The sequence below is a fragment of the Rhizomicrobium electricum genome (assembly GCF_011762045.1).
Taxonomy (GTDB): domain Bacteria; phylum Pseudomonadota; class Alphaproteobacteria; order Micropepsales; family Micropepsaceae; genus Rhizomicrobium; species Rhizomicrobium electricum.
On the sequence record NZ_JAASQS010000004.1, the window covers coordinates 111509 to 166729 of the forward strand.

The 55221-nt window shown below is 64.2% G+C and carries 57 protein-coding genes (1 of these 57 running past the window's edge); 29 read left to right on the forward strand and 28 right to left on the reverse strand.

Annotated elements, in window-relative coordinates:
* Nucleotides 1-35 carry the 3' portion of a DUF1491 family protein gene (locus FHS84_RS08620; RefSeq protein ID WP_166933024.1) on the forward strand. Its footprint begins 298 nt before the window's first position, so the window shows 35 of its 333 coding nt (coding positions 299-333); its start codon lies off the left edge, out of view; the stop codon is at nt 33-35.
* Nucleotides 36-40: 5 nt separating this feature from the next.
* Here FHS84_RS08620 and FHS84_RS08625 read toward each other — a convergent pair whose 3' ends face one another.
* Nucleotides 41-208, reverse strand: coding sequence for a hypothetical protein (locus FHS84_RS08625; protein WP_166933026.1), 168 nt, complete (start codon nt 206-208; stop codon nt 41-43).
* 241 nt (nt 209-449) lie between these two features.
* On the opposite strand from FHS84_RS08625, the gene FHS84_RS08630 reads away from it, so the two are divergent.
* The gene (locus FHS84_RS08630; RefSeq protein ID WP_243850867.1) at nt 450-2015 is read left to right on the forward strand and encodes a peptide chain release factor 3; all 1566 of its coding nucleotides are present in this window, start codon (nt 450-452) and stop codon (nt 2013-2015) included.
* A gap of 6 nt (nt 2016-2021) precedes the next feature.
* On the opposite strand, the gene FHS84_RS08635 is transcribed toward FHS84_RS08630, so the two are convergent.
* The 4 genes from FHS84_RS08635 to FHS84_RS08650 all read right to left on the reverse strand — a co-directional run bounded on the left by FHS84_RS08635 (nt 2022) and on the right by FHS84_RS08650 (nt 6020).
* Nucleotides 2022-3188 (reverse strand): OmpA family protein, encoded by a 1167-nt coding sequence (locus tag FHS84_RS08635; RefSeq protein ID WP_166933030.1) that lies wholly within the window; start codon nt 3186-3188, stop codon nt 2022-2024.
* A 142-nt stretch (nt 3189-3330) separates the two neighbouring features.
* Nucleotides 3331-3981, reverse strand: coding sequence for a DUF2336 domain-containing protein (locus FHS84_RS08640; RefSeq protein ID WP_166933032.1), 651 nt, complete (start codon nt 3979-3981; stop codon nt 3331-3333).
* Between the two features lie 77 nt (nt 3982-4058).
* Nucleotides 4059-5207, reverse strand: coding sequence for a type III PLP-dependent enzyme domain-containing protein (locus FHS84_RS08645; protein WP_166933034.1), 1149 nt, complete (start codon nt 5205-5207; stop codon nt 4059-4061).
* Between the two features lie 282 nt (nt 5208-5489).
* Nucleotides 5490-6020 (reverse strand): Spy/CpxP family protein refolding chaperone, encoded by a 531-nt coding sequence (locus FHS84_RS08650; RefSeq protein ID WP_166933036.1) that lies wholly within the window; start codon nt 6018-6020, stop codon nt 5490-5492.
* A gap of 145 nt (nt 6021-6165) precedes the next feature.
* Here FHS84_RS08650 and FHS84_RS08655 point away from each other — a divergent pair, with 145 nt between their 5' ends.
* Entirely contained in the window at nt 6166-6927 is a 762-nt protein-coding gene (locus tag FHS84_RS08655) for a polysaccharide deacetylase family protein (protein WP_166933038.1), read from the forward strand.
* Here the strand turns inward: FHS84_RS08655 and FHS84_RS08660 are convergent, their stop codons facing one another.
* From FHS84_RS08660 to FHS84_RS08675, 4 genes are all read right to left on the reverse strand, one after another.
* The gene (locus FHS84_RS08660) at nt 6928-7404 is read right to left on the reverse strand and encodes a DUF934 domain-containing protein (protein ID WP_166933040.1); all 477 of its coding nucleotides are present in this window, start codon (nt 7402-7404) and stop codon (nt 6928-6930) included.
* A gap of 210 nt (nt 7405-7614) precedes the next feature.
* On the reverse strand, nt 7615-9270 hold the full coding sequence (locus FHS84_RS08665) for a nitrite/sulfite reductase (protein WP_166933042.1): 1656 nt from the start codon (nt 9268-9270) through the stop codon (nt 7615-7617).
* Complete coding sequence (locus FHS84_RS08670) at nt 9257-9592, reverse strand: DUF2849 domain-containing protein (protein WP_166933044.1); 336 nt, start codon at nt 9590-9592, stop codon at nt 9257-9259. The genes FHS84_RS08665 and FHS84_RS08670 overlap by 14 nt, the downstream gene beginning before the upstream one ends.
* Before the next feature lie 99 nt (nt 9593-9691).
* The gene (locus FHS84_RS08675) at nt 9692-10267 is read right to left on the reverse strand and encodes a hypothetical protein (RefSeq protein ID WP_166933046.1); all 576 of its coding nucleotides are present in this window, start codon (nt 10265-10267) and stop codon (nt 9692-9694) included.
* Between the two features lie 145 nt (nt 10268-10412).
* On the opposite strand from FHS84_RS08675, the gene FHS84_RS08680 reads away from it, so the two are divergent.
* Nucleotides 10413-12878, forward strand: coding sequence for a glycoside hydrolase family 9 protein (locus FHS84_RS08680; RefSeq protein WP_166933048.1), 2466 nt, complete (start codon nt 10413-10415; stop codon nt 12876-12878).
* A 67-nt stretch (nt 12879-12945) separates the two neighbouring features.
* Here FHS84_RS08680 and hcp read toward each other — a convergent pair whose 3' ends face one another.
* Nucleotides 12946-14613 (reverse strand): hydroxylamine reductase, encoded by a 1668-nt coding sequence (hcp, locus tag FHS84_RS08685; RefSeq protein WP_166933051.1) that lies wholly within the window; start codon nt 14611-14613, stop codon nt 12946-12948.
* Nucleotides 14614-14798: 185 nt separating this feature from the next.
* Between hcp and FHS84_RS08690 the strand changes: the two genes are divergently transcribed.
* Nucleotides 14799-15689, forward strand: coding sequence for a hypothetical protein (locus FHS84_RS08690; protein ID WP_166933053.1), 891 nt, complete (start codon nt 14799-14801; stop codon nt 15687-15689).
* Between the two features lie 59 nt (nt 15690-15748).
* On the opposite strand, the gene FHS84_RS08695 is transcribed toward FHS84_RS08690, so the two are convergent.
* Nucleotides 15749-17845: a transglycosylase domain-containing protein gene (locus FHS84_RS08695; protein WP_166933055.1), complete on the reverse strand. Its 2097-nt coding sequence runs from the start codon at nt 17843-17845 to the stop codon at nt 15749-15751.
* Nucleotides 17846-17920: 75 nt separating this feature from the next.
* The gene (locus tag FHS84_RS08700) at nt 17921-18991 is read right to left on the reverse strand and encodes an AbrB family transcriptional regulator (RefSeq protein WP_166933057.1); all 1071 of its coding nucleotides are present in this window, start codon (nt 18989-18991) and stop codon (nt 17921-17923) included.
* A gap of 124 nt (nt 18992-19115) precedes the next feature.
* On the opposite strand from FHS84_RS08700, the gene FHS84_RS08705 reads away from it, so the two are divergent.
* Together FHS84_RS08705 and FHS84_RS08710 are read left to right on the forward strand one after the other, a co-directional pair.
* Nucleotides 19116-19679: a TMEM165/GDT1 family protein gene (locus tag FHS84_RS08705; protein ID WP_166933059.1), complete on the forward strand. Its 564-nt coding sequence runs from the start codon at nt 19116-19118 to the stop codon at nt 19677-19679.
* A 51-nt stretch (nt 19680-19730) separates the two neighbouring features.
* Nucleotides 19731-20102, forward strand: coding sequence for a hypothetical protein (locus FHS84_RS08710; protein WP_166933061.1), 372 nt, complete (start codon nt 19731-19733; stop codon nt 20100-20102).
* Between the two features lie 7 nt (nt 20103-20109).
* Here FHS84_RS08710 and FHS84_RS08715 read toward each other — a convergent pair whose 3' ends face one another.
* Together FHS84_RS08715 and FHS84_RS08720 are read right to left on the reverse strand one after the other, a co-directional pair.
* Complete coding sequence (locus FHS84_RS08715) at nt 20110-20670, reverse strand: DUF4337 family protein (RefSeq protein ID WP_166933063.1); 561 nt, start codon at nt 20668-20670, stop codon at nt 20110-20112.
* 57 nt (nt 20671-20727) lie between these two features.
* A complete protein-coding gene (locus FHS84_RS08720; RefSeq protein ID WP_166933065.1) occupies nt 20728-21147 on the reverse strand; it encodes an MgtC/SapB family protein in 420 nt (139 codons plus the stop codon).
* Between the two features lie 127 nt (nt 21148-21274).
* Between FHS84_RS08720 and FHS84_RS08725 the strand changes: the two genes are divergently transcribed.
* Entirely contained in the window at nt 21275-21892 is a 618-nt protein-coding gene (locus FHS84_RS08725) for a TonB family protein (protein ID WP_166933068.1), read from the forward strand.
* 55 nt (nt 21893-21947) lie between these two features.
* Here the strand turns inward: FHS84_RS08725 and FHS84_RS08730 are convergent, their stop codons facing one another.
* Both FHS84_RS08730 and FHS84_RS08735 read right to left on the reverse strand, forming a co-directional pair.
* Nucleotides 21948-22454 carry a DUF1993 domain-containing protein gene (locus FHS84_RS08730; protein ID WP_166933071.1) on the reverse strand — a complete coding sequence of 169 codons (507 nt, stop codon included), beginning with the start codon at nt 22452-22454 and terminating at the stop codon, nt 21948-21950.
* A gap of 92 nt (nt 22455-22546) precedes the next feature.
* Nucleotides 22547-23680 (reverse strand): hypothetical protein, encoded by a 1134-nt coding sequence (locus FHS84_RS08735; protein WP_166933075.1) that lies wholly within the window; start codon nt 23678-23680, stop codon nt 22547-22549.
* A 257-nt stretch (nt 23681-23937) separates the two neighbouring features.
* On the opposite strand from FHS84_RS08735, the gene FHS84_RS08740 reads away from it, so the two are divergent.
* Nucleotides 23938-25248, forward strand: a complete 1311-nt coding sequence (locus FHS84_RS08740) for an alkaline phosphatase family protein (protein WP_166933077.1) — start codon at nt 23938-23940, stop codon at nt 25246-25248.
* Between the two features lie 216 nt (nt 25249-25464).
* Here FHS84_RS08740 and mfd read toward each other — a convergent pair whose 3' ends face one another.
* Together mfd and FHS84_RS08750 are read right to left on the reverse strand one after the other, a co-directional pair.
* Nucleotides 25465-28950, reverse strand: a complete 3486-nt coding sequence (gene mfd, locus FHS84_RS08745) for a transcription-repair coupling factor (RefSeq protein ID WP_166933079.1) — start codon at nt 28948-28950, stop codon at nt 25465-25467.
* Nucleotides 28938-29255, reverse strand: coding sequence for an FAD assembly factor SdhE (locus FHS84_RS08750; protein WP_208393774.1), 318 nt, complete (start codon nt 29253-29255; stop codon nt 28938-28940). Before FHS84_RS08750 ends, mfd begins: the two co-directional genes overlap by 13 nt.
* 58 nt (nt 29256-29313) lie before the next feature.
* Here FHS84_RS08750 and recG point away from each other — a divergent pair, with 58 nt between their 5' ends.
* Nucleotides 29314-31395: an ATP-dependent DNA helicase RecG gene (recG, locus tag FHS84_RS08755; RefSeq protein WP_166933081.1), complete on the forward strand. Its 2082-nt coding sequence runs from the start codon at nt 29314-29316 to the stop codon at nt 31393-31395.
* A 262-nt stretch (nt 31396-31657) separates the two neighbouring features.
* Here recG and FHS84_RS08760 read toward each other — a convergent pair whose 3' ends face one another.
* The 4 genes from FHS84_RS08760 to FHS84_RS08775 all read right to left on the reverse strand — a co-directional run bounded on the left by FHS84_RS08760 (nt 31658) and on the right by FHS84_RS08775 (nt 35188).
* Nucleotides 31658-31954: a hypothetical protein gene (locus FHS84_RS08760; RefSeq protein ID WP_166933083.1), complete on the reverse strand. Its 297-nt coding sequence runs from the start codon at nt 31952-31954 to the stop codon at nt 31658-31660.
* 190 nt (nt 31955-32144) lie between these two features.
* On the reverse strand, nt 32145-32843 hold the full coding sequence (locus FHS84_RS08765; RefSeq protein ID WP_166933086.1) for a carboxypeptidase-like regulatory domain-containing protein: 699 nt from the start codon (nt 32841-32843) through the stop codon (nt 32145-32147).
* A gap of 99 nt (nt 32844-32942) precedes the next feature.
* The gene (locus tag FHS84_RS08770; protein ID WP_166933088.1) at nt 32943-34265 is read right to left on the reverse strand and encodes a hypothetical protein; all 1323 of its coding nucleotides are present in this window, start codon (nt 34263-34265) and stop codon (nt 32943-32945) included.
* Complete coding sequence (locus tag FHS84_RS08775) at nt 34262-35188, reverse strand: ABC transporter ATP-binding protein (RefSeq protein ID WP_166933092.1); 927 nt, start codon at nt 35186-35188, stop codon at nt 34262-34264. Before FHS84_RS08775 ends, FHS84_RS08770 begins: the two co-directional genes overlap by 4 nt.
* A gap of 158 nt (nt 35189-35346) precedes the next feature.
* Between FHS84_RS08775 and FHS84_RS08780 the strand changes: the two genes are divergently transcribed.
* Nucleotides 35347-36654, forward strand: coding sequence for a UDP-glucose dehydrogenase family protein (locus tag FHS84_RS08780; RefSeq protein WP_166933095.1), 1308 nt, complete (start codon nt 35347-35349; stop codon nt 36652-36654).
* 16 nt (nt 36655-36670) lie between these two features.
* On the opposite strand, the gene FHS84_RS08785 is transcribed toward FHS84_RS08780, so the two are convergent.
* Nucleotides 36671-37486, reverse strand: coding sequence for a hypothetical protein (locus tag FHS84_RS08785; RefSeq protein ID WP_166933097.1), 816 nt, complete (start codon nt 37484-37486; stop codon nt 36671-36673).
* Nucleotides 37487-37613: 127 nt separating this feature from the next.
* Between FHS84_RS08785 and FHS84_RS08790 the strand changes: the two genes are divergently transcribed.
* On the forward strand, nt 37614-38294 hold the full coding sequence (locus tag FHS84_RS08790) for a hypothetical protein (protein ID WP_166933099.1): 681 nt from the start codon (nt 37614-37616) through the stop codon (nt 38292-38294).
* 267 nt (nt 38295-38561) lie between these two features.
* Here FHS84_RS08790 and FHS84_RS08795 read toward each other — a convergent pair whose 3' ends face one another.
* Nucleotides 38562-40421, reverse strand: coding sequence for a B12-binding domain-containing radical SAM protein (locus FHS84_RS08795; RefSeq protein WP_166933101.1), 1860 nt, complete (start codon nt 40419-40421; stop codon nt 38562-38564).
* Nucleotides 40422-40704: 283 nt separating this feature from the next.
* Between FHS84_RS08795 and FHS84_RS08800 the strand changes: the two genes are divergently transcribed.
* The 3 genes from FHS84_RS08800 (at nt 40705) to FHS84_RS08810 (ending at nt 42937) form a co-directional block, all read left to right on the forward strand.
* Nucleotides 40705-41085 (forward strand): metalloregulator ArsR/SmtB family transcription factor, encoded by a 381-nt coding sequence (locus FHS84_RS08800; protein WP_166933105.1) that lies wholly within the window; start codon nt 40705-40707, stop codon nt 41083-41085.
* Nucleotides 41069-42028, forward strand: coding sequence for an SRPBCC domain-containing protein (locus FHS84_RS21540; protein ID WP_208393775.1), 960 nt, complete (start codon nt 41069-41071; stop codon nt 42026-42028). Before FHS84_RS08800 ends, FHS84_RS21540 begins: the two co-directional genes overlap by 17 nt.
* Before the next feature lie 261 nt (nt 42029-42289).
* Nucleotides 42290-42937, forward strand: a complete 648-nt coding sequence (locus tag FHS84_RS08810; protein WP_166933107.1) for a glutathione S-transferase family protein — start codon at nt 42290-42292, stop codon at nt 42935-42937.
* Here the strand turns inward: FHS84_RS08810 and FHS84_RS08815 are convergent.
* A complete protein-coding gene (locus FHS84_RS08815) occupies nt 42930-43373 on the reverse strand; it encodes a MarR family winged helix-turn-helix transcriptional regulator (protein ID WP_166933110.1) in 444 nt (147 codons plus the stop codon). The two genes, FHS84_RS08810 and FHS84_RS08815, sit on opposite strands and share 8 nt — an antisense overlap.
* A gap of 90 nt (nt 43374-43463) precedes the next feature.
* Between FHS84_RS08815 and FHS84_RS08820 the strand changes: the two genes are divergently transcribed.
* The 4 genes from FHS84_RS08820 to FHS84_RS08835 are packed head-to-tail and all read left to right on the forward strand — an operon-like array spanning nt 43464 to nt 45393.
* A complete protein-coding gene (locus FHS84_RS08820; protein ID WP_166933112.1) occupies nt 43464-43877 on the forward strand; it encodes a VOC family protein in 414 nt (137 codons plus the stop codon).
* A gap of 3 nt (nt 43878-43880) precedes the next feature.
* Nucleotides 43881-44345, forward strand: coding sequence for a VOC family protein (locus FHS84_RS08825; RefSeq protein ID WP_166933114.1), 465 nt, complete (start codon nt 43881-43883; stop codon nt 44343-44345).
* A complete protein-coding gene (locus FHS84_RS08830; protein WP_208393776.1) occupies nt 44342-44956 on the forward strand; it encodes a dihydrofolate reductase family protein in 615 nt (204 codons plus the stop codon). Before FHS84_RS08825 ends, FHS84_RS08830 begins: the two co-directional genes overlap by 4 nt.
* Before the next feature lie 56 nt (nt 44957-45012).
* Nucleotides 45013-45393 carry a hypothetical protein gene (locus FHS84_RS08835; RefSeq protein ID WP_166933116.1) on the forward strand — a complete coding sequence of 127 codons (381 nt, stop codon included), beginning with the start codon at nt 45013-45015 and terminating at the stop codon, nt 45391-45393.
* 282 nt (nt 45394-45675) lie between these two features.
* Here FHS84_RS08835 and FHS84_RS08840 read toward each other — a convergent pair whose 3' ends face one another.
* Nucleotides 45676-46002, reverse strand: a complete 327-nt coding sequence (locus FHS84_RS08840; RefSeq protein WP_166933118.1) for a hypothetical protein — start codon at nt 46000-46002, stop codon at nt 45676-45678.
* 761 nt (nt 46003-46763) lie between these two features.
* Between FHS84_RS08840 and FHS84_RS08845 the strand changes: the two genes are divergently transcribed.
* Nucleotides 46764-47177 carry a hypothetical protein gene (locus tag FHS84_RS08845; RefSeq protein WP_166933120.1) on the forward strand — a complete coding sequence of 138 codons (414 nt, stop codon included), beginning with the start codon at nt 46764-46766 and terminating at the stop codon, nt 47175-47177.
* Complete coding sequence (locus FHS84_RS08850) at nt 47113-48375, forward strand: terminase large subunit domain-containing protein (protein ID WP_208393777.1); 1263 nt, start codon at nt 47113-47115, stop codon at nt 48373-48375. The genes FHS84_RS08845 and FHS84_RS08850 overlap by 65 nt, the downstream gene beginning before the upstream one ends.
* 10 nt (nt 48376-48385) lie before the next feature.
* Here the strand turns inward: FHS84_RS08850 and FHS84_RS08855 are convergent, their stop codons facing one another.
* On the reverse strand, nt 48386-48715 hold the full coding sequence (locus FHS84_RS08855; RefSeq protein ID WP_166933124.1) for a hypothetical protein: 330 nt from the start codon (nt 48713-48715) through the stop codon (nt 48386-48388).
* Entirely contained in the window at nt 48708-49037 is a 330-nt protein-coding gene (locus FHS84_RS08860) for a hypothetical protein (RefSeq protein WP_166933126.1), read from the reverse strand. The genes FHS84_RS08855 and FHS84_RS08860 overlap by 8 nt, the downstream gene beginning before the upstream one ends.
* A gap of 104 nt (nt 49038-49141) precedes the next feature.
* Between FHS84_RS08860 and FHS84_RS08865 the strand changes: the two genes are divergently transcribed.
* From FHS84_RS08865 to FHS84_RS08900, 8 genes are all read left to right on the forward strand, one after another.
* Nucleotides 49142-50305, forward strand: a complete 1164-nt coding sequence (locus tag FHS84_RS08865) for a phage portal protein (RefSeq protein WP_166933128.1) — start codon at nt 49142-49144, stop codon at nt 50303-50305.
* A 309-nt stretch (nt 50306-50614) separates the two neighbouring features.
* Nucleotides 50615-51148 carry a hypothetical protein gene (locus FHS84_RS08870; RefSeq protein WP_166933130.1) on the forward strand — a complete coding sequence of 178 codons (534 nt, stop codon included), beginning with the start codon at nt 50615-50617 and terminating at the stop codon, nt 51146-51148.
* 215 nt (nt 51149-51363) lie between these two features.
* The gene (locus tag FHS84_RS08875) at nt 51364-51618 is read left to right on the forward strand and encodes a hypothetical protein (RefSeq protein WP_166933132.1); all 255 of its coding nucleotides are present in this window, start codon (nt 51364-51366) and stop codon (nt 51616-51618) included.
* A 213-nt stretch (nt 51619-51831) separates the two neighbouring features.
* Complete coding sequence (locus FHS84_RS08880) at nt 51832-52323, forward strand: HK97 family phage prohead protease (protein ID WP_166933134.1); 492 nt, start codon at nt 51832-51834, stop codon at nt 52321-52323.
* A gap of 9 nt (nt 52324-52332) precedes the next feature.
* Complete coding sequence (locus FHS84_RS08885) at nt 52333-53562, forward strand: phage major capsid protein (RefSeq protein ID WP_166933136.1); 1230 nt, start codon at nt 52333-52335, stop codon at nt 53560-53562.
* A 202-nt stretch (nt 53563-53764) separates the two neighbouring features.
* A complete protein-coding gene (locus FHS84_RS08890) occupies nt 53765-54313 on the forward strand; it encodes a head-tail connector protein (protein ID WP_166933138.1) in 549 nt (182 codons plus the stop codon).
* Nucleotides 54314-54343: 30 nt separating this feature from the next.
* Entirely contained in the window at nt 54344-54658 is a 315-nt protein-coding gene (locus FHS84_RS08895; protein ID WP_166933140.1) for a phage head closure protein, read from the forward strand.
* Complete coding sequence (locus tag FHS84_RS08900) at nt 54655-55044, forward strand: DUF3168 domain-containing protein (protein WP_166933142.1); 390 nt, start codon at nt 54655-54657, stop codon at nt 55042-55044. The genes FHS84_RS08895 and FHS84_RS08900 overlap by 4 nt, the downstream gene beginning before the upstream one ends.
* Nucleotides 55045-55221 lie beyond the last annotated feature (177 nt).

The following is a 55221-nucleotide window of genomic DNA, read 5'->3' on the forward strand; positions in this document are numbered from 1 at the left end:
AAGGCCGGGCCTTCATCGACGAGAAGATCGTCTAGCCCGGTTATCCCAGCGTGAGCGTGTTGAGACCGAAATAGAACGCCACGAACAGGACCGACGAGACAGCGAGTGCCCGCACCGCGAGGCGTTCGGCGTGGCTCCAGTTCTGCCAGTCGTGACGGATGTCGCGCTCGAAGGTGTGCCAGGCGGAGGTCTTCGCGGTCGTTTTCATCGCTGTCGTCCCATCAACCAACGCCGCGACATTCCGGTATCCGGCCGGTTCCCACAATTCGCGAAGTTGCCTAGGCAGAAGTCCGGATTCCCTAGAGATGCAGCCGCGTTGACCCCGTCCTCGCGCGCTTCCGCCGCTACGCATTTTCCGCAAAGGAGCGGCGTCCTTTGCGCCCGTCTCAACTTCAAATGGTCGGCCGGGGATGACAAGTTTTGTGGGGTCTGCTAACTCCCCGCCCGCTATGACCACCCTGTCCGAACAAGCCAACCGCCGCCGCACCTTTGCCATCATTTCGCATCCGGACGCCGGCAAGACCACGCTGACCGAACATTTGCTGCTGCTCGGCGGCGCGATCCACGAGGCCGGCCGGGTGAAGGCGCGCGGCGAGGCCCGCCGGGCGCGCTCGGACTGGATGAAGATCGAGCAGGAACGCGGCATCTCGGTGACCTCGGCGGTGATGACGTTCGAGTATCACGACGCGGTGTTCAATCTGCTCGACACGCCCGGCCACGAAGACTTTTCCGAAGACACCTATCGCACGCTCACCGCCGCCGATTCCGCCGTGATGGTGATCGACGCCGCCAAGGGCATCGAAAGCCAGACCCGCAAGCTGTTCGAGGTCTGCCGCCTGCGCGACATCCCTATCATGACCTTCATCAACAAGATGGACCGCGAGGCGCGCGATCCGTTCGATCTGGTGGACGAGATCGCCGACCAGCTCCAGCTCGACGTGTCGCCGATGTCGTGGCCGGTCGGGCAGGGGCTCAATTTCCGCGGCGTCTACGATCTTTATACGGAGGAGTTCTCGGTCTACGGCGGCGGGCGGCTCGGCGGCTCCCACGTCGAAGCCCATCTGTCGATCGAGGAAAAGATCCAGTTGATGGAGGAAGTCGACCTCGTCACCGCCGGCCTGTCCCGCTTCGACGAAGCCGAGTATCGCGCCGGCCGGCTGTCGCCGATCTTCTTCGGTTCGGCGCTCAAGAATTTCGCGGTCGCCGATCTCCTCACCCACCTCGCCAAGCACGCGCCCGCCCCGCGCACCCAGACCGCCAAGGACCGCATCGTCGAACCGGCCGACGAGGAAGTGTCCGGCTTCGTGTTCAAGGTCCAGGCCAATATGGACCCCAACCACCGCGACCGTGTCGCCTTCGTGCGGCTGGCGTCGGGCGAGTTCAAGCGCGGCATGAAGCTGACCCAGTCGGGCACCGGCAAGCAGATCGGCATCTACAATCCGATCCTGTTCTTCGCCCAGCAGCGCGAGACGGTCGACGACGCGTATCCGGGCGACATCATCGGCATTCCCAATCACGGCGTCCTGCGCGTCGGCGACACGCTGTCGGAATCCGGCAAGATCGTCTTCACCGGCATTCCCAACTTCGCGCCCGAAATCCTGCGCCGGGTGAAGCTGTTCGATCCGATGAAGCAGAAGCATCTGGCGCGCGCTTTGACGTCGCTGGCCGAAGAAGGCGTGACGCAAGTGTTCAAGCCGACCATCGGCAGCCAATGGATCGTCGGCGTCGTCGGCCCGCTGCAGCTCGACGTGTTGAAGTCGCGCCTCAAAGCCGAATACGGCCTCGATGCCGATCTCGAAAATTCGCCCTACGACACCGCCCGCTGGATCGGCGGCGAACCGGCCGACGTCGAGAAGTTCGTCGACAGCAACAAAGGCGGCATGGCGGCCGATCGCGACGGCGCGCCGGTGTTCCTGGCCAAGAGCCAATGGGAACTCGGCTACGTCCAGGAGAAGTTCCCCAAGATCAAATTCGCCAAGACCCGCGAACGCGCCGACGTGATGGCGGAAGGCTGATCGCCGTTACGGGGCGGCCTTCTTCAGCGTGATGGTTGCAGCCCGTTCGCCATTGGGTTTCGGCTCCTCGGACGTGTCGATGACATTTTCGGCGATGCCCAATCTGGCGAGTTCTTTGGCAACCTCTTTGGCGCGCGCCTTGCCGAGTTCCTTGTTGGCGTCCGGTTTGCCGGAGGAATCCGTTTCCCCCTGCACGAGGATTTTGGCGTAGCCGCCTTTCTTGAAGGTGTCGGCCACCTTTTTGATCTCTCCTGCGGCCTTCTCGTTGAATTCCGAGCCCCTTATGAAGGTGACCTTCACCGGTTGAGCATTCGCATCGGATGCTGCCGCAAGCTTGTACTGCTTGTAGACCGCGCAGTCGTTCAGAAGAGCATCGCGGTTGTTCGATGTCGCCAGCAGCGTGTTCGTCCTGCCCAAGACGCTGTCTTTGTCCGCGCCTTCGGGAGCGGTGACCGTGCCGTCGCTGTTCAGCTTGGTGTACATCAATTGGATGTCGCAGACTCTTTGGCGAATGCTGGTATCGGTCTGGAGCGAAGCCAGCGCTTCCGTCCACGATCCGGCGCGCGCGTAGATATAGAGATCGACGGCCGCTTCATACATGTTGCGATAGCCGAAGGGCGTGCCGAGCCGGGCCACGATCGTGTTTGCGGCCGCCGACCGGTTCGTGCGCATCTGCAGAAGAATGAGCTCGATCGAATTCTTGTACAGAATGTCCTGGTTCAAGGTGGCCTTGAAGGCTCCGAGCCCGGCGGCGGCGGCGTTCAAGATCTGACTCGTTCCGCCGGTAGCAAGGGTTCCGGCCGTGTTCAATCCGACCGAGGCCGTATCGAGTGTGGCGTTGCCGTAGGTGACGGTGCCGTGCACTGCATCGGAAAAATGCGCCCAGCGCACATCGATCAGCAGCATCATCGCGTAGGTGCACTTGCGGATTTGGTCGGCGTTCGCGGCGCCGGTCCAACTGTCTATTCCGTTTTGGGAGCAAGGCGTCGGCAAATCTTCCGACCGCGCGTCGTAAGCGGGATTGGCTTTGTCTTTTTCCTTCAGCAGATAAACATTATCGGCGATCAGCGCTTGTCCTTTGTAAAGTGACTCCGCTTGGTTCTGCCAATAGGTGCATCCGCTGCACGCCAAACCGGCCAGCGCCGTCACGGCGAGGTTGCGAAAAGTCGACATCTCACCCTCTCCCGGATTTCCCGTATTAAGGGTATTAGCGGGCGCGCGAGTATGCAATCTGAAGTGGCGCCAGGGCGGCCATCCGCACCAGCGTTATCAACAGCGATTGTATGTGTTTGCGACCGAATTGCTGGTCGGCGGACTATTCCGCCGCCGCGACGTGTTCCGGCTGGGTGTCGGCGTTGGTCTTGCGCCAGTCATGCACCAGCAGCGCTGCCGCTTTCGGCGCCACCGTGTCGAACACGGCGAGCGGCAGGTCCGGTGCGCCGCGCAGAAGCGCGACTGCCGAGAAGCTGGCGCGGTCGAGGCCGAGGCCCCGGCACAATACCGCCAGCGGTTCGCCGCCGGCATCGCCGAGCACCAGCGACAGCGTCCGCCGCGGGATGGCGGAAAGGCGCGCCAGGGTGCCGAGGAAATCGCCTTGGCGGTTACGGGCGGCGGTGAGCACCGCGGTACGGTCGACCGGCAGCGGCTCCGGCACCGCGCCTTCCAGCTCGTTGCGCATCAGGATTTCGCGGCGCAACGGTCCGGGCGCGGCGAGATAGAGCGCGTTCATCAGCTTGAGCGGGACATCGGCGTGGCCGGCCATGCGTCCAGCGAGGACGGTTTGGGTTTCGCCGTCGGCTTCGCGCAGCGCCGTCTCGAACAGCGCGATCACCGGCGCGCGCATGGTGTCGTGCCAGTCGGACGGCCAATAAAGAACGAGATCGCAAAGTTCGCGGGCCAGAGGCGACCAACGCCGCTCTGCTGCCAAACCCAGAAGCTGGATCAACCGCTCCTTCGCGTCAGCCATAACCCACCCCACTACCCGAGGCACACTATAGCAGGGACATTAAGAATTTGTGGGAGAAGCCGTGCGGCTAACGGTCGTTAACCATCCAGTTCGATCCAGGTGTCGTTCCAGAAGCCGTTGAAGGTGGTGCGCACCGCCACCGTGTAGGCGCCCATGGCGTCGAACACGATGAAATCGCCGGGTGTGATGCTTTCCGGCAGCATCTGCGGCCGCGGCAGCACATCGAGCGTGTCGCAGGTCGGCCCGTACACGCGGTACGGCTTGGTCTTTCCCGCGAGCGGCATCACCCGCCCCATAGCGTCGCGGGTGAAGACGCGATTGGGATAATCGGCATCGAAGCCGGGCAGGGTGAGTTCGTCGAACGAGCCGTAGGTGCCGTCGTTGAGGTAAAGCCGGTCGTTCTTGCGCGACACAACCTGGGTGATGACCGATACGCCTTCCGCCACCAGCGCCCGTCCCGGCTCGCAATAGAGCGGCAGGCCCGGAATCTCGAGCGTGTCGATCGCTTCACGGATGGTATCGAAATACCAGAGATAGGGCGGCACGTCGTTGTTGAGATAGGGCGCCGGGAAGCCGCCGCCGATATCGAGTGCGGTGATCTTGACGCCGGAACGGTCGATGGCGCGGCGCACGATCTCCACCGCCTGGGCGTAGGAGAACGACGACAGGCACTGGCTGCCGACATGGAAGGTGATCGCCGGCTTGGCGCCCGCCGCGACGACGCGCTTCAACAGCCGGGCGCCTTCTTCCGGATTGGTGCCGAACTTGGACGAGAGTTCGAGCAGTGCGCCGCCGAGCGCCGCCGCCAGCCGCACGAAGACGCGGATCTTGGAGTGGTCGGGAATCTCGCCCAGGAGCTTGTCGAGTTCGTAATCGGAATCGACGACGAAGTCGGTGACGCCGAAATCCTCGAACGCGGCCTTGGCGTGGCCGGTGAGACGGACCGGCGCCATGAAGTGGCAGACCGCGTCGGGAAACCGCGTCTTGATCATCCGCACTTCGCCGAGGCTGGCGGTATCGAAATGGCGGATGCCGGCGTCCCACACCTGGTCCAGCACCAGCGGCGCCGGATTGGCTTTCACCGCATACATCGGTGTGCCGGGGAAACTGTCGAGAAAGCGCACCGCCGCGGCTTTGAACTTGGCGGGCTGCAGAGCGTAAATCGGCTCGATCGGCTTCAGCGTGCTGATGGCTTCTTCGACAGTGGCAAAACGCGGAATCGCCATGGACAGGGTCTCGTCACGCGCGTCCAGGAAAAGTGGGCACCCGTTTTCCGTCCGGAAGCGCGATAAGCAAAACCGCCCACCGCCGCTACATGGGGCAGAGGGGGGTGGGGGTCAAGAGGCGCCGTAAAGAGGGAGGGACCTGGGAGCCGGTTTGGAGGGGATGTCCACCGGTATTCCCAGGTCCCGCCTGCTCGATTGCGGGGGCAGTGCGAGCAGGAAGCAAAGCGACCGGACGACGCTTTGCACGCGCGGCGCGGCCCGCAACAAGCCGCGCCGGAAGGGTTACTGCATCGGATGGTTCCAATCGCCGTGGCGGTCCATCGGCCCGCGGCCGTCATGGAAGCGCCGCATCATCATCATGCGATCGCCCATGTGTTCGCGCGCTGCGCGCTTGAGCACGGTCTGCTGCTCAGGCGTGAGCACCTTGACCAGGGCTTCGAGCGCCGGGGTTTCGGCCTTGAGGGCATTGAGGCGATCCTCGAGCCGGGCGATCTGGTGCTGGCGCAGCTCCATGATCGAGGCATCGCGGCCGGGCGGCGTGAAATCGGCGCACTTGGTGCTGTGCGCCTTGGCGTCCTTCAGCTTGATGTCTTTCCAGCGTTCGAACGCGCCTTTTTGCGACGAGGTCAAAGCAAGGCGGGTTTCGAGTTCCGCCAGCTTGCCGACCGCATGGGCGTAATGGTTGGTGCACATCTCGGCGTGATGCTTGGCGAAGTCCGCCGAGCGGTCGGGCGGCGGAGCTTGTTGGGCCAAGGCGGCCGGTGCAGCCAACGTCATGGCGGCCGCAAGTGTCAGAGCGGATACGAATTTCATGGGGTTCTCCCGGTGTTCGTCGGGAATTGAACGGCAGGCTTTGCGGCTTCCGTCTCGCCCGTCGCTGAATTCTGCGTCATGGAGGTTTTTGCGCCCGCCGGCGGAACGCCGTATACGCTCGGCCGGCGAACGAACGAGGCGAACAATGCGGACGATTGTGGCGGTTCTGACTGCGGCGGGATTGGCGGCGGGACTGACGATGGCGGCGGGGGCCTGGCCGGGCGGCAAAAAAGTAGCCGTGGTTCTGACCTACGACGACGCGCTGACCTCGCAGCTCGACATCGCAATCCCCGCGCTCGATGCCGCCGGATTGAAAGGCACGTTCTTTGTGACCGGCTCGGGTCTCAAGCCCGAAACCATCGGCCGCTGGCGGGCGGCGGCGGCGAACGGTCACGAACTCGGCAATCACACGCTCTTCCACGCCTGTTCGCGCGCGAGCTATCCGGCGCCGGAGCGCTACACCACCGAGGCTTACACGGTCGACGCCATGCTGGCGGAAATCCGCACCATGAACACGATGCTGACCGCCATCGACGGCAAGGCCACGCATGCGATGGCGACGCCGTGCGGCACGCATACGGCCGGCGGCACCGATTATCTGCCGGCGCTGCGCCAGAGCGGCATGGTGCGCTACGACCGCGGCGTCGTCGGCACGCCCGGCGATCCGCTCGATGTGCCGAGCATGTGGTTCTCCGACAAGGCTACGGGTGCCGAGATGATCGCGGCGGTCGAGAAGGCCGAACAGACCGGCGGTATGATCGTGCTCGGTTTTCACGGCGTCGGCGGCGATTATCTGACCGTCTCGGCCGAGGCGCACGCCCAACTCGTCGCCTGGCTCAAGGCCCATGCCGATACCGTCTGGGTGGCGCCGTTCTCGACCGTGCTGGACGCGGCCGGCAAGAACTAGCTACCGCATCGCGACGATCGTCGTCCGTCCGTCGGCGCTGGGCTGATAGACGTTGGTCATCTCGGTAAGCGCGCGCGCGAACAGTTCGGGAGTGATCGACGGCGGCAGTTCGAACGCGTCGACGCCGACCCGCTTGAGGAAGGCGATCTGGTCGTAGAGGAAATCGCCGCGCGCGCGGATTTCGCCGGTGAATTTAAGACGGGTGCGGAGGATACGCGCCCACGAGAACGGCCGCCCGTCGCGGAATTTCGGAAATTCCAGCACCACCAGACTGAGCCGGTCGAGATCGGAGCCGAGCGCTTCCGGCGACTGGTCGGAATCCAGCACGATGCCGAGCTTCTGATTGCGCGCCAGAAGATCGCTGCGTTCGGCGCGGAAGCGCTTCAGCGAAACCACCACCGCCCCATCCGGCAGCGGCGCGTCGTCGGCGACCGTGACATACGTGTCTTCGGCAGGGAGGTTGTTTTTGATCAGCATGAAACTTTCCTCCCTCGCGGAGTCGCGACAAGCGTACCGCACATCGTTCGAATAGCGGGGGAGGTGGACACGAAGTGGCCGGAGGGGGGACTGAAAACCGCCTCAGCCGTCCCGTCTTCCCCCCCTCCGTCGCCGGACGGCGACACCTCCCCCGCTATCTGCCAAGCGTGCGGCGTCTCTGCCGAAGCTCCGCGGGGGAGGAAAGAAAGATCAATGCGCCGCATGGAGCTGCTCCCCGTAAGCCACGTTCTTGAACGGCTCCATGCCGAGGCGGCGATAGGTGTCGAGGAAGCGTTCGCCCGGCCGGCGCAGCTTCAGATAGACATCGACCACGCGCTCGACCGCATCGGCGATTTCGTGCTCGCCGAAACCGGGGCCCATGATTTCGCCGATCGAGGCATCTTCCGCCGCCGAGCCGCCGAGCAGGAGCTGGTAGTATTCGACGCCTTTCTTGTCGACGCCGAGGATGCCGATATGCCCGGCATGGTGATGGCCGCAGGCATTGATGCAGCCGCTCATCTTGATCTTAAGTTCGCCGATATCCTCCTGCCGGTCGAGATCGGCGAAGCGTTTGGCGATCTCCTGGGCAACCGGGATCGAGCGCGCATTGGCGAGATCGCAGTAATCGAGGCCGGGACAGCAGATGATGTCGGTGATGAGACCGGCATTGGGCGTCGCAAGCCCGAGCACTTGCAGCCGTGCGAACACGGCGGGCAGATCCTTCTGGCGCACATGCGGCAGCACCAGATTCTGTTCGTGGCTGGCACGGATTTCCGTCAGGCCGAAATCGTCCATCAGTTGCGCCACGGCGTCGAGCTGGTCGGCACTGATGTCGCCCGGCACGCCGCCGATGGGCTTCAAGGAAATCGTCGCCACGGCATAGCCGGGCTGTTTGTGCGGCGTGACGTTGTTGACGATCCAGCGGCCGAGGTCCCCGTCGGTCGGCAAGGCTTCGTCGGTCAACCTCTCGAAGTCCGGCGGCGCGAAATAGGCGGCGATGCGGGCGCGCTCTTCGTCCGGCACCTGCAAATACCCGGACGTCTTGATCTCCTGGAACTCGCGCAGCACCCGTTCGCGCATTTCGTCTTCGCCGATGCTGTGGGCAAGGATCTTGATGCGGGCCTTGAAGATGTTGTCGCGCCGTCCGTTCTCGTTGTAGACGCGCATGATGGCTTCGAGAAAACCGAGCAGATCGGGCTTTTCGACGAAATCGCCGACGACATAGGCGAGATAAGGCGTGCGTCCCATGCCGCCGCCGACCCAGACGCGATAGCCGGTGCGGCCTTCGTCGTTCTTGACGATCTCGACCGCCGCATCGTGATAGCGCAGCGCGGCGCGGTCGTGCGGCGCGGCGATCACCGCGATCTTGAACTTGCGCGGCAGGAAGCTGAACTCGGGATGCAGGCTCGACCATTGCCGGATCAGTTCGGCAACGGGGCGCGGGTCTTCGATCTCGTCGGCGGCGGCGCCGGCGAAATGATCGGCGGTGACGTTGCGGATGCAGTTGCCGCTGGTCTGGATGCAATGCATCTCGACGGTAGCGAGTTCGGCGAGGATGTCCGGCACGTCCTTCAGCTTCGGCCAGTTGAACTGCATGTTCTGGCGCGTCGTGAAGTGGCCGTAGCCTTTGTCGTACTTGCGGGCGATCTCGGCGAGCTTGCGCAGCTGGCGCGCCGACAGCGTGCCGTAGGGCACCGCGATACGCAGCATGTAGGCGTGAAGCTGGAGGTACAGCCCGTTCATCAGCCGGAGCGGCTTGAACTGGTCTTCCGTCAGCTCGCCGTTCAGCCGCCGCTGCACCTGAAAACGGAATTGCTCGGTGCGCTCGGCCACGAAGCGGGCATCGAACTCGTCATATCGATACATCGTCATCCCTTTCGGGGGCCGCCGGCGAGGTTGTGCCGGTGGAGCCATACTTCGCCTGCTTGCCGAGATCGGTGCGCACGCTCGGACCGGCGGCGCGGATGATCTCGCGCTCCTTCACCGGCCGGCCGTCCTTCACCTCGAACAGGTAGGGATTGACCACGAGATTGCGCGCCACGAACTCCTTGGCGGCGGCGAGGGCCGTGTCGGCCACGGCGGCGTCGGTGAAGCCTTCGGCCTCATCCAGATTTTCCACCCAACCGCCACCGCGCCAGTAGAGGACGCGGCCATCGATCAGCCGGTTTGCGGTAAGCAATTGAGGCATCAGCGGTTTCGTTCCGAGTAGAAGGGGTAGTGTCGATGTCATACATGGCATCAATGTAGATAAAAGAAAAGAACAAAATGTTGCTGTTAAAAGTAATGCTCAGCGGCCCGCGGTCTTGACCCGGCTCCAGAACTCCGGCCGGACCATCACGCTACGCAAAGCGGCGAAAAGCTGCTCGCGGGTGGTGAAGTGACAGACCCGCTCGAAGTCGTCGATCGCCTTGATCTTGGCGCCGGCGCCGGTGGCGGCATCGGTGTCGGCGTCCAGCCATTTCGCATCGGCATTGGCGGGATCGCAATTGGGCATCACCGTCTGCCAGAAGCCGTTTTTGCCCACGACGATCAGGCCGTACATGTAGGCACTGTCGTTACGGTTGTAGGTACCGTAAACGAACACGTCGTAGCCATTGGCGGTGGTAAGGTAGTTCAGCACCACGGTGTGGGTCCGCCATGGGCCTTCGGTGCCCTTGGCGTCGAGATGCGCCTCGGCATAGTCGTACCAGCCGTCCGGTTTGGCCGTGAGCCGGGCATGATAGCGCCGGTCGCCCGAGCCGTAGGTCCAGTCTTTGCCGGTCGCAATCGGCTGGCGGGCTGCTGCCGGATCGAGCAGCAGATCGTTGGACTCGTAGCAACCGGCGAGGAAGAGGCCGATCAGCAGGATCATCCAATACCGCACGATGCCCTCCGCGCCCTGATGCGAAGCACCGTCATTATAAGCGGGATTAGACGGAAGTCGCACATCCTGCAGGGCAAGCGCCGGGGTGTGTGCATTGCGGGGCTTGGTGCGTCTTCATTATGGTAACGCTCACAGGGAGAACCACATGTCAAAAAAAATAATGGCCGCTGTGGCGGTAGTAACGCTGACCGGTCCCGGCTTCGCCGCAGGATTGGCCGTAAGTCCGAATGAAACGCTGGAAAAGCCGGGCTTATCGGTGATCGTGCACCAGAACGCCTTCCATCCGGTCTTTCGCGACGAGAAGAACGGCGGGCTGCAGATCGTGCTGCACGACCAGCGGATCGCCACCGACGGCGAGGTCCGGCTCAATCCGACGCCCGAACAATGGGACCCGGTGCCGGCGATGGTGAAGCGCGAGCACACGGCAAAGGCGATTTCGGTGACGTCGGGCTACGCCGACATCGGGTTTTCCTATCACATCACCGTGAGCCCGGAAGGCGACGGATTCCGCATCGCGGTCGATCTCGACAAGCCGCTGCCGGCGAACCTCGTCGGCAAGGCCGGCTTCAATCTCGATTTCCTGCCCGTCTCCTATTTCGGCAAGACGTTCCTGATGGGATCAGCGCCGGGCCTCTTCCCGCGCCAGCCGAGCGGACCGATGAAGAAAGACGGCTCCGGCGATCCCGAGCCGGTGGCACAAGGCGCGTCCAAAATCGTGCTGTCGCCGGAAGACCCCTTCACGCGCGTCGGCATCGTTTCGGATACCGCGCCGCTCGCCCTTTATGATGCGCGCAACCGCGCCCAGAACGGCTGGTTCGTGGTCCGCGCCTTGATCCCGGCCGGTGCGAGCAAGAACGCCATCGTCTGGCATGTGACGCCGAACGTGGTGAAAGGCTGGGTGCGCCCGCCGGTCGTCTCGTTCAATCAGGCCGGCTACACGCCGAACCGCGCCAAGGTCGCGGTCATCGAGATGGATCCGCGCTTCAAGGCGCCGGCCGATGCCGAACTGGTGAAGCTCGACGCCTCCGGCAAATCGGTTGTGGCGCTGCGCGGCAAGACCCAGCCGTGGGGTACCTGGATGCGCTACAAATATGCCCGCTTCGATTTTTCGAAAGTGAGCGAACCCGGTCTCTATGCCATCCGGTTTGCGGGCCACACCACCAATCCGTTCCGCATCGCGCCCGACGCCTATGCCCATATCTGGCAGCCTTCGCTCGACACCTATCTCCCCGAGCAGATGGATCATGTCGAAGTGCGCGAGCAGTATCGCGTCTGGCAGGGGCCCTCGCATCTGGATGATGCGCGTCAGGCGCCGCCCAACATCGATCACTTCGACGGCTACAAGATGGGCCCGAACCTGGATTCGCCGTTCAAGCCCGGCGAACACATTCCCGGTCTCAATGTCGGCGGCTGGCAGGATGCCGGCGATTACGACATCCAGACGCTCGACAATTCCGGCGTGGTGCGCAACCTCGTGTGGGGCCGCGAACTGTTCGATCTGAATTGGGACGAAACCAGCATTGATGAAGATGCGCGGCTGGTCGAAATCCGCAAGCCCGACGGCATCAACGACGTCACGCAGCAGATCCGTCACGGCGTCTTGCAGCTTCTGGCGCAATACAAGGTGTTCGGCCATGCCATTGTCGGCATCGTCGATCCGACCTTGAAGCAGTACACCCATCTCGGCGATGCCGCGTCGCAATCGGACCGGCTGGTGTACGATCCGGCCTTGAAGCCGAACCAGACGACCGGCGACTATTCGGGCAGGCCCGACGACCGCTGGGCCTTCACCTCCGACGTGCCGGTCGACGATTACGCCATGGCCGGTGCGCTCGCGGCGGCGTCGCGTCAGCTCAACGACAGCGATCCGGCGCTCGCCGCCGAAGCGCTGGCCGCGGCCAAGACGCTATGGGCCAATCAGCAGAATCCGGGCGATCGGGTGAACCGGCCCGAGCGCGGCGACTGGACGGCCCATATGCTGGAGCCCGCCGCGGTGTCGGCGACGGTGGAGCTGGTACTCGCCACCAAAGGCGACCCCATCTACACCGCCAAGCTCAAATCGCTGCTGCCGGTGATCCAGAAAGGCTTCTTCTTCCTCGGCGAGACGGCGGTACGCGCCATTCCCTACATGGATGCGGACTACAAGGCGGCGCTGCGGGCCGCGACCGTCGCCGCCAAAACCCAGATCGACAAGGAGCTCGCCAAGACGCCGTTCGGCGTGCCGGTGTCGCTCGGCACCTGGGCGGGGTCGGGTCAGGTGGCCCAGTTCGGCGCCTCGGCCTGGATGCTGCATCAGGCTTTCCCGGATGTGATCGGCACCGAGTACACCCTCGCTGCCATCGACTATCTGCTGGGGCGCCATCCGGTGCACAATCTCTCGCTGGTGACCGGCGTCGGGGCACGCTCCAAGCAAGTCATGTACGGCCACAACCGCGCCGACTTCTCAAGTGTGCCAGGCGCGTTGACGCCGGGCGTCCTGGTCATCAAGCCGGATTTCCCGGAGCAGATGGATGTCTGGCCGTTCCTGTGGTTCGAGAACGAAGCCACGGTGCAGACGACCTCGACCTACATCCTCGCCGCCTGCGCGGCGATTGCGGCGACGAAGGAATAAACATCGACGCATAAAAAAGCCGCCGGGCGAGAGGGATCGTCCGGCGGCTTCCTTTTGCGCGGAAGACTTATGCCGCGCGGGTCATGCACTGAGCGATATCGGCCTTGGCGTCTTCGCCGATGCCGGAAATACCGAATTTCTCGACCAGCACGCCGACGAGCGCGGGCGTCAGGAACGCCGGCAGCGACGGGCCGAGCTTGATGTGGCGCACGCCGAGCGCCAGCAGCGTGCAAAGGATTGCCGCCGCCTTCTGCTCGAACCACGATACGATCAGGCTCAGCGGCAGATCGTTGACGCCGCAGCCGAACGCTTCGGCGAGCTTGGTGGCGATGATCAGCGCCGAATAGGCGTCATTGCACTGGCCGATATCGAGCAGGCGCGGCAGGCCGCCGATGGTGCCGAAGTCGTGCTTGTTGAAGCGGTACTTGCCGCAGCCGAGCGTCAGGATGACGGTGTTCGCGGGCGCGTTGTCGGCAAAGTCGGTGAAGTAGTTGCGGCCCGACTTGGCGCCGTCGCAGCCGCCGACCAGGAAGAAGTGCTTGATCGCGCCCGACTTGACCGCGTCGATCACCTTGTCGGCAACGCCGAGCACGGCATCGCGGCCGAAGCCGGTGAGGATGGTCTTGTCGTCGCCGTCGTTCTCGAAACCGGGCAGTTGAAGAGCCTGTTCGACGATCGGCGAGAAGTCGTCGCCGTCGAGATGCTTGATGCCCGGCCAGCCGACCGGCCCGAGCGTCCACAGCCGTTCGGAATATTTCTTCTGCGGCTTGATCAGGCAGTTGGAGGTCAGCACCACCGGACCTGGGAAATCGGCGAATTCGAACTGCTGATCCTGCCAGGCGCCGCCGTAATTGCCGGCGAGATGCTTGAACGCTTTCAGGTTCGGATAGCCGTGCGCCGGCAGCATTTCGCCGTGGGTATAGACGTTGATGCCTTTGCCTTCGGTCGCCTTGAGAATGGCGAGCAGATCCTTCAGGTCGTGACCCGAGACCAGGATCGCCTTGCCCTTGATCGGATTGATGCGCACCGGCGTCGGCGTCGGGGTGCCGAACGTGGTGGTGTTGCCTTTATCGAGCGCTTCCATGGCGGCGAAATTCACCCGGCCGATTTCGAGCGCTTCTTCGAGCAGCACGCCGAGATCGGCTTCGTTACTTGCCAGCTTGTCGAGGGCGCGTTCGATGCCGGCGAATACCGCATCGCGTTCTTCGCCCAAGACCGAAGCGTGATGGCCGTAGGCGGCCACGCCCTTCACGGCATAGAGCAGCAGCGCCCGCAGGCCGATGGCGTCTTCACCGAGGGTTTCGACATTGTACTTGACGCCCGCTTCCTTGGCCTGGGCCAGAATGGCGGCCTGATCGGCGCCCGGCGAGAAGGTGGCAGGACCGGCGAGTAGTTCGGGTTCCTGGCCGGCGGCGCGCGCGGCGGCTTCGTAGGCAATCTTCATCTTGGTGCGGATACGCACCGCATCGCCGATCCAGGTGACGAACTTGGCGGCGTCGAAATTCACGTTGGTCAGGGTCGAGAACACCGCGAACAGAAGGAAGCGGTCGGCTTCGATGTCGGTGGCGCCGAGCGCGCGGGCCTTTACCGCGTATTGGGCGATGCCTTTGCAGACATGGATCAGCACGTCCTGCAGATCGGAGGTCGGCGCATCCTTGCCGCAAGCCCCGCGCGTGCCGGTACAGGCCGCGATGCCGTTGTCGAATTGGGTCTGTTCACATTGGTAGCAGAACATCGTTTCCTCCGGTTGGGTAAAGTGGTATTGCCCATACATCTTTTATGGAAATGTACGCCTGCCGAATGATGCGTGCGAAATGACGGATTGCCGCATGTGCGAGCGGCTCGCAAAAGCGGCCTGGAAAATACGTCTATAACGGGTGCGGCGCGCCTCTATACTCCATCAAAACAAGGGGATGGCGCATGCGGCGGGAATTGGTTCTGGCCTTCGGGCTGATGACGGGAATGGCGTCGGCCGCGGAGGATGCGGTTGTTCCCTTCACGGTGCAGCAGATCAGCGGCTCGCGCCCGATCGTGACCGTTACCGTCAACGGCCATGACTATCCTGCAATTGTCCATTCCAATGCCGGGCTGTTCCTGCAGATCAATCACGCCCAGGCCGCCGCGGTCGGGGTGAAGGATCTGAAACACAAGGATTCCTACGGCATCGAAGCGCCGGGCAAGGTGAGTGCGCTCGGCCGCGATACCGGCACGGTGGAGCGTTTGGCGGTGGGCAGTGTCGCGGATCGCGATGCGCCGGTGGAGGTGTTCGAAAAGCCGGCCGACGTCACCATGCTGGGCCTCGGCTGGATCAAGGCGCACGGCATCATCGTCGATTTCGCCAATGGTAAAATCGTCGTGCCCGGCGGGGCCGAAACGCCGAAACGCATCGGGGCGCTTTTAAAAGAGGGCGGTTATTCCGCCCATGCGATGCGGTGCGATCCGGTTGACGGGCGCTATCTCGTCACCGTTTCGATCAACGGCGAGAAAGCCGAGATGGTGGTGTCGACGGTGGTCGACGGCACCATCGACACCGCTTTTGCCGCCCGAGCCGGCGTGCATCGGGGCCGCGTCGTCGGCAATTACGGCGGGCCTTCGGGCGCCACCGGCGAGGAGTACGAAACCGCTGCGCCGGTGACAGTCGCCATCGACGGCTGGCATTCGCAGCCGCAGAAGCTGACGATCGAAGATACTTACGCTTATGTGAAGCAGGCCCGTCCCGCCGACGCGCGCGGCGGCATGCTGGGCGCCGATTTCCTGATCGCCCACGGCGCTGTGGTCGATTTCGGAACCATGACCCTTTATCTGCGCTGAGCGAGCCAGGACTCCACCAACAAAAAGCCCCGCCGGTTGGGGCGGGGCTTTCGCGAAACTCAGTTGTCGCCGGGTGGCGGGGCGGTCTTGGGCTTTTCCTCGTCGCCGCCGAACAACCAATTGAAGAACCCGCCGGTCGTTTTGCGCTTGGCTTTGTCCTGGCGCTGATCCTGCGGCGCATCGATCTGCGGCGTGTTGTTGATCGCCGCTTCGTCGTCGGCCGACAGGCCGGTACCGCTCGACAACAGGCTCTGGTCGAGGCCGAGGGCGTCTTCCGGCGGCGAGCGGTCGAGGCCTTTCGGCGGCAGACCGGCTTCGGCGACCTTCATCACCGACTTCCACATCTGGGCCGGAATGGTGCCGCCGGTGACGCCCTTCATCGGCGAGGAATCGTCGTTGCCGACCCAGACGCCGGTGACGTAATCGGTGGTGAAGCCGACGAACCAGGCATCGTGATAGTCCTGGGTGGTGCCGGTCTTGCCGCCCGCTTCGCGGTCGTAGAGGTTGGCGCTGAAGCCGGTGCCGTGACTGACCACGCCGAACAGCATGGCGGTGAGGTCCTTCATGACGTGCTCGGCGATGACGCGCTCGGGCTCGCGGTTCTGGCGCTGATACAGGATGCGGCCGTCGGCGCCGTTCACCTGCGTCACCATATAGGGGCGCACTTTCAGTCCGCCCGAGGCGAACACCGCATAGGCGCTGGTGAGTTCGAGCGGCGTCACTTCACTGGTGCCGAGCGCGATCGAGGCGTTGGGCGCCAGCTTGGAGGCGATGCCGCAGCGCTTGGCCGCTTCGACCACCTGATCGACGCCGACTTCCTGCGCCACCTGCACCGCGATGGTGTTGACCGAATGGGCCATGGCATTGGCGAGCGTGATGGTGCCGTAGGCGCGGCCGCCGAAATTGGTCGGGGCCCAGCCGTCGATATAGACCGGCTGGTCGTCGCGGGTTTCCCAGGGGGAGAGGCCGGATTCCAGCGCCGCCAGATAAACGAACGGCTTGAACGCGGAGCCCGGCTGACGATGGGCCTGAATGGCGCGGTTGAAGGTAGATTCGGCATAATCGACGCCGCCGATCATCGCCACCACGGCGCCGTCCGGCTTCATCGTCACGATGGCCGCTTCGTGGACATTGGCCTTCTTGGCGGCTTTGCCTTCGATCACTTCGCGCGCGGTGCGGCGGGCCGCTTCCTGCAGCTTGGGCTCCAGCGTGGTGTGGACGATGAGGTCGCCGGAGAGCTGGCGTTCGCCGTTGTTGGAGGCGAGCTTCAAGGCCTCTTCGCGGGCGGCATCGAGATAGTAATTGCGGGCATCGACCGAGGCGCGGTCGACCACCACGGCGGGATGGGCCTTGGCTTCGTCGGCCTGGGCCTGCGTGATGGCGCCGGTTTCGACCATGGTGGCGAGCACCACGCCGGCACGCTCCTGGGCGGCGGCGAGATCGCGCCGCGGCGAGAACACGCTCGGCGCCCGCGTCAGCGTCGCCAGCATCGCGGCTTCGCCGAGCGAAAGCTCGCGCGCGGACTTGCCGAAGTAAACGCGGGCGGCGCCATCGACGCCATACGCGGCGGAGCCGAGATAGATGCGGTTGAGATAGAGCTCCAGGATCTGCTTCTTCGACAGCGACTTTTCCAGCACCGCCGCGTCCATCTCGGTCTTGATGCGGCGGGTGAAAGTGCGTTCCTGGTTGGTGAAGAGGATCTTCGCGGTCTGCTCGGTGATGGTGGAGCCGCCGGCGACGGTATGACGGGCGCGAAGGTTCGCCATCATGGCGCGCACGATGCCGCGCGGATCGACGCCGTGATGGGAATAGAACCGGCGGTCTTCCATGGCGATGAACGCCGCCGGCAGATAGGCGGGCATCTCTTCCAGGGTCAGGCGGTCGCCGACCGCGGCGCCGCGCCGTCCCACCACCTTGCCGTGGGCGTCGAGGAAGGTGAAGGCCACTGGCCGGTTGAGGGCGTAAAGGTCTTGCTTGAGATCGAGCGGCGGCGCCACCACCGCCAGGATCGTCGGCAGCAGGAACAAGCCGAGCAGCGGAATCGTCACGATTCCCACCACCCAAACGGCGATCTTCAACAGGCGATTTTTGCGAGCGATGATCCAGCCTCCAAAGGCGTCAGCACCGCGCAGGAACCCTTCCCAAATCTGGCCCATGCGATTTCCCCGCGTAAGAGGCGCTTAGTCGCCCATATTTGGGGCGGATTCAAGACGCGGCGAATTAACCGGGTGTCACGAACCGGCCTTTCCGGCCAAAAAACGCGCCAGCGCCGGGCCGGTGGCGAGCACCACCATAAAGCGCACCATCTGCATCGTCATCACGAATGGCACGTCGACTTTGGACGAAGCGGCGATGATGGCGACCGAGTCCGCCCCGCCCGGCGAGGTGGCGAGATAGGCGGTTAACGGATCGAGCCCGGCCACTCGCGCCAGCACCATGCCGAAGCTGCCGCAGACGGCGATCAGGACCATGATGGATGCGAGCAGCCGCGGCGTCGCCCGCGCCGCGTGGAGGAAGATTTCGCGGGTGAATTTGAGGCCGATGCTCCAGCCGAACAGCGCATAGGAAATCGCCAGCAGCCAGGGCGGCAGCACGATGGTGGCGGCGCCGGTCCAGGAAAGAACGCTGGTGGCGACGAGCGGCACCATCAAGGCGCCGGCGGGCACACGAAAAACCTTGCCGAGTGCGGCGCCGCCCAAGGCGATGCCCAGCGTCACGGCGAAGGCGGCCGGCTCCAGCGGCGGAAACCAGTCGACCGGCGGCATCCGGTGGCCGCCGCCCGCCATTGCGAGGCTGGCCACCACGCTGGCGGCGCCGGCAACGCACATCACCCTGAGATATTGCATGAAAGCGACGAGGCGCACGTCGGCGCCGAAGGCTTCCGCCATCACCGTCATGGTCGAGGCGGCGCCGGGCGAGGAGCCCCAGATCGCGGTGGTGCCGGGCAGGACGCGCCAGCGGGTCAGAAGCCAGCCCAAGAGCGCCGCGACGACGACCGTGAAGCCGACGCCGATGACGAACACCGGCCAGTCGTGCGCCACTTCGGTGAAGTTCGACAGCGGCAGCGAATGGGCGATCATCACCCCGACCACGCCCTGGGCGCCGGCATAGAGGAACTCGGGCACCCGGATGGAGCCGCCTGCGGCGGAAAACAGGATGCCGGCCAGCATCGGCGCCAGCAGCAAGGCGGCGGGCAGCCGGAACGTCTCGAGCACGATCAGGAACGCCAGCGAGAAAACGCCGACCACGCCCCATTGCAGGAACGGGCGTCCGTCAAAGTGCCGCATCAGCCGGTCGATCATCGCGGCGGTTGTCTGAACGCCTTTCGCTCCGGTTGCAAGGTGGCCTTTTCTGCCGCGCGCGGGAGAGAAAGAGCGCGACTTCCCGCCCATTGCACTTTGCCGGCGGCTCGGGCTTGGTGCGGTCATGGAAGCGTTTCTCGTCACCCTGGGCGCCGTGGGCGTTGCCGAAATCGGCGACCGCACCCAGTTGCTCGCGCTGATGCTGGCGGCCTGTTATCGCAAGCCGGTGCCGATCCTGCTCGGCATCGTAGCGGCGACGCTGGTCAACCATCTGGCGGCGGGCGCGATCGGCATTCTGCTCGCCGATTTCCTCCAGCCGCGCATCCTCGACACCATCGTCGCGATCAGCCTGTTCGTGATGGCGGGCTGGACGCTGATCCCCGACAAGGACGGCATGAAGCCGGATTGCTCGGCGCGCAACGTGTTCCTGGCGACGTTGTGGATTTTCTTCATGACCGAGATCGGCGACAAGACCCAGATCGTCACCACCACGCTGGCGGCGGGTTATCACAGCCTGATCCCGGTGGTGGCGGGCTCGACGCTCGGCCTGCTCGCAGCCGATGCGCCGGTGGTGTTCCTCGGCAACGCCTTCGCCCATCGTTTGCCGCTGAAACTGATCCGCATGGTGGCGGCTGCAATCTTCGCCGTGCTCGCGATCTTCTTCGCGATCAAGGCGTTCGGCGTCTGACGCCCGGTTTCATGCTAATCTCCCGCCGAGTTGCGAAGGACGCGCTTGGCCATGGCGAAAGACAAACTCTGGGCGGAGACGCCGGAAAAGCACGATTATCCGGCGGCGTTGGATTATCTGTCTTTGCTGATGAGCGACGCGGCCGCCGCCGCGCTGGTGGCGAAGTTCAAGACGGCGCGGCTGACCCACCGCAAAGCCAAGGACATCCTGCGCGCCAGCGGATTGCCGATCTTGCCGCGCGACAACGCCCATGTCGCGCGCGATCTCAAGAAAATCCGTAACGGCAAGAAGCTGTCGCCGGTTCTGCTGGTGCGCGGCGACCGCAATGCCGGCGTTCCGCTGGCCATCGCCGACGGCTATCACCGCATCTGCGCCAGTTGGCACACCGACGAGAACGCTTTGATTCCCGGCCGCCTGGTGTGAATGCGGCTCACAAAAACGCGGTGGCGAGCAGGGCGGCCCCGCCCACGCCCAGAGCGGCCGATCCCATCCACAACCAGTGACGCCGGGTAACGAGCGATACGGTGGCGAGCGCGATTGCGATTTCGAACAAGGTCGCCGCCCCGGTCAGCCAATGATGACGCGCTTCGTGCGCTTTGCTTTCGCTGAGCAGTTCGGCGCGTTTTTGCTGGGCCGCAACGGCATGCGTGCGGATTTCGGCCTGCTTGGCCGCCTGCTCTTTGGCGGTCTTGGCATAGCGGGTCGCCGCCGCCGGGTTGAGATCGCCCGCGATGGTATAAAGATGCCGCTTCAGACTGTCGGCCTGATATTCGCTCCAGGCATCGGTCGCTTCGTCTTGCGACAGCGTCGCTTCGCCGGTGGCCGCCAGCGCCGAAGCGGTCTCGATGGATTCGAGATTGCCCGCCACCGCGGCGCATGCCGCCAATGCCGCTATCAGCATCGCCAGGTGCGACACGAACCGGTCGGGGCTGTGGCCTTCATGGGCGAGGTGTTCGGTGTGTTCGTGCGCTTCGAGCGGGGCGTCGTGCATGGTCAGGTCCTTTGGCGGGCCGCAGGCGTTATGATGAAGCCTATCGGCGCGCAAGCATCAATGCTTGGTCTGGCCGAGACGGGATTCGAGCCAGCCGGCGACGATCAAGAGAACCAGCATCAACCCGCCGCCGATTGCCACCAGCGGCCACAGGCCCATGCCGCAAGCGCCGCCCAGCGCCGCCGACGTCCAGATGGCGGCCGCCGTCGTCAGCCCTTCGATATTGTGCCGGTGATGCACGATGACGCCGCCACCGAGGAAGCCGAGGCCAGCCAGGGCGCCTTGGATTACGCGCGACGACGCTGCGGAATCGGCGGTCGCGCCGGTTGCGGCCAGCACCGCCACCGCCGTCCCCAAGGTGACGAGGCTGATGGTCCGGACACCGGCGGATTTGTGCCGCAGTTCGCGATCGAGCCCGATCAAGGCTCCGAGCAGCGCCGCGGCGCCGAGGCGCAAGGCCACATCCGTCCAGTCCATGCGAACTCCCCGATTCGAGTCCTTTCACCATTTTAATCGTCAACCATTGGCGCGCGCGCTACAACTGTCATCGCGGTGACACCATTCTGGCGGCCAAATCGCGGCTGCTGCAAAAGGGGGGATTTCGATGAACAAACGGATTTGGCTGGCGCTGGCGTGCACGAGCATCCTGGCGAGCGGTGCGGCGCTGGCGGATACCCATCCCCGGCTCGCGGGCATCAAGGAGTGCGATGCACCGAATTCGCCTGCGGATGGGCATGTCCGGTTCCTGGTCAAGGTGTCGGCGACCGGCGTCGTCGAAGACGTGCAGGTGGCGGAGTCGAGCGGCGATGCCTCGTCCGACCGGCGTGCCGCCAAATGCGTCGCCGGCTACAGCTGGACACCGGCGACCCATAACGGCGAAGCCGTCGAAGGCGTCGCCCATTTCACCTTTAATTTCGGCGTTCGCGTCGGCGATTTGGCGGACGGGCCGCGCAAGGCGTTCCATGTGCTCGAGCGCGATGCCGACCGGCGCTGCCGCAAGCTCTATCCGATCGATCCGCGGCTCGACATCGGCGGCCAGCCGATCACCCTCGTCGCCGTGGCGCGGCTGAAAGACGGCGAGATCCAGACCAAGGTGATGCAGTCGGCCGGCGAAAAGGCCGACGCCGCGGCAGTCAAGTGCGTGACCAAGCTGGTGGCGGATCATGACGACCTGCCGGCCGAATTCGCCCGCACCATCGCGGTGGACTGGTCGCACCGCTGAAAAAAACGGACCCGCGCGATGCTTCGGGCGGGTCCGTCGATAAGGGACTGAAACCTTACTGCGCGCTCATGAAATCGCGCTTGCCGACTTCGACGCCGTTGTGGCGCAGGATCGCGTAAGCCGTGGTGGTGTGGAAGAAGAAGTTCGGCAGCGCCCAGCGCATGAGATAATCGGCGCCGCTGAACTCGAACTTGTTACCGTGGATGTCGAGCACGATGTGCTTGTCGTCGGAACCGTCGATCTGTTCCGGCTTGAACGACTGCACGTAGTCGAGCGTCTTGGCGATGCGCGCCTGCAGATCTTCGAACGTCGCTTCGGTATCGGCATAGCTCGGGATTTCGACGCCGGCGAGGCGCGACAGCGAACCCTTGGCGTGGTCGGTCGCGATCTGCACCTGACGGGTCAGCGCGAACATGTCGGGGAACAGCCGCGCCGTCACCAGCACGTTGGGATCGATCTTCTTGGCCGCGCAATACGCTTCGGCCTTCTTGAGCACGCCCGCGAGCGCGCTGAGATACTGCACATAGACCGGAACGGAGGCGGTATACATCGAAAGCGGCATATTAGTTCTCCCTGAGTTCGGCGTGAATTTAGTGTGTGCGGCGCCGCAGCGAAACCGGCATTCGCACACACCAAAAGGTTCGTGATCAACGGTCACAGCCAGGCGAGCAGATGACGCGTCGGCGTCAGCGGCAGGGTTTTCGGCAGGCGCCGTTTCGCCAGCCACCACGGCCGCCAGATTTGCCGCCACATCGCGACATCGAGCGGCGCGCTGTCCCAAGGGAAGCAGTCGTCGGGCACGCGCCGAAGGTCGTGCCGCGCCAGCCAGCGATGCGCCGCCCACCACAGTTCGGCCGGGGCCACGACGTTCCGCGGCAGCCGGATTTCGTAGAGGTTGGGCAAGGGCTCGCTGCGGCTGCGCGTCAATCGCAGGGTCGCGATGCGCTGCCCGTCGCGCCGCACGCTCCACAGGCGCGAGGTGTTGTGGGCGAGATCGCTGCCGTAGGTGCGCAGGCAGTTGTCCATCGCCTGCGCTTCGGCGACGAGGTCGGCGGCGGTGGCGAGCGGTACGAAGTCGTAACCGTCGATGTGGTCGGGCGTCAGCCAGACATCGGCGAGCTTGCCGTCGCCGAGATTGAGATGCAGATCGACGGTCTCGATCCACTGCCGTGCCCAGCGCTGCGCCGTCGCCATGTTCATCGCCGGACGAAACGGCTTTTCGATCAGCGCCGCGCCGCGCGTGCCGGGCTCTTGCGAAAACCACGCCCACAAGGCGATGCGCCGGATCTGCCGGCGGTCGAGCACGCGCACGCGGTTCTTCAGGCGGCTCACTTCGCGCGCCAGCCACACCGCGACGTCCTCGTTGCCCCAATAGGCGGCAAGCGCCACCGCTTCGAGCCAAGCCTTGGCGTTCACCCGATGCTGCGGCAGGTGATTGGCGATCCGGCGCACGAAGTCGGGCGAATCCGGCAGCGGCGGCAGCGCGCCGAAAAAGCATTCCGGCGGCAGTTTCTTCAGCCATAGCGGCACGCGCGCGGCCTCGGCGATGGCGGCCAAGGGATCGCCCGCGACCACCAGCGCCGTCAGCGGTGCCGGATCGGGCGCATGCGTCAGCGCCACCGCCAGCGCCGGAAAGCTGACGGCGAGATCGGCGAGCCGGGGATGGCGCGCCGCCAGCGCCGCGACCGGGGCGCGGACCTCGTCGCGGAAGCGTTTGAGATGCTGGTCGAGCGAACGCGGAGCCGCGTCCACGCGCCAGGCAAGGCGCACAGAAGTATGGATTGTCATGACTTTTCGATGCCGCGCGACGGCGGCGGTTCCTGGAAAATGTGTGGGCGTAGATGCCTGGATTCACCCAGGCGTCACGGCGTCAGAGATCGCGCCACGAGCCGGGGAAGCGGTCCACTTGATTCAAAATGTGCCTCCCTCATCGAAACGAGGACCGAGATAAATCAATCGGCGCGCGGATTCAACCGGGATATGATGCAGAACCGTCACACGCGTAAGTCAAAAATCACGCCGCACGAGTCACGAAGGGAATATCCATGAAATTGCGCGCCGCCTTGCTTGCCTTGACGCTTCTGGCCGGAGCGGCCGAGGCCGGTCCCGTTCTGATGATTTCGCTCGACGGTCTTCGCCCCGCCGACGTGATCGAGGCGGAGAAGAAAGGCCTCAAGCTGCCGAACCTCACGGCGTTTTTGAAACAGAGCGCGTATGCCAGCGGTGTCAGGAACGTGCTGCCGACCGTGACGTATCCCGATCACACCACCCTCATCACCGGCGTCTGGCCCGACAAGCACGGCGTCGGCAACAACGAGATGCTCGATCCGACCGGCAAGAATCTGCAGGGCTGGTACTGGTACGCCGAAGACATCAAGGTGCCGACATTGTGGGATGCGGTGCACGCATCGGGCGGCAAGGTCGGTTCGGTTGGCTGGCCGGTGTCGGTGGGATCGCTGGCGATCGACGAAAACGTGCCGGAATACTGGCGCGCCCAGAATGCCGAAGACCTGAAGCTGTTGCGCGCGGTGGCGACGCCCGGTCTGATCGGCAAGCTCGAAAAGGAAACCAGGCTGCCGCTCGGCGCCCTGTTCGGCGAGGATCCGCAGCACGATGTCGCTCGCGCCACGTATGCCATCGAGATCATGGCCGATCTCAAGCCTCAGTTCATGACCGTGCATCTCGTCAGCCTCGATCATTATCAACACACCTATGGGCCGGATTCGGCGGAATCGAAGAAGGCGCTGGAAGCTCTCGATGCCGATGTCGGCAAGCTGATCGCCGCCGCCAAAGCGGCTCATCCCGATGTCACCATTGCGGTCGTCTCCGATCACGGTTTCGCCGCGGTGCATGACGGCGTCTATCTCGACCGGATTTTCGCCGAGGCGGGCCTCATCACCATCGAGAACGGCAAGGTCACGGATTGGCAGGCCTATGCCTGGAACGCCGGCGGTTCGGCCGCCATCGTGCTCAAGGACCCGAATGATGCGGCGGTGAAAGCGAAGGTCGAAGCGCTGCTGGCCAAGCTCGCCGCCGATCCCAAGTCGGGCGTGGCGCGCGTCATCGATGCCAAGGCGGTTGCCGAGCGCGGCGGTTCGCCCAAGGCGTCGTACTGGGTCGATTTCAAGATCGGCTACAGCGGCGAAGGCGACTTCACCATCTCCAAGACCTACACGCTGAAAGGCACCCACGGCTATTTCCCCGATCACAAGGAAATGCGCGCCACCTTCATGATCGCCGGCCCCGGCATCAAGGCGGCGAAGCTCGGCGAGATCGACATGCGCGACATCGCGCCGACCCTGGCGAAGGTGCTCGACGTGAAACTCGACAAAGCCGACGGCAAGCCGCTGCTGTGATGGAGCCAGTATTGTCATCCCCGGCTGAGCCAGCGTAGCGCAGCGAAGGGAAGGGGACCCAGGTCGTCACGTCGCTGGGGCGGCAAAAGGTGAGCACGTATTCTTTGACATCGACGCGTGTGCTTACACCTGGGTTCCCTTCCCCTCGCATTTCACTGCTGCTGCGCAGCGCGAAGTGCTCGGCCGGGAATGACACTATTTGTAGGTCCGTTCCGCCTAAGCCGCCTCGGCCAGTTTCGCCAGCGCCGTCAGCACGCCTTTGACGCCTTTGAGCCGCGTGTCGGCATCGTCCCAGTTGCGGCTGATGACGATCTTCTGGTCGGGGCGCACTTTCACCGTGCCGGCGTGATCGTTGATGAGGCGCACCAGGCCGATCGGATTGGCGAAGGTATTGTTGCGGAAGCCGATGATGCCGCCCTTCGGGCCCGCATCGATCTTCTCGACGCCCGCCTTACGGCACAGCGCCTTGATCGCGGCGATCTCGAACAGATGGTTCACTTCTTCCGGCAAGGGGCCGAAGCGGTCGATCATCTCGGCGGCGAAGCGGTCCATATCGGCGCGATTTTCGATCCCGGCCAGCCGCCGGTAGAGCGCCATGCGCACATTGAGATCGGGCACATAGGTTTCCGGAATCAGCACCGAGGCGCCGATATTGATCGACGGCGACCATTGGTCGTCGACGGTGGCATCCGTGGCATCGCCGCCGGCGCGCAATTGCGACACCGCTTCTTCCAGCATCTCCTGATAAAGCTCGATGCCGACTTCCTTGACGTGACCGGATTGCTCTTCGCCCAAGAGATTACCGGCGCCGCGGATATCCATGTCGTGGCTCGCCACCGTGAACCCGGCGCCGAGCTGGTCGAGCGATTGCAGCACTTCGAGCCGCCGCTGTGCGGTTTCGGTGATGGCGTGGTCGGCGGGCGTGGTCAGATAGGCATACGCGCGCTGTTTGGAACGGCCGATGCGTCCGCGCAATTGATAGAGCTGCGACAGGCCGAACATGTCGGCGCGATGCACCACCAGCGTGTTGGCGGTCGGAATGTCGAGACCGGATTCGACGATGTTGGTCGAGATCAGGACATGCACCTTGCGGTCGTAGAAGGCGCCCATCACCTCTTCCAGCGTTGTGGCCGACATCTGGCCGTGCGCCACCGCCGCTTTCACTTCCGGAACGTTGGTTTTGAGGAATTCCTCGGCCTCGCGTAGGTCCGAAATGCGCGGAGCGACGTAGAAGCTCTGGCCGCCGCGATAATGCTCGCGCAACAAGGCTTCGCGGATCACCATCGGATCGAACGGCGTCACGAAGGTGCGCACGGCCAGGCGGTCGATCGGCGGCGTCGTGATCAGCGACAGATCGCGCACGCCCGACAGAGCAAGCTGCAAGGTGCGCGGGATCGGCGTCGCCGTCAGGGTCAAGACATGCACGTCGGCCTTGAGGCCTTTGAGGCGTTCTTTGTGCGCCACGCCGAAATGCTGCTCCTCGTCGACGATGACGAGACCGAGATTGGAAAATTCGATGTTCTTGGCCAGGAGCGCGTGCGTGCCGACGACGATATTGACGTCGCCTTTCTTCAAGCCTTCCTTGGTCTCGCGCACTTCCTTGGCGTCGACGAAACGCGACAGCTGGCGCACGGTGATGGGGAAGCCTTTGAAGCGCTCGGCGAAGGTGCGGTAATGCTGGCGCGCCAGCAGCGTCGTCGGCACCACCACCGCCACCTGATTGCCGGTCATCGCCGCCACGAACGCCGTGCGCAGCGCCACCTCGGTCTTGCCGAAGCCGACGTCGCCGCAGACGAGGCGGTCCATCGGCCGGCCTTTGGCGAGATCCTCCACCGCATCGGCGATGGCTTTTTCCTGATCCTCGGTTTCCTGATAGGGGAAGCGGGCGCAGAATTCGTCCCACACCCCTTGCGGTTTTTCGATTTCCGGCAGCGTTTTCAGTTCGCGCGCCGCGGCGATGCGGATCAGTTCGCCGGCGATCTCGCGCACGCGCTGGCGCGCCTTGGCTTTGCGCTGCTGCCAGCCGACGCCGCCGAGCTTGTCGAGTTGCACGCCGTCTTCGGCGCCGTAACGGGTGAGAAGCTCGATGTTCTCGACCGGCAAAAACAGCTTGCCGCCGTCGTATTGCAGTTCGAGGCAATCGTGCGGCGCACCGGTGACGTCGATGGTCTGCAGTCCGACATAGCGCCCGACGCCGTGTTCGATATGGGTGACGAGATCGCCCGGCGTCAGGCCGCTCGCTTCGGTGAGGAAGTTCTGCGCCTTGCGCGCCCGTTTGTGGGAGACCATGCGGTCGCCCAAAATGTCCTGCTCGGCGATCACCGCGAAATCGGGCGCTGCGAAGCCGTGCTCGATGCCGAGCACCGCCAGACCCACCGCGCCCGGCGCCATCTTGGCGGCATCGTGCCAATCGCTCACCGGCCGGATCGCCTTGACGCCATGGTCCGACAACACGCCGCCCATGCGTTCGGCCGAGCCTTCGGTCCACGCCGCCACGATGACGCGCTTCTTCTCGGCGATCAGGTCGGCGATATGCTCGCCCGCCGCCTTGAACACATTGACGCCGGTCTGCGCCCGTTCGGGTGCGAAATCGCGGCCGAGGTGCCCGTGCGCATCGACCGACTTCATCGATTCCGGCGCCTGGAACGGCGTGAGATCGCGCACCGGATGGCGCTTCAGCACCGTCTCCCATTCGTCGGCGGTCAGATACAGCGCCTCAGGCTTCAGCGGCTTGTACGGCGGGGCTTTCAGCGCGCCTTTCTTGGCCGGTTCGTCTTTGAGGAATTCGCGCCGCGTCTCGTAATAGTCGGCGATCAGTTCGAGCCGCGCTTTCTTGGCTTCCTCGGTGTGATGGCCGAGCATGACGAGGGCGCGGGGCGTGTAGTCGAACAGGGTTTCGAGTTTTTCGTAGAACAGCGGCAGCCAGTGCTCCATGCCGGGGCTTTTGCGCGCCTCGGACACGGATTCGTACAGCGGATCGTCGACCGCGGGCCCGAACGCCGCGACATAGCCGGTGCGGAACCTGCGCACCCCCGCTTCGTCGAGCGGCACTTCGCTAGCCGGCAGCAGTTCGATCGCCTGCACCTCGCCCGACGACAATTGCGTTTCGGCGTCGAAGGTGCGGATGGCATCGAGGCGGTCGCCGAAGAAATCGAGCCGCAAGGGTTCCAGTCCCGGCGGCCACAGATCGACGATGCCGCCGCGCACCGCGAAATCGCCCGGCTCGCGCACGGTCGAGGCGCGCGAATAGCCGTTGGCGGCGAGGTAATGCGAGAGATCGTCGTGGCTGACGGTGTCGCCGATCCTGGCGGAGAAACTGGCGCCGCGGATGATTTCGCGCGCCGGCACCCGCTGCAGGATGGCATTGACCGTCGTCACCACCACCGCGGGGCCTGAATCCTTGTCCCGCCGCGCCAAGGCGGCGAGGGTCGCCAGCCGCTGGCTTTCGATATCCGGGCTCGGCGACATGCGGTCGTAGGGCAGGCAGTCCCAGGCGGGAAAGCTCAGTACCGGCACCTTGGGCGTGAAGAAGGCGATGGTGTCGGCCGCGCTGGCGGCTTTGACGCCGTCCTGCGCCACCAGGATCACCAGACCTTTCAGCGATCCGGCGGCGGCCCCGGCCAGCCACGCATCGAAACCTTCCGGCGCGCCCGAGACCGTGATCCGGCCCTCGGTGCGGGCGATATAGTTTACACGTTCCAAGTGGGATCTTCTCGCGAACACAGCGCCTTGAGCCGGGCGAAGACGGGCGTGTCGTACGCCTCCGGCAGCGGCTTTTCGCCTTTCAGCCAGGCGAACACGTCCTGATCGGGCGCCTCAAGCAGGGCATCGAGCTGGTCGCAGGCCGCGTCATCGAGGGTGTCGATTTCCCGCGCCGCAAAGGTCCCGAAGATCAGATCGACCTCCTTGAACCCGCGCCGCTGGCACCGGAACAATAGCTGTTTGCGGCGGACCTCGATCGACCCACCGTTCGGAGCAGTAGACATGCTATTGATATAGCGTTCCAAACCGGGTTCTGCCAGTACCCGCCTGACGTCCGGCTAAGCCTCGAATATCGTTGCCAACATGCGCCCTGCGATTCTCTTTCCCTTGTTTGCCGACACCCGTTCCTTGGCGGGGGTGGGGCCGCGGCTGGAGAAACTGATCGCCACCGTGGCGGGTCCCCGGCTCAAGGATCTGGTGTTCGACCTGCCGGTCGGGGTGATCGACCGTTCCTACCGGCCCAAGCTGATCCAGGCGCAGGAGGGGCGCATCGCCACCGTCACGGTCAATGTGCTCGATCATCTGGCGCCGCGGGTGAAGTCCCAGCCCTATCGCGTGCGCTGCACCGACGACACCTCGGCGATCGAACTCGTCTTCTTCCACGCCCATCCCGATTGGCTGAACAAAGCTCTTCCCATTGGCAGCCAGCGCATCATTTCCGGCCGCATCGAACGCTTCAACAACCGCCTGCAGATGCCGCATCCCGATTACGTCGCCGCGCCGGGCGAGGACATGCCGTTGCACGAGCCGGTCTATGGCTTGACCGAAGGTCTGTCCGGCAAGGTGCTGGGCAAGGCGATCCGCGCGAGCCTCGAAAAAGTTCCCGCCATGCCGGAATGGCTCGATCCGGCGTTCCAGAAACAACGCCGCTGGCCGCCGTTTGCCGACGCGATCAAGAAAGCCCATGCGCCGGTGCACGAAGACGATCTGGCGCCGACGACGCCCGAACGCCAGCGTCTCGCTTATGACGAACTCCTCGCCAACCAGCTCGCGCTGATGCTGATCCGCAAGCAGATGCGCGCCGCCAACAAAGGGCGCGAATTGAAGGGCGACGGGCGGCTGAAATCGAAAGTGCTGGCGGCGTTGCAGTTCACGCTGACCGACGCGCAACAGCAGGCGGTGGCCGAAATCGAAGCCGACATGGCCAGCCCGACGCGGATGCTGCGCCTGCTGCAAGGCGATGTCGGCTCGGGCAAGACCGTTGTCGCGTTCCTGGCATTGCTCGCCGCCGTCGAAGCGGGGGCGCAAGGCGCGCTGATGGCGCCGACCGAAATTCTCTCGCGCCAGCATCTTGCCGCGCTCGAACCGTTGGCGACGGCGGCGGGCGTGAAACTCGCATTGCTCACCGGCCGCGAAAAAGGCGCGCCCCGCGAAGCCTTGTTGCAGGCGCTGGCCGACGGCGAGATCGACATTCTGATCGGCACCCATGCCCTTTTTTCCGACGACGTCGCGTTCAAGGACCTCGGGCTGGTCGTGGTCGACGAGCAGCACCGTTTCGGCGTGCATCAGCGCATGACCTTGCAAGGCAAAGGCGCGCACGTCACCGATGTGCTGGTGATGACGGCGACGCCGATCCCGCGCACGCTGGCGCTCACCGCGTACGGCGACATGGATGTGTCGCGCCTGCTCGGCCGCCCGCCCGGCCGTCAGCCGATCGAAACCCGCGTTCTGTCCTCCGACCGGCTCGGCGATGTGGTCGAACGCTTGCGCAGCGCGATGGCCAAAGGGGCGCGCGCCTACTGGGTCTGCCCGCTGGTCGAGGAATCGGAAAAAGTCGATCTCGCCGCCGCCGAAGAACGCGCCAAGGAATTGACGGCCACGCTGGGGCCGAAAGTCGGGCTCGTGCACGGCAAGATGAAACCGGCCGAGCGCGATGCGGCGATGGCGAAGTTCAAGACGGGCGAGATATCGCTCCTGGTCGCCACCACGGTGATCGAAGTCGGCGTCGACGTGCCGGAAGCGACCATCATGGTGGTCGAGCATGCCGAGCGCTTCGGCCTCGCCCAGTTGCACCAGCTCCGCGGGCGCGTCGGCCGCGGTTCGGGCAAATCGAGTTGCCTGCTCGTCTGGGTGCCGCCGCTCGGAGAGACCGCCAAAGCGCGGCTCGCTTGTCTGCGCGATACCGACGACGGTTTCGTGATCGCCGAAGAAGACTTGAAACTGCGCGGTCCCGGCGAACTCCTCGGCACCCGTCAGAGCGGCCAGCTCGAATTCCGCATGGCCGACATTGCGGTGCATGGCGATCTCCTCGCCGCCGCGCGCGACGACGCCGGCTTGATCCTGTCGCGCGATCCCGATCTCAAAAGCCCGCGCGGCGAAGCCTTGCGCGTCCTCCTCTACCTCTTCGGCCGCGACGAAGCGGTGAAGTATTTGCGCGCGGGATAGGGACGCGGCTCACACACACCTGTCATCCCCGGCCGAAGCCGCGTAGCGGCGAAGGGGAAGGGGACCCAGGTGTTCGAAAAGAAAAATTGTTCACGCGGAGACGCGGAGTTTTCTGCCCCACGCGGGCGCGATGTTTTCTCGGATTGCACTGTGACCGCGGGGGGAAGTGTCAGCCGACGCGTAAGCGGCGGGTGACAAAGGGGGGGGATTTTGTGCGGAAAACGGATCGAGACGGCTCGATGAACACCGCGCGGAATTTCTCCTAATTCTCAATGCAGGCAATGATAGCGAGGATTGTTATCTCCGCGATTAGCAAGATTTGGTATGCCAAAACCAACTTATTCAACCGTCGATCGCCGATCCCACGATGGCGGTTTAGCAGGATAAAATGGAAGCTCGCGGCCACGGTGCTGATGACTTTTTTTGAGGTCAGCGATTTACGTTTGACCGAGGATGGCAGTTGATCGGCTAATTCCAGCAGGCGTCTTTCAAAGCGTTCCGAAACCACCCATAGCGCACATACGAATAAGCAAAAAAGTGCAGCGAAATAGCTGATCATCTTTTGCCCCCACCCGTTGTATCCAGACGTCGCGAATAGGGGGACTATACTGGAGTCCTTACGCCACGCGTGCAAGCGAGCTGGATTGCGTCCCCGTATTTCAGAGGTTTTCTGCCCCCGGCGGTCACCGTACAGACTGAGAAAACACCGCGCCCGCGTGGGGCAGAAAAGTTTTGCGGCGCTCCAACCCTCACTTCCGGTATTCGGGCGCCGTATAGAAATACTGCCCTTCGCCGCGGTCGCCGTTGGCTTTGTCGGTTCCGACGATGCGGACGACATGCGTGCCTTTGGTGTACGCATTCGCCGGCGAGAAGTGCACGAGATAAGAATACATCACCGGACCGGGACCGACATATTCCTGCACCCGTTCGATGGTGTCGATCTTGGCCGCGACGCCGTCGACATCGATGGCGAGGTCCATTTCGGCGGGCAGCGGCGCGATATCGGGATCCTTCTTGGTGTCTTTGCTCTTGGCGCGCGTCAGGCTCATCGGGCGGAAATAGGCAATCAGGCCCGGCCCGGCGCCTTGCACCTTGAACACGTTGACGCCGTAGATTTCGAGCCGGTGATAACGCACGTCGATGGTCATGTCCGCTTGCACCGGCACGTTCCAGACCCAGGCTTCGAGCCGCGTCTTGCCGTAATCGGGCATGGTGATGGATTCGAGCGCCATATAGCGCCCGTCCTCGACGGTTATGCGATAGCGCCCCTCGGCGTCGGCTTTGGCGGTGTAGAGATCGTCGAAGCTCGACGATTTCAGCGCCACATCGGCGCCCGGCACCGGATGCCCGTCGAAATCGCGCACCGTGCCGCTGATGACATGCTGACCCGCTTGGGCGGCCGACAACAGTGTGACTGCGGCGGCCAGCGCCATCCATTTCGACATCATCATTACCCCCGAAAATTCCGCGACGGCCTACTGCCATCGCGCCGGGGGCGCAAGGCGCAATGCTGCGCGTCGGACTTGCGGTCGCAGCAAGCGTGATAACTAGCGGCTGCTTTTTTCGCTCAGCGCCATTTGCGTCACCGCGATGGCCCACACCGCCACCGCTTCGAGCCAGGCCGCGGCCGGGCTCATCCACAACGGATCGGTGCGATAGGGCAGGAACAGCGCCTGTCCGCCGTAGTATTGCAGGCTGTGCAGGATCGACGGCAGCAGCCAATAGATCAGGATCAGCACCGCCAGCGCCAGAAGATCGCCGCCGCGCCGCCGTGTCAGCATCGCCATCAGGACGATCACTCCGAGATCGCGGGTGACGAAGCCGAGAACGGCGCCGGTGGTGGCGAGCTCCGGTCCCATCGCCAGCATCGCGAACCGCACCATCAGCGCCACCGCGATCGCCGCGGCGACGAGATAGGACATCATCCAGCATTGCAGATGGCTCAGCGCCGCGCCGAGATGGAAGCGGCCGAACTCGCCGCCCAGCCAGCGCAACTGCACTTTGCTCTTGGGTTCGAGGATCGCCGCGACATAGGCGAGACCGGCAATGACGAGGCCCGCCAGCATCAGCCGGGCGGTGATTTCGTCGAAATGGAGCGGCGCGAAGGCGTCGAACCCGGCGGCATAGACGCCCATGAAGGCGAGAAAGCCGAGCCACACCCACGGCCCGTTCCTGAGCTTCAGTTCGAGCCGCATCTGGCGGTAGCAGCCGGTCAGCATCCAGCCGGCGAAGACCGCCAGCGAGGCGAGCAGGAAGGTGGAGGTCGGCAGCGTCCGGTTCCACCACAACAGCGTGTCGGTGCGCGGGAAGGTGCCGATGGAGGAGCCGGTCGGATCGGCGATGACGGCGACGGCCAACGCCGCGGCGAGTCCGGCGACTTGATAGAGGAAGACCTCGATATTGGTGCGGCCCTGGCGGCGGCGGGCACCGATCAGGCTGGCGCTGAGGCTAGTGGCGGTCGCGATCACGCCCATGGCGACGTAGTAGACGACCTCGGCGAAGGCGGCGGCGATGCCAGCGGTGTTAAGCGTGTCGGCCGCGATCACGGCGAGGCAGACAAGGCCGCCGGTCCAGTTGAACACGGTGGCGCCGAACAGCTTGCCCCACATCATGGTGCCGGGGCCGAGCGAGGAGAGGCGCTGGCTGTCCCAGGTGCGGTCGCGGATTTCGCCGACCACGCTGCGGGCGGCGTTATGGGTGCCCCACACCACCACCAGCACCAGGAACAGGGCGCGCGCCACGCCGCCCGGCGTGATGAGGCCGTTCGACAGCGCCGCGGCGAAGAAGGCGAGCGCCAGCACGGCGGCCATCACCACCAGCCTGAGCGGCGTCAGTTCGAGCCAGACGTTGCGCTGGAATTCGGGGTTCATCGGCCGATCTCCGCCTTGGCGCCCACTTGGCTGAAATAGGCCGCTTCCAGCGCCTTGGTGGCTTCACCGAAGGCCGACACGTCGAAACCGGCGTTGATGAGATCGCGGATAAGTCGGGCGCGCGCGGTGGCGCTGCGGGCATGGGTGAAGAGGGCGTGATATTCGTCGGCCTCGATCACATCGACGCCGGCGCGGGCATTGAGGAAATCCTTGAGGTCGCTTCGGGCCTTGGCGATTTCGACGAAATAGCGCGGCCGCTCGACGTCCTTCACCTTGATCGCCTTGCCGCCGACGATCAGCCCGTCCTCTATGATGAGCATCTCCGAGCAATAGTCTTCGAGTTCGGCGAGGATGTGCGAGGACACCACCAGCGTCATACCGGCGGTCTTCAAGGCGACCAGCAGCGCCGACAGATCGCGCCGCGCCTGCGGATCGAGCCCGGCCGCGGGTTCGTCGAGCAGCAACACCTTGGGTTCGTGAACGATGGCCTGGGCGATGGCGAGGCGCTGGCGCAGCCCGCGGCTCAGGTCGCCGGCCTTGGTATCGAGCCGGTCGACGAGGCCGACCCGGTCGGCGGCTTTCTCCACCGCGGTGGCGGTCAGGGCCGGAGCGATGCCGCGCGAACGCGCCGTGTAGGTCAGGATGCGGCGGACGCTGAGGGCGTCGTACAGGCCGCAAAAATCGGGCAGATAGCCGAGCAGGGCGTGGATGGCGCGCGGTTCGGCGCGGGTGTCGTGCCCGGCGACGGTGACGGTGCCGGAATAGGGGTCTTCGAGAGCGGCGAGACACCGCAAAAGGGTGGTTTTGCCGGCGCCGTTGGGACCGACCAGGGCCGTAATCGTTTGTGGCGCTACGTGAAGGGAGACACCCTTCAGCGCCCGCGTCGTCGGGTATTCGTAAACGAGATCGGTTACGGTAATCATGGCCCGCCAAGCCGGATATCGGAGGCGATCATACCCGCAATTTTGTCAAAGAATGTTAAGATTCGTGACTCGGCGGCATCGATTTTCCGGCTTTATTCGATTGCATGCGGCTTCCTGTCTTGCCACAACCTCATCCGTCCAGAACGCGAGGGTGAACGATGCGCATTGTCATGATCGGTTCGGGGTATGTGGGCCTGGTTTCAGGCGCCTGCCTGTCGGAGTTCGGCCACGATGTGGTCTGCGTCGATACCGATATCGCCAAGATCGAGGGGTTGAAGGTTGGCAAGATTCCAATCTACGAGCCCGGTCTGGACGAAGTGGTTGCCGCCAATGTCAAGTCCGGACGGCTCAGCTTCGAGACCGATCTGAAGGCCGCGATGGAAGCGGCCGAGGCGGTGTTCATCGCCGTGGGCACGCCGTCGCGGCGCGGCGACGGCCATGCCGACCTCAGCTATGTTTTCGCCGCCGCCGAGGAAATCGCCCATAACCTCAAGGGCTATACCGTGGTGGTGACCAAATCGACGGTCCCGGTCGGCACCAACAAGAAGGTCGCGGAGATCATCAAGAAGGTGCGGCCCGACGCCGATTTCGACGTCGCCTCCAATCCCGAATTCCTGCGCGAAGGTTCGGCGATCGAGGATTTCCGCCGTCCCGACCGCGTCGTGGTGGGCTGCCATTCCGACCGCGCCCGCGCGGTGATGCGCGAAATCTACCGTCCGCTGTATTTGAACGAGACGCCGATCGTGTTCACGACCTGCGAAAGCTCGGAAATCATCAAATACGCCTCCAACGCCTTCCTCGCCGCCAAGATCACCTTCATCAACGAGATGGCCAATCTGTGCGAGGCGGTGGACGCCAACGTGCAGGATGTGGCCCGCGGCATGGGTCTCGACGGGCGTATCGGCAACAAGTTCCTGCACGCCGGCCCCGGCTATGGCGGCTCGTGCTTCCCGAAAGATACGCTGGCGCTCTTGAAGACCTGCCAGGAATACGGCACGCCGACCAAGATCATCGAGGCGGTGGTGGCGGTCAACGACGCCCGCAAGATCCAAATGGGCGCCAAGATCGAGAAGGCGTTCGGCGGCGTGGCGGGCAAGACCATTGCCATCCTCGGCCTCACCTTCAAGCCCAACACCGACGACATGCGCGATGCGCCGTCGCTGGTGATCGTGCCCTATCTCAAGGACAAAGGCGCCAAAATCAAAGCCTTCGATCCCGAAGGCATGAAAGAGGCTAAGAAGCATTTCGAAGTGGAGTGGTGCAACGAGACCTACGAGACGCTGCAAGGCGCCGACGGCCTCGTCATCCTGACCGAGTGGAACGAGTTCCGCGCTCTCGATCTCGGCAAGGTGAAGTCGCTGCTCAAGCGCCCGCTCTTGGTGGACCTGCGCAACATCTATCGCCCCGATATGATGGCGAGCGCCGGCTTCCAATACGTCTCGGTCGGCCGCCCCGACGTCGGCTGACCGGACGCCGCCGGGCTCACCAATCCTTGGTGCGAATGTTGACGGAAAATGAGCCCGGCACCGGCTTTTCCGATACGACGATAAGATAACCGCCGCCCGGACCGGAATAGCAGGCGCCGAGGTATTGCGCCTGATAGGCGGCGGCCAACTCCATGATGTCGACCTTCATCACCGGATGGCGCATGGATTTCGGCAGCAGCACGTCCCAGCATTCGAGGCCCTGATTGACCGCCTTGCCGAGCGCGGGCGCGTCCATTTTCAGAATGGCGTCGTAGATCAGCTTGCCGGTGCGGCCGAGCTTGGCCACCCATTTGGGATCGAACCGCTTTTCGTCGAGCGGGTTGTAGCCTTCGGGGCGCGGCTCGACCGGAATGAGATGCAGCACTTTCTCCAGCCAGCGCGCGATCCGCGGCGCCGAGCAGTTCTCGATATGGACGGGGAACACGCCGCTCTCGTGGCGAAAATCGTAATCCAGCCGGTTGATGCCGGGATAGATGATCCCGATCATGTCTTGCGAGCCGCTCGGCTCGGCTTTGTAGGTGTTCTCGGCGTGATAGAGTTCGCGCACCAGCCGTTCCTTGGGCCGGTCCGGCAGTTTGTCGCCCCAGATGTCGAGGGCGACCATGCGGGTCGAACTGGCGATACCCGAGCGGCACATCGGACGGAAATTGGGTTCGATCTGCACCACCACCATGGAGCCGGGCGGCTTGGGATTGAGCCGCGACAGGAAGGGCTGATCGATCCAGCCGCCGCCGAGCTGCAAGCGGTTCGGAATCGTCCCCAAAAGCTTGGCGACCGGGCTTTGTTTGGCACGCTTCGATGTGATCGGCATGACGGCCCCCCGTGCATTCCGTGTTGATCTATCTGCAAATTTCCCGCCGGGCAATGCGGGGTAGCGTCTCGGGCTGGTGTCCGGGGACGCGTCCGGATAGGCTTATGCCAATGTTAGGGGGTGTGGGATGGGCTGGATGATTTTTGCCCCGCTCGCCGTTGCGGCGCTCGGGCTTGTCGCGTTCGTTGCCGGTATCGTTCACGCCGTGAAGCTCCGTCCGGGCAAAGCGAGCGTGCGGCTCGGCGGTGGCGGTCTTCTCGCCATCGGGGGACTGGCGGCCGGACTGATCGGCCTCAATCTGCAAAGCTACGAACGGCTGACCTACGAAGTGCCGCTGGCCGACGTGACGGTGCGTGCCGTCGATCCCGCGCATAAGCTCTACGCCGTGACCGTGACGCGTCTCGACGCCACCCATTTCGTCCAGACCTGCACGTTGCAAGGCGATGCCTGGGAAATCGGCGGCCGTTTCCAGAAGTGGAAGCCGTGGGCCAACGAGATCGGGCTCAACGCCACCTATACGCTCGACCAGATTTCCAACCGCTATTACCGCGCCATCGACGGCGACGGCCAGCGCATCACCGCCTGCGATCTGAAGGCGCCGCAGCCCGAAGCCGTCCAGTATTTGCCGGATGTCGTGGTGCGCTGGGTGCTGAAACACATGCTGGTGGAAGACCGCTTCTTCGGCTCGGCCAGTTTCATGCCGATGGCCGATGGCGCCGAATACAAGGTGATCGCCACCCAGTTCGGCTTCAACGCCGAGCCGGTCAACGCTCCCGCCCGCGCCGCCAACCAGCAACGGGCGTTCTGAATCTTTTCTGCCCCACGCGGCCTTTTCTGCCCCACGCGGGCGCAACGCTTTCTCACGCGGCACTGTGACCGCGGGGGGAGTGAGTAGCGCCAGCGTACGAACCCGCGTAAGCGGGGAAGGGGGGATCGTTTCGGCGCGAAGAAAAGCCCCCCTTCGTCATCCGCCGCTACGGCGTCGGCTGACACTTCCCCCCACGGTCCGAGTGCCGGCGCAAAAAGTCTTGCGCCCGTGGAGGGCAGAAAAGAGCGAATCCGCGAAGCCTGGGCTTTACCCCTTCGGCACCAGTACGAGCTGGAACGCCGACAAATCGATGGTGAGGCGTTCGCGCGTGACCTCGGAAATCTGCAGGAACACGCGGTCGCCGTACTGCGAGAGGCGCTTCAAGAGTTTTTCGAGATCGTCGAGCCGCTCCAGCGGCAGCGTGTCGGCGGCCAAGAGGATGCGCGTGCGCGACTGCTTCAAGAGCTTCCGCAGTTGCGGCCGGGCCTTGCGGACGGCGGCGAAGCTGAGCGCATCGTCGAGCCGGATGTTGAGGCTCGGAAGTCCGGCATACTGGCGGCCGATCCACACCTGACCCTGTTCGACATAGCGGCCGATTTTGGCGCGGGCGTTTTCGATGAGATGCAGATCGTCGCCGAACGTGCACCACAGATTGTCGGCGGCATACTTGCGCATCGACAGCCCCGCGATCCAGTCGGCGATCATCGTCGGCACCAGATGCGGTTTCGTCAGCGGCCAGGTACGGAAGAAGTGCCATAGCCGGCTTGGTCCGCCGGGGATCAGCCCTTTGCTGATCAGGCGCCAGAACAATCCCAGCGTCTCGGCCAGCGTATAGCCGCCGCGGTAACCGGTCTTGCCCATATAAGCGAGCTTGTTCTTGATGCGGGTGGCGATGCCGTCGTCGGTGAGGAGGCGGCGATAGACGTCGGCATAAAGCCGCGCGATGGTCTCGTCGCTCATCGTCTTGTGAATGACGTTGCTCGAGACCGAGGTGTTGTCGGATTCGTCCGCCACCTGGCGCAGCCGGCCTTCGCGTTCGAGCCGCTCATAGAGCGGCGTCTTGGGCAGCGCCGCCAGCCGGCCGATCATCGCGGTCTGGATGCCGGAATCGGTGATGAAGCGGTATTGCTGCTCGAAGGTGGCTTCGCTGTCGTTGTCGAAGCCGATGATGAACCCGGCCAAGACTTCCATGCCGCGCGAATAGATGCGGCGCACGCTGGTCAACAGGTCTTCGCGCAGGTTCTGCGACTTGCCGGTTTCCTTGAGCGAGGCCGGATCGGGCGACTCGATGCCGATGAACACCCAGTTGAAATTGGCGGCCTTCATCAGGCTCATCAATTCCTCGTCCTGGGAGAGATTGATCGACACTTCGGTGCCGAACGAGAACGGGCGGCCGTTCCGCGTCTGCCAGTCGGCAAGATAGGCGAACAGCTTCTTCGCTTCCTTCTTGTTGCCGATCATGTTGTCGTCGACGAAGAAGATCGAGGTGATGCCGAGGCCCTTCAAGACGTCGAGTTCGCGGCCGATCTGGGCCGGGCTTTTCATCCGCGGCTTGCGTCCGAACATCACGATGATGTCGCAGAACTCGCAGGTATAAGGACAGCCGCGCGAATACTGCACGGTGGCATTGGCATAAAGCTTCAGCTTGAGGAGATCGAAGCGCGGCACCGGCGAATCGGCGAGGTTTACGGTGCCGGTCTCGCGATAGAGCGGCTTGGGATGGCCGGCTTCGAAGTCGCGGCAGAATTCCGGCCAGATGTATTCGCCTTCGCCCGCCACCACGGCGTCGGCGATGCCTTCGTACTTCTCCGGGCACAGCGATGCGTTCGAGCCGCCGACGACCACGAAGTAACCATGATCGCGGTAATACTGGATCAATTCCTTCTGGCGCGGTTCCTGGACACCCATGCCGGTGATGCCGATGATGTCGGCCTTGGGTGCGAGCGGCACCGACTCGACGTTCTCGTCGACGATTTCGACATCCCAATGCGTGGGCGTGAGGGCGGCGACGGTGGCGATGCCGAGCGGCGGATTAAGAGCCCGCTTGCCGGGCAGGATGTCGTTCACCGCCCATTTGAAGCTCCAGAAACTCTCAGGCACGCGCGGATTGATCAGCAGAAGACGCATTCACCCCTCCATCACGGCCGTTACGGAAGAACCTGCCCCCCATATGTGTCAAGCATAAGAAAAGTTCGCAGGCCAACGGCAGGTTGCGGGCTCTCCGCACGGTGCGCTCTGTGCGGAGATTTATGGTTGTATTGAACCGTACGGTTAAATAGCAAAATCTTGCCGCATCGTCCGCGCGCCCCGTCTTTCCGCGCCGCACCAGCCGCCGGACGGCAACGAGCGATGTCACAGCGGCCCCGCTTGACCGCCGCTGGCGCCGCTGCTTTCTTAACCGGAAGGTTAAATGAGGGGGATTGCCGTGCCGCCGCATCGTCAAGGAGTCGATCACTTGAGCGTTACTTTTGCTGCGCTTGCCGATCCGACGCGCCGGGCCATGCTGGCGCAGCTCGCCCTGCGCGACATGAGCGTCGGCGAACTCGCCGAGCCGTTCGACATCTCGCTGCCCGCCGTCTCGAAGCATCTGAAGGTGCTGGAGCACGCCGGCTTGGTGCGCCGCAGCCGCAAGGCCCAATACCGTCCCTGCCGGATCGATGCCGAAGCGATGAAGCCGGCCGTCGAGTGGCTGGGCCAGTTCGCGCTTCTGTGGGAAGCGCGGTTCGACCGTCTCGAGGATTACCTGGCTGAACTGACCGCAAAGGAGAGAAAACGTGGACGCCGGAAATAGCCTTGCCGACCGCACGCTTGTTGTATCCCGAACGATCGAAGCGCCGCGCGCGCTGGTATTCGATGCCTTCACCGATCCCGATCATCTCGCCCGCTGGTGGGGGCCCGACGGTTTCACCACCACCACGTCGGCGTTCGACATGCGCCCCGGCGGGGTCTGGCGTTTCGTCATGCACGGCCCCGACGGCCGCGACTACAATAACTACGTCGTCTACGACGAGATCGTGCCGCCGGAGCGGCTGGTGTTTCATCATCTCGGCGACGCCGAGCCCGGCCTGGAGAAAGTGCATCATTCGACCACCATCCGCTTCGAGGATTTGGGCGGGCGTACCCGCATCACCTTGACCGCGGTGTTTCCGACCGCCGAGGAAATGGCGATGGTGGTGCGCGAGCACAAGGCGGACAAAGGCGGCGAACAGACGCTCGGCCGTCTCGCGGCGATGCTCGACGAGGATGTGTTCGTGTTCACCCGCCGCTTGGCGGCGCCGCGCGAAACGGTGTGGCGGATGTGGACCGAGGCGGAGCATCTGGCGCGCTGGTGGGGGCCGAAGAATTTCGAATGGATTTCCGGCACGCTCGACCTTCGTCCCGGCGGCGTCTTCCATTACGGCATGAAAGGCCCCAGCGACATGGAGATGTGGGGCAAGTTCGTGTTCCACGAGATCGTGCCGCCGGAACGCCTCGTCTACACCAACTCCTTCTCCGATGCGCAAGGCGGCCTGACGCGGGCGCCGTGGTTCGCCGATTGGCCGCTCGAAGTCTACAACATCCTGACGCTTGCCGCCGACGGTGACGGCACGGTGGTCACGCTGCGCGGCGCCCCGATCCACGCCGGTGAAGCCGAACGCGCCCGCTTCCGCACGATGAAGACTTCGATGACCCAGGGCTTCACCGGCACCTTCGATCAACTCGAGACCTATCTGAAGACCGGCGCGGGGCGATAGAAAATATTGTCATCCCCGGCCGAGCTAGCGTAGCGCAGCGAGGGGAAGGGGACCCAGGTCTACGTGTTTCGTGGTTCAGACGGAATGGAGATGTACCACATCGCTGCCGTACGGATGATCTCGACACCTGGGTCCCCTTCCCTCGTACTCCTCGCTTCGCGCGGAGTACTCGCCGGGGATGACAGTCGTTTTTCACGCCTTCCCCCTTGCGCCCGCGCAGCATAAATGTTGATATCAACCCATTCCAACCGGGAGACACACATGGCTTTGTCGTTCTACTACCATCCGCTGTCGTCCTATTGTCAGAAAGCGCTGATCGCGCTGTACGAGAACGATATTCCCTTCGAGCCGGTGCAGATCGATTTGCGCGATCCTGACTCGCGCGCCAAGCTCACCGCATTGTGGCCGATCAGCAAGTTCCCGGTCTTGAAGGACGGCGATTGGGTGGTGCCGGAATCCTCGATCATTATCGAGTATCTCGACCAGAATTATCCCGGCCCGGTGCGCTTTCTTCCCGCCGATCCGCAAGTGGCGCGCCAGGTGCGCATGCGCGACCGCTTCTTCGATTTGTATGTCGATGAAACCATGGCCAAGATCGTCGGCGATGCCATGCGCCCCGAAGGCAAGACCGATCCGTTCGGCGTCGATCAGGCGCGCACCCGTCTCGAAACCGCGCTCACGATGGTCGACAACGCGATGGCCGAGAAGACCTGGGCGATGGGTGATGCCTTTACGCTGGCCGATTGCGCCGCCGCGCCGGCGTTGTTCTATGCCAACATGGTGACGTCATTCGAAACCCGCCTGCCGCACGCCGCGGCGTACCTGAAGCGTCTCTGCGAGCGCCCGTCGTTTGCCCGCTGCCTCGCCGAAGCCAAGCCCTATCTCGATATGGTTCCGAAACCTAAGTGAGCGCCAAGAGGTCCTTGCGCAACGCGTCGCCGCCGCGAGGCAGGGCGCGTTCGATGGCCGCGTGCTCGCGCTTCCAGATCGGCACCGCGGCCGACAAGAGTGCTTCGCCGTCGTCGGTCAGGATCAGGCGGCGGCTGCGGCGGTCTTCCTTGTCGACGGCGATCCGCACCAGCTTGCGCCGGACCAGCGGCTTCAACGCCGCGGTCAGGGTGGTGCGGTCCATGGCGAGAAGATCGGCGACGTCTTTCATGGTCGGCGGCGCCGGGCGGTTGAGGCTCATCAGCAGCGAGAACTGGCCGCTCGTCATTCCCAAGGGGCGCAGCGCCTCGTCGAACCGCCGCGCCAATGTACGGGCGGCGCGCTGCACATGCAGACACAGGCAAGTATCGCGGACCAGGATTGTCGTGTCGTAAGGAACCGGCTTGCGTGTGACCATTCTATAATTTGGATTGATATCAACCTAAAAAGCAAGTACGTAAAGCGCGTCAAAACGTCCACCGCCATCCCCCCAACCAGGAGACTCCCGATGTACGTCACCCCCTACATTTTCTTCAACGGCAACTGCGCCGAAGCCCTCGGCTATTACGAAAAGGCGCTCGGCGCCCGCGTTCTGGCGCGCATGACCTATGGCGACAGCCCGGCCAAGGATCAGGTCGCCAAGGAGATGCACGGCAAGGTGATGCACTCGGCGATGGCCATCGGCAACACCATGCTGATGGCGGCCGACGACTGCATGTCGAAGACACCTATTCAGCACGGCGGCTATTCGCTGACCGTCAGTGTCGACTCGGCGGACAAGGCGCGGCATGTGTTCGATGCGCTGGCCGATGGCGGCACCGTCAGCATGCCGCTGGACAAGACCTTCTTCGCCGAGGCGTTCGGCGTGGTCCAGGACCGCTACGGCGTGCGCTGGATGGTCATCTGCGAAGCGGCGCACTGAGCCATGGGGCAAATCACCCCGTTCCTGTGGTTCGACACCGAGGCGGAGGAGGCCGCGAAGTTCTACGTCTCGGTGTTTCCCAATTCGAAGATCACCGGCGTCACGCATTACGGCCCCAACACGCCGCCGCACAATCCGCGGCCCGAAGGCAGCGTGATGACCGCGGAATTCGAACTCGACGGCAAGCCGTTCGTCGCCCTCAACGGCGGACCCGAGCCGAAATTCAATCACGCGGTGTCGTTCGTGGTCGCCTGCAAGGACCAGGCGGAACTCGACCGCTATTGGGAGAAGCTCACCGCCGGCGGCAAGGAAGTCGCCTGCGGCTGGCTCACCGACCGCTACGGCCTGTCGTGGCAGGTCGTGCCCGAGGACATCGGCAAGCTCGCGCACTCCAAGGCGGCGATGCAGGCCATGATGGGCATGGTCAAGATCGATATCGCCGCGTTGCGCAAGGCCGCCGGATCGTGACCGGCCGTCTTGTTCTCAAAATGTCGATGTCGCTCGACGGGTTCGTGTGCGGACCCGCGGGCGAGGTCGACTGGATCTTCGAGACCTTCGACGAGGGCGCGGTCGCCTGGACGGTCGCGACCCTGGCCGAAGCCGACGTCCATATCATGGGCAGCCGCACCTTCGCCGATATGGCGGCGTGGTGGCCGACTTCGACGGAGCCGTTCGCTGCGCCGATGAATGAGAAACCCAAAGTCTCGTTCGCGCGCAGCGGCCCGGCCTCCACCACGGCGGCGCTGAAAGATGCCACGCGGGCGCGGGAGGCGCGCGGCGAAAGCGAAGCGGAATCCGCGGCGCAGGCAAGCTGGCGCGACGCCGAAATCGCCCGCGGCGATCTGGCGGCGGAGATCGCGGCGTTGAAACGGCGCTACGGCACGATCCTCGCCCATGGCGGAGCGCGCTTCGCCCAAAGTCTCGTCGCCTGCGGTCTGATCGACGAGTACCGGCTGCTGATCCATCCGGTTGCGCTCGGCCGCGGGATGCCGCTGTTCACTGAGTCCCGCACGCGGTTGCGCCTGCTCGGCACCCAGGCATTTTCAGCCGCGGTGGCACACATCTACGCAGCGGCGTGAACGACGGAACCGGCCGGCACGTGCGTTAAAACCAGCAGTTTGGTCTGGAGGATGCCGTGCCGATCCGTTCCCTTCTTCTTGCTTTCTGCGCCGCCGTATCGCTGACCACGGCCGCCGTTGCCGCCGATCCCGTCGACAAATGCCCGCCGCGCCCCGGCTTCGCCATGCTGTCGCAAGAGCAGCGGCTGATGATGTTCGCCGACCTCAAGGCCCAGGCCGAAGCGAGCGCCGTCGACATCGAGGTTCTGCGCCCGATGCAGCGCGAGAAATTCCGCGCCATGAGCGAGGACCAGCGCAAAGCCTATTTCGCCGATCTGACCAAGCGCTGGAATGCGCTTCCCGCCGGCGACAAGCTGAAGCTCAAGGCCGAAGCGCTGCAATGGCGCGCCGAGCACCCCCGCCCCGAAGGTCGCCCCGGTTGCCCGCCGGTGAAGTAGGGGCGGCTTTTCCGACCTGCACTCATCTTTTCTGCTCGCGCGGATGCACGCCACTTTTCTGCCCTCCACGGGCGCACCGGTTTTGATGCTGGTACTAAGACCGTGGGGGGAAGTGTCAGCCGACGCCATAGCGGCGGATGACGAAGGGGGGCTTTATTGCGCAGTGACGATCCCCCCTTTCCCGCGTGCGCGGGACTTCCCCCCGCGGTCTAGGTGCAAGCGGCAAAATCTCTGCGCCCGCGTGGGGCAGAAAAGAGGGGCGTGGGGCAGAAAAGGTCGCCATCACCGCCGCCGTGACTGCGTACCGAAATAAAATCCCACCACCGAGCCGAGCAGCGTCACCACCGGTCCGAACACGATATTGAGCAGCAGCGCCAGCCGGTCGGCGTCGGCCTTGGACTGGTCGGCGGCGATGCGGGCCGCCGCGGCCAGCCGGTCGACATCGGCGGCCGAATGCACGGTCGCGACGATCGCGCGATTGGCTTCGGCTTCGATGACGAACAGCACCACGAAGCCGAGCAGCACCATCGCGATCAAGAGCACCAGCAAGGCGGTGCCGATCAGCCGGCGGGAGGCGTCGAGGCGGTTGGGAGCAGCGGAAAAGGCCATGGTCGGACCGGGGGCTGACATTGCGGACCATGATACAATTCGTATGTTAGGTATACAATCCCAAACTTAGCCGTGCCCAGCGGCAACATCACAGGCCCGCTGTGCGCCGGGCGCATTCCGTAGCCCACGCTGCGGCAACAATCTCCTCGTTGTTCCCGGTCGGGCAAGTGAAGTGCAGCGCGAGGAGAGCGAGCGCCTTGTTCCTCAGATCGCATTTTGGGCACGCGTAAGCGCACCCCCACTTTTCTGCCCTGCACTCATCTTTTCTGCCCCACACGGTCCCCCTTTTCTGCCCCACACGGGCGCAAGGCTTTTCACACCGGCACTCGGACCGTGGGGGGAAGTGTCAGCCGACGCGTAAGCGGTGGATGACGAAGGGGGGGCTTATCGGGTGCAAGCATGATCCCCCCTTCGGTCGCTTGCGCGACCACTTCCCCCCGCGGTCTCAGTGCGAGCGGAAAAACCTTCGCGCCCGCGGAGGGCAGAAAAGTGCTCCGCGCGAACTGCTTCGGCTTTATATCTTGTCCATCTGTAGCCGCCGCAGGCGTGCGAAGGGCCGCTCCGTCGCAAAAATATTTTCGCCCAGTTGCGACTCGTTCCGAGACATCTGTTGTTCATGTTGCCCGCAGCGGCGGAATTAGTCCGCTGGACGTACAAGAAATTTCTTTCTCGTGTCGCAGGCCGAAAGATTTTTGAAAACTCCCCTTGAAGAATGCGGGTAGTTTCCCCATCTGACATACATCCCCAAAAAAGTAAGCCCAATGACCGAAACGAGCCAGAAGCAATCCGGCTCGGCCTATTCGCGCACGCATCCCAGCTACTGGATCGGCGTGGAGGCCGAGGACATTCCACAAGGATGGATGGACGATATGGTGAAACGACTATTCGACGTGATGAATCGCAACTTGATCCGCCTCGAAACGGCGCAAGCCAAGGTCAACGACAAGGACAAGGAGCAGGATACGATCATCAAGGAAGCCGCGCAGCATCAGCGCATGGCCTCGCAGATCCGCGCGGATATAGAGCGGCTGCGCAAGCTCGAAATGAAGAAGCAAACCAGAAAGCCGAAGGTGACGGTCAGCGATGACGAAGAGCGCGCCGAACTGCAGCGTGAGATCGATCGCATCATTGCCGCGTGCAACCCGCCAAACGCTGGTTCGGGAACTGCCGGCTAGGCTGATCCGACGCCTGCGTACGGATTGGATTTATCAGGCCCGCCCCGAACAACTGCCGCCGCCGGGCGACTGGCGCACCTGGTTGTTTCTCGGCGGGCGCGGCTCGGGCAAGACGCGGGCCGGTGCGGAGTGGATCGCCGACGGCGTACGCCGCCGCAAGATGCGCCGCATCGGCGTCATCGGCGCCACCTGGCACGACGTGCGCAGTGTGATGATCGAAGGCGAATCCGGTTTGCTGGCCGCCACCGATGCGACGTTCGAAGCCTCGAACCACCGCATCAAATGGGCCAACGGCGCCATCGCCGATGTCGTCAGTGCGGAGGAGCCCGATGCGGTGCGCGGCCATCAGTTCGATTGCGTCTGGGCCGACGAGTTCTGCAAGTGGGCCTATCCGCAGGAAAGTCTCGACATGATCGTGATGGCGCTGCGCCTCGGCAAAGACCCGCGCATGCTGGTCACCACCACGCCGCGCGCCATCAAGGCGCTGAAGGATTTGATGGCGATGCCGGATGTCGTCCGCACCCATTCGACCACCAAGGAAAACGCCGCCAATCTGGCGCCGACCTTCCTCGCCGGACTGGAGCTGCGTTATGGCGGCACCCGTCTCGGCCGTCAGGAGATGGAGGCCGAGCTGATCGAGGACAACGACGCCGCCTTGTGGAAGCGCGATTGGATCGAGGCCGCGCGCGTGCGCGTCGCGCCGTCGTTCAATCGCGTTGTCGTGGCGGTCGATCCGCCCGTCTCGGTGGCGGGCGACGAATGCGGCATCGTCGCCGCGGGGCGCGACGACGACGGCCAAGGTTACGTCATCGCCGACCGTTCGGTGGCGGGTCTCACCGCGGCCGGCTGGGCGGCGCGCGTCGCCGAAACGTTCGCGGCGTACCACGCCGATGCCATCGTCGCCGAAGCCAATCAGGGCGGCGATATGGTCAAACAAGTCTTGATTGATGCCTTGCCCAACGCGCCGGTTCGGCTGGTGCACGCGGTGCGCGACAAGCGCACCCGCGCCGTGCCCGCCGCTGCGCTGTACGAGCAAGGGCGCATTCATCACATCGGCGCCTTTGCCGATCTCGAAGATCAGATGGTGAGTTACGACGGCAGCGGCCAAAGTCCCGACCGCATGGATGCGCTGGTCTGGGCGCTGGCCGACCTCTTCCCGCTCACCCGCGCCAACCCGAGAGTGAGGAGGGTGGAATGAGCGCGCGGCGTTACAGCTCGCACAGCCACTGGAAGGTGGCGACAATGGCGATGTCGGAGCGGCCCACCACGCGGGCGTCGAACTGGCCGAAGCCGATGCTGCAGATGCCGTCCATTTCGATGTCGATTTCGTCCTGATCGGCGATCTCGATGAAGTCGTCGCGCTGGGTGTGCCGCGTCATGTGCAGGCTGGCGGTGAACCGGTTACCGTCGATCTCGTAGCTGCCGGTGGTGAAATGGGTCTGGTCGCAGCCGGTGATGGTGCCTTCGCTGGCGGCCACGATGTTGAAGCCTTTGCAGTCGCCGGCTTCGAAGAAGACTTTGTAAATTCCGTCACGCATGGGAGTGCCAGGTTATCTCGAAGCCCATCTTGAAATCCGGCACGTCGGGCACGGTGGCGTTGAGCACCGCGAATTCGTCGCCGGTCGGGCCTTCGACCCGCAGAAGGAAGTCGTCGCGGTCCGGCATGTTGACGGGCTTGGATTTGTCGTTGAGCCGCTTGCAGCGCACTTCGGCGATCAGCCGTCCGAGCTGGATGATGTAACGGCCGACGAACGCATAGCTTTTATGGCAGGCCAGAACGTCGCCGTCCTTGAGATACACGGCGCCTGCCGTTTTGCCGTGGGCGCCGTTGAGCCAGATCCGATAGATGCCGTCGCGCATGCTGTTCCCCCGGTGCGGGAATTTGCACCGCGTTTCTTAAAGGAAGGTTCGCAATTCCGGCTCGGGCGCCGCCCGGCCATGGATTTTTGTCGCAAGGAGTCACCATGATGAAACCATTCTGGCGCCGCGCGCCGGAAACCAAAACCGCATCGCCGGCGCTGATCGCGCTGTCGCTGATGGGATCGCCGCGCTGGTCGGGCCGCGATTTCCTCGCCGCTGCACGCGAGGGTGTGCTGAAAAATGCCGTCGCATACCGCTGCGTGCGGATGATCGCCGAGGGCGCCGCCTCGGTGCCGTGGCTCGTTTATGACGGCCGCAAGGAATTGGAAACCCATCCGCTCTTGTCGCTGCTCGCCCGTCCCAATCCGGAAGAGGAGGGTTCGGCGCTGTTCGAGCGCTGGTACGCCTTCCTGCAAACCGCGGGCGACGCTTATCTCGAAGCCGCCAGCGCGTCGGGCGCGGTGCGCGAGCTTTATGTGCTGAGGCCCGATCGCGTCTCGGTGGTCGCCGATGCGCGCGGCTGGCCGGTCGCCTACGATTACAAGGTCGACGGCCGCACCACGCGGCTGGCGCGCGAGCCGTCCGGTTTCATGCCGGTCTTGCACGGCCGTCTGTTCCATCCGCTCGACGATCATTACGGCCTGTCGCCGATGGCCCCCGCCGGCACCGCGCTCGATGTCCACAATGCCGGCGCCGCCTGGGTCAAGGCGTTGCTCGACAATGCGGCGCGTCCGTCCGGGGCGCTGGTCTACAAAGGTCCCGATGGCGGCAGCCTGACCGACGAGCAGTTCAACCGCTTGAAGCGCGAACTCGAAGACTCCTATCAAGGCGCCGCCAATGCCGGCCGGCCGATGGTCTTGGAAGGCGGGCTCGAATGGCGCTCGATGAGCTACACGCCGTCGGAACTCGATTTCGCCAATTCCCGCGCCGTCGCCGCGCGCGAGATCGCGCTGGCGTTCGGGGTGCCGCCGATGCTGCTGGGTCTGCCCGGCGACAACACCTATGCCAATTATCGCGAAGCCAATCTCGTGTTCTGGCGCCAGACCGTGTTGCCGCTGGTCGCCAAGACCGCGCGCATGCTGACCGCCTGGCTGGCGCCCCGTTTCGGCGAGAGTTTGCGCATCGGTTACGACTCCGACGCCGTCGACGCGCTGGCGCTCGAACGCGAGGCGGTGTGGGAGCGCCTGTCGCAAGCAAGCTTCCTCACCCTCAACGAACGCCGCGCCGCCGCCGGCTATTCGGCAGTGGAGGGTGGGGATGGAGTGTAGATGTCATCCCCGTTCCTTTTCTGCCCCACACGGGCGCGATGCCTTCCTTTTCTGCCCCACACGGGCGCACCGGTTTTCGTGTCGGCACTCAGACCGTGGGGGGAAGTCCCGCGTAAGCGGGGAAGGGGGGGTACCTCTGCACGAATTGATCCCCCCTTTGTCATCCGCCGCTTATGCGTCGGCTGACACTTCCCCCCGCGGTCATCGTGCCGCTCGAGAATTTTTGCGCCCGCGTGGGGCAGAAAAGTGGGCGTGCCTCCGCGTGACATCCTCTTTTCAATGTGAGTGCACAGCGCTAAAGGACTTCTCATGGCTGTTTCGAATACCAGTTGCGGCGAATGCTCGGTGTGTTGCGAGGCGCTGACCTTCGACATCGGCGCCACGCGCAAGCTGTCGGGCGTGATGTGCCCGCATTGCCGTCCGCCGCACGGTTGCGGCGTCTACGACACCCGCTGGCAGATCTGCCGCAGCTATCTCTGCGGCTGGCGTCATCTCGGCCTGCCCGAGGAATGGCGGCCGGACAAATCGCAGATCCTGATCACGCTGCGCGAAGGCCCGTCGCCCGACGGGCTTTCGAACGGCGTCGAATTCCTGCTCCTCGGGTCGCACGAACGCATCACCTGGCTGCCGCTGATCAAGTTCATCGCCGCGCTGATCGAAACGCCGCAGCCGGTTTATCTCTCGATCCTCGGCGAGGTCGGTTACCAGGCGCCGTGGGTCTACTTGAACAACATACCCGCGCTGCGAGACGCCATCATCAGTCGCGATCTTGCCAAGACCAACGCCGCCCTCGCCGCAGCGCTGCAGATTTTGCGCGACTATCCGAAGACCAAGATTCCCTAACCTTTCCCCCCTCGCGGAGCCGAACCCTCTACGCCGCACCTACGCCTGAATAGCGGGCGAGGTGGCGCGGCGTCGCGCCAGCGAAGCCGGGACGGAGGGGCAGGTTTTTCGAGACGGGGACCCAGGTGGAGCCCCCCCCTGGCCGAAAGATGCGCGTCGGCCCCTCAGCGCGCATCCGGCCCACCTGGGTCTCCACCTATATAAGAGTGTACGCCATGACCCTGACCGATATCGTCCAGCCGGTGCTGGACCGCAAACTCCCGGCCGCCCTCGTGGCGGCCTTTTTGTTGCAGACGGCGGGTGCGCTGTTCTGGGCGGGTTCCGCCGCCGAACGCATCGCCACACTCGAACGCTCCGCCGTGGCCGAACAGGACGCCTTGGCGCGCGTCGCCGTGCTCGAAAGCCAGATCGCCACCATCCGCGCCAGCCTCGATCGCATCGAGAACAAGCTGGATAAAAGACAAAACTGACTGTCATCCCCGGCCGAGCCAGCGTAGCGCCGCGAAGGGAAGGGGACCCAGGTATCCAAGCCTGCACGCTTCAAGCCATGTGCCGCAGTTTCTCTCCCGCTGCGCACTCGCCGACATCGTGCGGTTGACGGCACCTGGGTCCCCTTCCCCTCGTTCGGCTCCCTTCGGTCGCCGCTCTCGGCCGGGGATGACATCTCATTTGAAGGTACCCCCATGCCTCTGATCCATACGCTCCGGCGGCCGCTCAGCCGCCGCGTTGCACCGTTGCGCCTTGCCACGCTCGGGCCCGACGAGTTCGAAGGCTATGCCTCGCTGTTCGGCGTCGCCGACGGCGGCGGCGACATCGTGATGCCGGGCGCGTTCGCCGCCACGCTGCGCCGCCGCCCGCCGCATCGCGTTCGTATGCTCTACCAGCACACCGCCGCCGAGCCGCTCGGCGTCTGGCAGGACATTCGCGAGGATACGTGCGGGCTTTATGTCCGCGGCCGTCTGGTGCTCGACGTCCAGCGCGCCCGCGAAGTGCGGTCGCTGTTCGCCGACGGCGCCCTCGACGGCCTTTCCATCGGCTTTCGCACCGTGCGCGCCAGGAAATCCGGCGTTCACCGCCTGCTCACGGAAATCGAGCTTTGGGAAATTTCGGTCGTGACCTTCCCGCTGCTCGCCGGTTCTTCGGTCACGGCCGTGGGCGCCGACGCCCGCCAATAGGAGACCCTCATGGACCTCGAAACCAAGGCCATCACCCCCGACATCAAGAACGCGTTCGACGATTTCCTTTCCGCCTTCGAAGCCTTCAAGCAGGCCAATGACGAGCGCCTCGCCGAACTCGAAACCCGCTCGGCCGACATCGTCACCGAAGAAAAGGTCGACCGCATCAATCGGGCGCTGGACGAGCACAAGCGCGTGCTCGACGACTTGACGCTCGCCGCCAGCCGTCCTGCGGTCGGCAGCGAGAAGAAAGCCGCACCGCAGGCGCGCGAACAGAAAGCCGCGTTCGAGCGCTATGTCCGCGCCGGCGACGCCTCCGGTTTGCTCGAACTCAAAGCGATGAGCGCCGGATCGAATGCCGACGGCGGCTACACCGTGCCGCTCGAGATCGAACAGACCATCGACCGCGTGCTGACCAAGGTCTCGCCGATGCGTGCCATCGCCAGCGTGCGCCAGATCGGCGGCAACATTTATCGCAAGCCCATTGCCACTGCCGGTGCCGCGTCGGGCTGGCTCGCCACCGAAACCACCGCGATTTCGACGCCCACCAACACGCCGACTTTGGCGGCGATCGATTTCCCGACGATGGAACTCTACGCCATGCCGGCGGCGACCCAGACCCTGCTCGACGACAGTCAGGTCGATCTCGAATCCTGGCTCGCCGAGGAAGTGCAGACCGTGTTCGCCGAACAGGAAGGCGCCGCTTTCGTCTCCGGCAACGGCACCTCGGCGCCCAAGGGTTTCCTCACCGAGACCAAAGTCGCCGACGCGTCGTGGAGTTGGGGCAATCTCGGCTATGTCGCCACCGGCACCGACGCCGCGTTCCCGGCCACGGCGCCGACCGACGTGCTGATCACCCTCGCTTACGCACCCAAGCAAGGCTATCGCGCCAATGCGAGCTGGGTGATGAACCGCAAGACCGAAAGCGTGATCCGCAAGTTCAAGGATGCGCAGAACAACTATATCTGGCAGCCCGGTTCCGCCGCGGGTCAGCCGCCGACGCTGCTCGGCTATCCGGTCGCCGAGGCCGAGGACATGCCCGACATCGCGTCGGCCGCCTATGCCATCGCGTTCGGCGATTTCAAGCGCGGCTATCTCATCGTCGACCGCATCGGCGTCAAGGTGCTGCGCGATCCGTACTCCGCCAAGCCGTACGTGCTGTTCTACACGACGAAACGCGTCGGCGGCGGGGTGCAGAATTTCGAAGCCATCAAGCTGCTCAAGTTCGCGGCCAGCTAACAAGCTGTCATCCCCGGCCGAAGCTGCGTAGCGGCGAAGGGGAAGGGGATCCAGGTATCAGCACCGTGTGTTCTTCGTGGTGAGCACAATCGGCTTCTAATCGGAAACGATGTGCCGCTGTCTTGACCTGGATCCCCTTCCCCTCGCTTTCTCGCTGCGCTCGAAAATCTCGGCCGGGGATGACATTTATGGGAATGGAAAGATGTCTCTCCAACTCCTCACGCCGCCCGCGGCGGAGCCGGTCACGCTCGCCGAGGCCAAGGCGCATCTGAAGATCGACACGTCCGACGAAGATGCGCTGGTCGCGACTCTCATCACCGCCGCGCGGGCGCGGGCCGAATGGCACACCGGCCGCGCGTTCGTCACCCAGCGCTGGCGTCTGCGTCTCGATGCCTGGCCGCAGCAAGGTGTCATCGAACTCCCGCTGCCGCCGCTCGTCAGTGTCGAAGAGGTTGCCGTCACCGATGCCGGCGGCATCCGCAGCGTGCTCGATCCGGCGGCCTATCGCGTCGATGCCGCCTCCGCGCCGGGCCGCGTTATTGTCACTGTCCGCCCGCCGTCCTTGCGTGCCCGCGACGGTCTCGAGGTCGCGTTCACCGCCGGATACGGCGACGCGAGTGCGGTGCCGGTCGCGATCCAGCAAGCGATCCTCGAAGTCGTCGCCGATCTCTACACCCATCGCGGCGACGACGATCCGGTCGGCGTATCCGGTCAGGCGCTTCTGGCGCCCTACCGGGTGTTCAAACTGTAGCGAACGCCTTCCTCGCACAAAGGACATTCCATGCTCGCTCACTTGAAACAGCGCGCCACGCTGCTGTCGCGCGTCGTCGCGCCCGATGGCGGCGGCGGCTTCAGCGAAAGCTGGCAGAGCGTCGGTCAGGCGTGGGTCCGGATCACGCCGCTCGGCACCAGCGAGAAATTCGGCGCCGATGCGCTTCAAACCCGCATCCGCCATCGCCTCGTCACCCGCGCCCGCGACGACATCGTCGACGGCATGCGTCTCGCCGTCGGCGAGCGCAGCTTCGCCGTGCACGCGGTGCTCGGACACGATGCGACGGACGCCTATCTCACCTTGATGTGCGAGGAGCTGCCATGACCGCCGCCTGGGCTTTGCAGAAAGCGGTCTACGCCGCGCTCACGGCCGATGCCGCTCTCGCCGCGCTTTGCGGCGGGCGCGTGTTCGATGCCGTGCCGAAGAATGCCGTCTTTCCCTATGTCGTGATCGGCGAAGCGGAAGAACGCGACGGCGGCAGCATCGTCACCCATGCGCTGACCTTGCATCTGTGGTCGCGCTCCCATGGCGCGCGCGAGATCAAGCTGATCGCCGATGCGGTGCGCGCCTGTCTCGATGGCGCGCCTCTCGCGCTCGACGGCCACGTCCTGATCGCACTCGCTTTCGTGTCGGCCGATTACGTCCGCCAATCCGACGGCGAAACCTGGCGCGGAAGCCTCCGCTTCCGGGCCACCACCGAACCCAACTGATTGTCATCCCCGGCTGAGCAAGCGCAGCGCGGCGAGGGGAAGGGGATCCAGGTATCAGCACCGCAAAATTTTCGCGGTGGGGCACGATCCGTTTCCGATCGGAAGCTGTTGTCTCGACCTGGATCCCCTTCCCCTCGTTCGTCTCACTTCGTTCGTCGCCCTCGGCCGGGGATGACA

Coding starts and splice junctions, on each gene's coding strand:
- FHS84_RS08625 (WP_166933026.1), bottom strand. CDS start 208: ATGAAAACGACCGCGAAGACCTCCGCCTGGCACACCTTCGAGCGCGAC.
- FHS84_RS08630 (WP_243850867.1), top strand. CDS start 450: ATGACCACCCTGTCCGAACAAGCCAACCGCCGCCGCACCTTTGCCATC.
- FHS84_RS08635 (WP_166933030.1), bottom strand. CDS start 3,188: ATGTCGACTTTTCGCAACCTCGCCGTGACGGCGCTGGCCGGTTTGGCG.
- FHS84_RS08640 (WP_166933032.1), bottom strand. CDS start 3,981: ATGGCTGACGCGAAGGAGCGGTTGATCCAGCTTCTGGGTTTGGCAGCA.
- FHS84_RS08645 (WP_166933034.1), bottom strand. CDS start 5,207: ATGGCGATTCCGCGTTTTGCCACTGTCGAAGAAGCCATCAGCACGCTG.
- FHS84_RS08650 (WP_166933036.1), bottom strand. CDS start 6,020: ATGAAATTCGTATCCGCTCTGACACTTGCGGCCGCCATGACGTTGGCT.
- FHS84_RS08655 (WP_166933038.1), top strand. CDS start 6,166: ATGCGGACGATTGTGGCGGTTCTGACTGCGGCGGGATTGGCGGCGGGA.
- FHS84_RS08660 (WP_166933040.1), bottom strand. CDS start 7,404: ATGCTGATCAAAAACAACCTCCCTGCCGAAGACACGTATGTCACGGTC.
- FHS84_RS08665 (WP_166933042.1), bottom strand. CDS start 9,270: ATGTATCGATATGACGAGTTCGATGCCCGCTTCGTGGCCGAGCGCACC.
- FHS84_RS08670 (WP_166933044.1), bottom strand. CDS start 9,592: ATGCCTCAATTGCTTACCGCAAACCGGCTGATCGATGGCCGCGTCCTC.
- FHS84_RS08680 (WP_166933048.1), top strand. CDS start 10,413: ATGTCAAAAAAAATAATGGCCGCTGTGGCGGTAGTAACGCTGACCGGT.
- hcp (WP_166933051.1), bottom strand. CDS start 14,613: ATGTTCTGCTACCAATGTGAACAGACCCAATTCGACAACGGCATCGCG.
- FHS84_RS08690 (WP_166933053.1), top strand. CDS start 14,799: ATGCGGCGGGAATTGGTTCTGGCCTTCGGGCTGATGACGGGAATGGCG.
- FHS84_RS08695 (WP_166933055.1), bottom strand. CDS start 17,845: ATGGGCCAGATTTGGGAAGGGTTCCTGCGCGGTGCTGACGCCTTTGGA.
- FHS84_RS08700 (WP_166933057.1), bottom strand. CDS start 18,991: ATGATCGACCGGCTGATGCGGCACTTTGACGGACGCCCGTTCCTGCAA.
- FHS84_RS08705 (WP_166933059.1), top strand. CDS start 19,116: ATGGAAGCGTTTCTCGTCACCCTGGGCGCCGTGGGCGTTGCCGAAATC.
- FHS84_RS08710 (WP_166933061.1), top strand. CDS start 19,731: ATGGCGAAAGACAAACTCTGGGCGGAGACGCCGGAAAAGCACGATTAT.
- FHS84_RS08715 (WP_166933063.1), bottom strand. CDS start 20,670: ATGCACGACGCCCCGCTCGAAGCGCACGAACACACCGAACACCTCGCC.
- FHS84_RS08720 (WP_166933065.1), bottom strand. CDS start 21,147: ATGGACTGGACGGATGTGGCCTTGCGCCTCGGCGCCGCGGCGCTGCTC.
- FHS84_RS08725 (WP_166933068.1), top strand. CDS start 21,275: ATGAACAAACGGATTTGGCTGGCGCTGGCGTGCACGAGCATCCTGGCG.
- FHS84_RS08730 (WP_166933071.1), bottom strand. CDS start 22,454: ATGCCGCTTTCGATGTATACCGCCTCCGTTCCGGTCTATGTGCAGTAT.
- FHS84_RS08735 (WP_166933075.1), bottom strand. CDS start 23,680: ATGACAATCCATACTTCTGTGCGCCTTGCCTGGCGCGTGGACGCGGCT.
- FHS84_RS08740 (WP_166933077.1), top strand. CDS start 23,938: ATGAAATTGCGCGCCGCCTTGCTTGCCTTGACGCTTCTGGCCGGAGCG.
- recG (WP_166933081.1), top strand. CDS start 29,314: ATGCGCCCTGCGATTCTCTTTCCCTTGTTTGCCGACACCCGTTCCTTG.
- FHS84_RS08760 (WP_166933083.1), bottom strand. CDS start 31,954: ATGATCAGCTATTTCGCTGCACTTTTTTGCTTATTCGTATGTGCGCTA.
- FHS84_RS08765 (WP_166933086.1), bottom strand. CDS start 32,843: ATGATGTCGAAATGGATGGCGCTGGCCGCCGCAGTCACACTGTTGTCG.
- FHS84_RS08770 (WP_166933088.1), bottom strand. CDS start 34,265: ATGAACCCCGAATTCCAGCGCAACGTCTGGCTCGAACTGACGCCGCTC.
- FHS84_RS08775 (WP_166933092.1), bottom strand. CDS start 35,188: ATGATTACCGTAACCGATCTCGTTTACGAATACCCGACGACGCGGGCG.
- FHS84_RS08780 (WP_166933095.1), top strand. CDS start 35,347: ATGCGCATTGTCATGATCGGTTCGGGGTATGTGGGCCTGGTTTCAGGC.
- FHS84_RS08785 (WP_166933097.1), bottom strand. CDS start 37,486: ATGCCGATCACATCGAAGCGTGCCAAACAAAGCCCGGTCGCCAAGCTT.
- FHS84_RS08790 (WP_166933099.1), top strand. CDS start 37,614: ATGGGCTGGATGATTTTTGCCCCGCTCGCCGTTGCGGCGCTCGGGCTT.
- FHS84_RS08795 (WP_166933101.1), bottom strand. CDS start 40,421: ATGCGTCTTCTGCTGATCAATCCGCGCGTGCCTGAGAGTTTCTGGAGC.
- FHS84_RS08800 (WP_166933105.1), top strand. CDS start 40,705: ATGAGGGGGATTGCCGTGCCGCCGCATCGTCAAGGAGTCGATCACTTG.
- FHS84_RS08810 (WP_166933107.1), top strand. CDS start 42,290: ATGGCTTTGTCGTTCTACTACCATCCGCTGTCGTCCTATTGTCAGAAA.
- FHS84_RS08815 (WP_166933110.1), bottom strand. CDS start 43,373: ATGGTCACACGCAAGCCGGTTCCTTACGACACGACAATCCTGGTCCGC.
- FHS84_RS08820 (WP_166933112.1), top strand. CDS start 43,464: ATGTACGTCACCCCCTACATTTTCTTCAACGGCAACTGCGCCGAAGCC.
- FHS84_RS08825 (WP_166933114.1), top strand. CDS start 43,881: ATGGGGCAAATCACCCCGTTCCTGTGGTTCGACACCGAGGCGGAGGAG.
- FHS84_RS08840 (WP_166933118.1), bottom strand. CDS start 46,002: ATGGCCTTTTCCGCTGCTCCCAACCGCCTCGACGCCTCCCGCCGGCTG.
- FHS84_RS08845 (WP_166933120.1), top strand. CDS start 46,764: ATGACCGAAACGAGCCAGAAGCAATCCGGCTCGGCCTATTCGCGCACG.
- FHS84_RS08855 (WP_166933124.1), bottom strand. CDS start 48,715: ATGCGTGACGGAATTTACAAAGTCTTCTTCGAAGCCGGCGACTGCAAA.
- FHS84_RS08860 (WP_166933126.1), bottom strand. CDS start 49,037: ATGCGCGACGGCATCTATCGGATCTGGCTCAACGGCGCCCACGGCAAA.
- FHS84_RS08865 (WP_166933128.1), top strand. CDS start 49,142: ATGATGAAACCATTCTGGCGCCGCGCGCCGGAAACCAAAACCGCATCG.
- FHS84_RS08870 (WP_166933130.1), top strand. CDS start 50,615: ATGGCTGTTTCGAATACCAGTTGCGGCGAATGCTCGGTGTGTTGCGAG.
- FHS84_RS08875 (WP_166933132.1), top strand. CDS start 51,364: ATGACCCTGACCGATATCGTCCAGCCGGTGCTGGACCGCAAACTCCCG.
- FHS84_RS08880 (WP_166933134.1), top strand. CDS start 51,832: ATGCCTCTGATCCATACGCTCCGGCGGCCGCTCAGCCGCCGCGTTGCA.
- FHS84_RS08885 (WP_166933136.1), top strand. CDS start 52,333: ATGGACCTCGAAACCAAGGCCATCACCCCCGACATCAAGAACGCGTTC.
- FHS84_RS08890 (WP_166933138.1), top strand. CDS start 53,765: ATGTCTCTCCAACTCCTCACGCCGCCCGCGGCGGAGCCGGTCACGCTC.
- FHS84_RS08895 (WP_166933140.1), top strand. CDS start 54,344: ATGCTCGCTCACTTGAAACAGCGCGCCACGCTGCTGTCGCGCGTCGTC.
- FHS84_RS08900 (WP_166933142.1), top strand. CDS start 54,655: ATGACCGCCGCCTGGGCTTTGCAGAAAGCGGTCTACGCCGCGCTCACG.